The 56,805-nt window shown below is 43.9% G+C and carries 60 protein-coding genes, 2 tRNA genes and 9 pseudogenes (1 of these 71 only partly in view); 45 read left to right on the top strand and 26 right to left on the bottom strand.

Annotated elements, in window-relative coordinates:
* The 5 genes from HQ50_RS01975 to HQ50_RS11995 all read left to right on the top strand — a co-directional run.
* Positions 1-56: the final stretch of an Imm12 family immunity protein gene (locus HQ50_RS01975; protein ID WP_018966123.1), read on the top strand. 388 nt of this gene lie to the left of the window's left edge; 56 of the gene's 444 nt are visible here — the last part of the coding sequence; its start codon lies beyond the left edge, outside the window; the stop codon is at positions 54-56.
* 254 nt (positions 57-310) lie between these two features.
* Positions 311-775 (top strand): HU family DNA-binding protein, encoded by a 465-nt coding sequence (locus HQ50_RS01970; protein ID WP_081960022.1) that lies wholly within the window; start codon positions 311-313, stop codon positions 773-775.
* Between the two features lie 86 nt (positions 776-861).
* Entirely contained in the window at positions 862-2,004 is a 1,143-nt protein-coding gene (locus HQ50_RS01965) for an RHS repeat domain-containing protein (protein WP_039427910.1), read from the top strand.
* A 13-nt stretch (positions 2,005-2,017) separates the two neighbouring features.
* Positions 2,018-2,365, top strand: a complete 348-nt coding sequence (locus HQ50_RS01960) for a hypothetical protein (protein WP_039428043.1) — start codon at positions 2,018-2,020, stop codon at positions 2,363-2,365.
* 279 nt (positions 2,366-2,644) lie between these two features.
* Complete coding sequence (locus tag HQ50_RS11995) at positions 2,645-3,214, top strand: HU family DNA-binding protein (protein WP_081960025.1); 570 nt, start codon at positions 2,645-2,647, stop codon at positions 3,212-3,214.
* 183 nt (positions 3,215-3,397) lie between these two features.
* On the opposite strand, the gene HQ50_RS01950 is transcribed toward HQ50_RS11995, so the two are convergent.
* Positions 3,398-3,616: a hypothetical protein gene (locus HQ50_RS01950; protein ID WP_039427908.1), complete on the bottom strand. Its 219-nt coding sequence runs from the start codon at positions 3,614-3,616 to the stop codon at positions 3,398-3,400.
* Positions 3,617-3,888: 272 nt separating this feature from the next.
* Between HQ50_RS01950 and HQ50_RS01945 the strand changes: the two genes are divergently transcribed.
* From HQ50_RS01945 to tssR, 13 genes are all read left to right on the top strand, one after another.
* On the top strand, positions 3,889-6,384 hold the full coding sequence (locus tag HQ50_RS01945; RefSeq protein ID WP_039427906.1) for an ATP-dependent Clp protease ATP-binding subunit: 2,496 nt from the start codon (positions 3,889-3,891) through the stop codon (positions 6,382-6,384).
* Between the two features lie 3 nt (positions 6,385-6,387).
* Positions 6,388-6,813 carry a type VI secretion system tube protein TssD gene (tssD, locus tag HQ50_RS01940; protein WP_039427905.1) on the top strand — a complete coding sequence of 142 codons (426 nt, stop codon included), beginning with the start codon at positions 6,388-6,390 and terminating at the stop codon, positions 6,811-6,813.
* Between the two features lie 18 nt (positions 6,814-6,831).
* Positions 6,832-7,242, top strand: a complete 411-nt coding sequence (gene tssD / locus HQ50_RS01935) for a type VI secretion system tube protein TssD (protein WP_052074866.1) — start codon at positions 6,832-6,834, stop codon at positions 7,240-7,242.
* A gap of 8 nt (positions 7,243-7,250) precedes the next feature.
* Positions 7,251-8,438: a hypothetical protein gene (locus tag HQ50_RS01930; protein ID WP_039427904.1), complete on the top strand. Its 1,188-nt coding sequence runs from the start codon at positions 7,251-7,253 to the stop codon at positions 8,436-8,438.
* A gap of 454 nt (positions 8,439-8,892) precedes the next feature.
* Entirely contained in the window at positions 8,893-9,333 is a 441-nt protein-coding gene (locus HQ50_RS01920) for a GPW/gp25 family protein (protein ID WP_039427900.1), read from the top strand.
* 23 nt (positions 9,334-9,356) lie between these two features.
* Positions 9,357-11,192 (top strand): type VI secretion system baseplate subunit TssF, encoded by a 1,836-nt coding sequence (locus tag HQ50_RS01915; protein ID WP_235317906.1) that lies wholly within the window; start codon positions 9,357-9,359, stop codon positions 11,190-11,192.
* A 7-nt stretch (positions 11,193-11,199) separates the two neighbouring features.
* Positions 11,200-12,063: a TssN family type VI secretion system protein gene (locus HQ50_RS01910; RefSeq protein WP_039427897.1), complete on the top strand. Its 864-nt coding sequence runs from the start codon at positions 11,200-11,202 to the stop codon at positions 12,061-12,063.
* A 12-nt stretch (positions 12,064-12,075) separates the two neighbouring features.
* Complete coding sequence (locus HQ50_RS01905; RefSeq protein ID WP_039427894.1) at positions 12,076-13,209, top strand: type VI secretion system baseplate subunit TssK; 1,134 nt, start codon at positions 12,076-12,078, stop codon at positions 13,207-13,209.
* Between the two features lie 19 nt (positions 13,210-13,228).
* On the top strand, positions 13,229-14,188 hold the full coding sequence (locus HQ50_RS01900; RefSeq protein ID WP_039427891.1) for a type VI secretion system baseplate subunit TssG: 960 nt from the start codon (positions 13,229-13,231) through the stop codon (positions 14,186-14,188).
* A 13-nt stretch (positions 14,189-14,201) separates the two neighbouring features.
* Complete coding sequence (locus HQ50_RS01895; RefSeq protein WP_039427889.1) at positions 14,202-14,708, top strand: hypothetical protein; 507 nt, start codon at positions 14,202-14,204, stop codon at positions 14,706-14,708.
* Between the two features lie 10 nt (positions 14,709-14,718).
* The gene (locus HQ50_RS01890; RefSeq protein WP_026292371.1) at positions 14,719-15,222 is read left to right on the top strand and encodes a type VI secretion system transmembrane protein TssO; all 504 of its coding nucleotides are present in this window, start codon (positions 14,719-14,721) and stop codon (positions 15,220-15,222) included.
* Entirely contained in the window at positions 15,219-16,109 is an 891-nt protein-coding gene (locus HQ50_RS01885) for a PKD domain-containing protein (RefSeq protein WP_039426107.1), read from the top strand. The genes HQ50_RS01890 and HQ50_RS01885 overlap by 4 nt, the downstream gene beginning before the upstream one ends.
* A gap of 14 nt (positions 16,110-16,123) precedes the next feature.
* Positions 16,124-18,565: a type VI secretion system protein TssR domain-containing protein gene (gene tssR, locus HQ50_RS01880; protein ID WP_235317905.1), complete on the top strand. Its 2,442-nt coding sequence runs from the start codon at positions 16,124-16,126 to the stop codon at positions 18,563-18,565.
* A 241-nt stretch (positions 18,566-18,806) separates the two neighbouring features.
* Here the strand turns inward: tssR and mobC are convergent, their stop codons facing one another.
* The 3 genes from mobC to HQ50_RS01865 are packed head-to-tail and all read right to left on the bottom strand — an operon-like array spanning position 18,807 to position 22,490.
* Positions 18,807-20,822, bottom strand: coding sequence for a conjugal transfer protein MobC (gene mobC / locus HQ50_RS01875; RefSeq protein WP_039427882.1), 2,016 nt, complete (start codon positions 20,820-20,822; stop codon positions 18,807-18,809).
* A 1-nt stretch (position 20,823) separates the two neighbouring features.
* Positions 20,824-22,104 carry a conjugal transfer protein MobB gene (mobB, locus tag HQ50_RS01870; protein ID WP_039427878.1) on the bottom strand — a complete coding sequence of 427 codons (1,281 nt, stop codon included), beginning with the start codon at positions 22,102-22,104 and terminating at the stop codon, positions 20,824-20,826.
* Positions 22,089-22,490 carry a hypothetical protein gene (locus HQ50_RS01865; protein ID WP_039427875.1) on the bottom strand — a complete coding sequence of 134 codons (402 nt, stop codon included), beginning with the start codon at positions 22,488-22,490 and terminating at the stop codon, positions 22,089-22,091. The genes mobB and HQ50_RS01865 overlap by 16 nt, the downstream gene beginning before the upstream one ends.
* Positions 22,491-23,120: 630 nt before the next feature.
* Between HQ50_RS01865 and HQ50_RS01855 the strand changes: the two genes are divergently transcribed.
* The 12 genes and pseudogenes from HQ50_RS01855 to traN all read left to right on the top strand — a co-directional run.
* The gene (locus HQ50_RS01855) at positions 23,121-23,930 is read left to right on the top strand and encodes a ParA family protein (protein ID WP_039427873.1); all 810 of its coding nucleotides are present in this window, start codon (positions 23,121-23,123) and stop codon (positions 23,928-23,930) included.
* Complete coding sequence (locus tag HQ50_RS01850; protein ID WP_021644063.1) at positions 23,917-24,303, top strand: DUF3408 domain-containing protein; 387 nt, start codon at positions 23,917-23,919, stop codon at positions 24,301-24,303. Before HQ50_RS01855 ends, HQ50_RS01850 begins: the two co-directional genes overlap by 14 nt.
* A 4-nt stretch (positions 24,304-24,307) precedes the next feature.
* The gene (locus HQ50_RS01845; RefSeq protein WP_039427871.1) at positions 24,308-25,012 is read left to right on the top strand and encodes a hypothetical protein; all 705 of its coding nucleotides are present in this window, start codon (positions 24,308-24,310) and stop codon (positions 25,010-25,012) included.
* Between the two features lie 189 nt (positions 25,013-25,201).
* Positions 25,202-25,504 (top strand): DUF4134 domain-containing protein, encoded by a 303-nt coding sequence (locus HQ50_RS01840; RefSeq protein ID WP_004585394.1) that lies wholly within the window; start codon positions 25,202-25,204, stop codon positions 25,502-25,504.
* Between the two features lie 3 nt (positions 25,505-25,507).
* A complete protein-coding gene (locus tag HQ50_RS01835; protein WP_021644061.1) occupies positions 25,508-25,843 on the top strand; it encodes a DUF4133 domain-containing protein in 336 nt (111 codons plus the stop codon).
* Positions 25,840-26,976: pseudogene (locus HQ50_RS01830) on the top strand (TraG family conjugative transposon ATPase); the annotation flags it as partial. The gene HQ50_RS01835 and the pseudogene HQ50_RS01830, both read left to right, overlap by 4 nt.
* Positions 26,977-27,038: 62 nt before the next feature.
* Positions 27,039-28,496 carry a DUF3289 family protein gene (locus HQ50_RS10300; RefSeq protein WP_052074865.1) on the top strand — a complete coding sequence of 486 codons (1,458 nt, stop codon included), beginning with the start codon at positions 27,039-27,041 and terminating at the stop codon, positions 28,494-28,496.
* A 2-nt stretch (positions 28,497-28,498) separates the two neighbouring features.
* Positions 28,499-29,044 (top strand): hypothetical protein, encoded by a 546-nt coding sequence (locus tag HQ50_RS01820; protein ID WP_014226298.1) that lies wholly within the window; start codon positions 28,499-28,501, stop codon positions 29,042-29,044.
* A gap of 604 nt (positions 29,045-29,648) precedes the next feature.
* Positions 29,649-29,975: a hypothetical protein gene (locus HQ50_RS11095; protein ID WP_152566849.1), complete on the top strand. Its 327-nt coding sequence runs from the start codon at positions 29,649-29,651 to the stop codon at positions 29,973-29,975.
* Positions 29,976-30,360: 385 nt separating this feature from the next.
* Positions 30,361-30,498: pseudogene (locus tag HQ50_RS10530) on the top strand (conjugative transposon protein TraK); the annotation flags it as partial.
* Positions 30,495-31,115, top strand: coding sequence for a hypothetical protein (locus HQ50_RS01815; protein ID WP_235317904.1), 621 nt, complete (start codon positions 30,495-30,497; stop codon positions 31,113-31,115). The pseudogene HQ50_RS10530 and the gene HQ50_RS01815, both read left to right, overlap by 4 nt.
* Positions 31,108-31,836, top strand: a pseudogene (gene traN, locus HQ50_RS01810) (conjugative transposon protein TraN); the annotation flags it as partial. The gene HQ50_RS01815 and the pseudogene traN, both read left to right, overlap by 8 nt.
* On the opposite strand, the gene HQ50_RS10525 reads toward traN, so the two are convergent.
* From HQ50_RS10525 to HQ50_RS01730, 17 genes and pseudogenes are all read right to left on the bottom strand, one after another.
* Entirely contained in the window at positions 31,832-32,080 is a 249-nt protein-coding gene (locus tag HQ50_RS10525; protein ID WP_235317903.1) for a hypothetical protein, read from the bottom strand. The pseudogene traN and the gene HQ50_RS10525 overlap by 5 nt on opposite strands.
* A 93-nt stretch (positions 32,081-32,173) precedes the next feature.
* Positions 32,174-32,689 (bottom strand): hypothetical protein, encoded by a 516-nt coding sequence (locus HQ50_RS01805; protein ID WP_039427869.1) that lies wholly within the window; start codon positions 32,687-32,689, stop codon positions 32,174-32,176.
* 40 nt (positions 32,690-32,729) lie between these two features.
* Positions 32,730-33,344: a class I SAM-dependent methyltransferase gene (locus HQ50_RS01800; RefSeq protein WP_039427867.1), complete on the bottom strand. Its 615-nt coding sequence runs from the start codon at positions 33,342-33,344 to the stop codon at positions 32,730-32,732.
* Between the two features lie 14 nt (positions 33,345-33,358).
* Entirely contained in the window at positions 33,359-33,931 is a 573-nt protein-coding gene (locus HQ50_RS01795; RefSeq protein ID WP_039427866.1) for an isoprenylcysteine carboxylmethyltransferase family protein, read from the bottom strand.
* On the bottom strand, positions 33,918-34,571 hold the full coding sequence (locus HQ50_RS01790; RefSeq protein ID WP_152566848.1) for a DUF6796 family protein: 654 nt from the start codon (positions 34,569-34,571) through the stop codon (positions 33,918-33,920). Before HQ50_RS01790 ends, HQ50_RS01795 begins: the two co-directional genes overlap by 14 nt.
* Before the next feature lie 307 nt (positions 34,572-34,878).
* On the bottom strand, positions 34,879-35,100 hold the full coding sequence (locus HQ50_RS01785; RefSeq protein WP_036850716.1) for a hypothetical protein: 222 nt from the start codon (positions 35,098-35,100) through the stop codon (positions 34,879-34,881).
* An 18-nt stretch (positions 35,101-35,118) separates the two neighbouring features.
* Positions 35,119-35,268, bottom strand: a complete 150-nt coding sequence (locus HQ50_RS11780; RefSeq protein WP_162473239.1) for a hypothetical protein — start codon at positions 35,266-35,268, stop codon at positions 35,119-35,121.
* Between the two features lie 24 nt (positions 35,269-35,292).
* Entirely contained in the window at positions 35,293-36,564 is a 1,272-nt protein-coding gene (locus HQ50_RS01780; protein WP_039427863.1) for a PcfJ domain-containing protein, read from the bottom strand.
* An 11-nt stretch (positions 36,565-36,575) separates the two neighbouring features.
* On the bottom strand, positions 36,576-36,992 hold the full coding sequence (locus HQ50_RS01775) for a PcfK-like family protein (protein WP_036851040.1): 417 nt from the start codon (positions 36,990-36,992) through the stop codon (positions 36,576-36,578).
* A 12-nt stretch (positions 36,993-37,004) separates the two neighbouring features.
* On the bottom strand, positions 37,005-37,307 hold the full coding sequence (locus tag HQ50_RS01770; protein WP_012457825.1) for a hypothetical protein: 303 nt from the start codon (positions 37,305-37,307) through the stop codon (positions 37,005-37,007).
* A 12-nt stretch (positions 37,308-37,319) separates the two neighbouring features.
* A complete protein-coding gene (locus tag HQ50_RS01765; RefSeq protein ID WP_036850709.1) occupies positions 37,320-37,601 on the bottom strand; it encodes a hypothetical protein in 282 nt (93 codons plus the stop codon).
* A gap of 22 nt (positions 37,602-37,623) precedes the next feature.
* Entirely contained in the window at positions 37,624-37,854 is a 231-nt protein-coding gene (locus HQ50_RS01760; protein ID WP_021644044.1) for a hypothetical protein, read from the bottom strand.
* A 9-nt stretch (positions 37,855-37,863) separates the two neighbouring features.
* Positions 37,864-38,385: a hypothetical protein gene (locus HQ50_RS01755; RefSeq protein ID WP_039427861.1), complete on the bottom strand. Its 522-nt coding sequence runs from the start codon at positions 38,383-38,385 to the stop codon at positions 37,864-37,866.
* A 6-nt stretch (positions 38,386-38,391) separates the two neighbouring features.
* Positions 38,392-38,751, bottom strand: coding sequence for a hypothetical protein (locus HQ50_RS01750; protein WP_021644042.1), 360 nt, complete (start codon positions 38,749-38,751; stop codon positions 38,392-38,394).
* A gap of 357 nt (positions 38,752-39,108) precedes the next feature.
* Positions 39,109-39,567: a DUF1896 domain-containing protein gene (locus HQ50_RS01740; protein ID WP_039427855.1), complete on the bottom strand. Its 459-nt coding sequence runs from the start codon at positions 39,565-39,567 to the stop codon at positions 39,109-39,111.
* Between the two features lie 26 nt (positions 39,568-39,593).
* Positions 39,594-40,127, bottom strand: coding sequence for an ORF6N domain-containing protein (locus HQ50_RS01735; protein ID WP_004585421.1), 534 nt, complete (start codon positions 40,125-40,127; stop codon positions 39,594-39,596).
* A 35-nt stretch (positions 40,128-40,162) separates the two neighbouring features.
* Positions 40,163-40,369: pseudogene (locus HQ50_RS01730) on the bottom strand (tyrosine-type recombinase/integrase); the annotation flags it as partial.
* 285 nt (positions 40,370-40,654) lie between these two features.
* Here HQ50_RS01730 and HQ50_RS01725 point away from each other — a divergent pair.
* The 9 genes from HQ50_RS01725 to HQ50_RS01685 all read left to right on the top strand — a co-directional run bounded on the left by HQ50_RS01725 (position 40,655) and on the right by HQ50_RS01685 (position 49,175).
* Complete coding sequence (locus HQ50_RS01725) at positions 40,655-41,884, top strand: site-specific integrase (protein WP_039427848.1); 1,230 nt, start codon at positions 40,655-40,657, stop codon at positions 41,882-41,884.
* 52 nt (positions 41,885-41,936) lie between these two features.
* The gene (locus HQ50_RS01720) at positions 41,937-43,139 is read left to right on the top strand and encodes a site-specific integrase (RefSeq protein WP_039427845.1); all 1,203 of its coding nucleotides are present in this window, start codon (positions 41,937-41,939) and stop codon (positions 43,137-43,139) included.
* Between the two features lie 6 nt (positions 43,140-43,145).
* Positions 43,146-43,508: a hypothetical protein gene (locus HQ50_RS01715; protein ID WP_036888590.1), complete on the top strand. Its 363-nt coding sequence runs from the start codon at positions 43,146-43,148 to the stop codon at positions 43,506-43,508.
* Positions 43,509-43,630: 122 nt separating this feature from the next.
* Positions 43,631-44,536, top strand: coding sequence for a DUF6268 family outer membrane beta-barrel protein (locus HQ50_RS01710; RefSeq protein ID WP_039427842.1), 906 nt, complete (start codon positions 43,631-43,633; stop codon positions 44,534-44,536).
* 40 nt (positions 44,537-44,576) lie between these two features.
* Positions 44,577-45,704 (top strand): serine hydrolase, encoded by a 1,128-nt coding sequence (locus HQ50_RS01705; RefSeq protein ID WP_039427838.1) that lies wholly within the window; start codon positions 44,577-44,579, stop codon positions 45,702-45,704.
* A gap of 52 nt (positions 45,705-45,756) precedes the next feature.
* The gene (locus HQ50_RS01700) at positions 45,757-46,722 is read left to right on the top strand and encodes a histidine kinase (protein ID WP_235317901.1); all 966 of its coding nucleotides are present in this window, start codon (positions 45,757-45,759) and stop codon (positions 46,720-46,722) included.
* A 57-nt stretch (positions 46,723-46,779) separates the two neighbouring features.
* Entirely contained in the window at positions 46,780-47,838 is a 1,059-nt protein-coding gene (locus HQ50_RS01695; protein WP_052074864.1) for a sensor histidine kinase, read from the top strand.
* On the top strand, positions 47,835-48,533 hold the full coding sequence (locus tag HQ50_RS01690) for a LytTR family DNA-binding domain-containing protein (protein WP_185269305.1): 699 nt from the start codon (positions 47,835-47,837) through the stop codon (positions 48,531-48,533). Before HQ50_RS01695 ends, HQ50_RS01690 begins: the two co-directional genes overlap by 4 nt.
* A 315-nt stretch (positions 48,534-48,848) precedes the next feature.
* Positions 48,849-49,175: an RteC domain-containing protein gene (locus tag HQ50_RS01685; protein ID WP_039427833.1), complete on the top strand. Its 327-nt coding sequence runs from the start codon at positions 48,849-48,851 to the stop codon at positions 49,173-49,175.
* A gap of 85 nt (positions 49,176-49,260) precedes the next feature.
* On the opposite strand, the gene mobA is transcribed toward HQ50_RS01685, so the two are convergent.
* Positions 49,261-49,677: a conjugal transfer protein MobA gene (gene mobA, locus HQ50_RS01680; RefSeq protein ID WP_036888596.1), complete on the bottom strand. Its 417-nt coding sequence runs from the start codon at positions 49,675-49,677 to the stop codon at positions 49,261-49,263.
* A gap of 541 nt (positions 49,678-50,218) precedes the next feature.
* On the opposite strand from mobA, the pseudogene HQ50_RS11990 reads away from it, so the two are divergent.
* The 3 genes and pseudogenes from HQ50_RS11990 to HQ50_RS01665 form a co-directional block, all read left to right on the top strand.
* Positions 50,219-50,302: pseudogene (locus HQ50_RS11990) on the top strand (lysozyme); the annotation flags it as partial.
* Between the two features lie 224 nt (positions 50,303-50,526).
* A complete protein-coding gene (locus tag HQ50_RS01670; RefSeq protein WP_152566703.1) occupies positions 50,527-50,961 on the top strand; it encodes a hypothetical protein in 435 nt (144 codons plus the stop codon).
* Positions 50,962-50,999: 38 nt separating this feature from the next.
* Positions 51,000-51,500, top strand: coding sequence for a hypothetical protein (locus HQ50_RS01665; RefSeq protein WP_036887912.1), 501 nt, complete (start codon positions 51,000-51,002; stop codon positions 51,498-51,500).
* Between the two features lie 694 nt (positions 51,501-52,194).
* Here the strand turns inward: HQ50_RS01665 and HQ50_RS01660 are convergent.
* The 3 genes from HQ50_RS01660 to HQ50_RS01650 all read right to left on the bottom strand — a co-directional run bounded on the left by HQ50_RS01660 (position 52,195) and on the right by HQ50_RS01650 (position 53,846).
* The gene (locus HQ50_RS01660) at positions 52,195-53,379 is read right to left on the bottom strand and encodes a site-specific integrase (protein ID WP_039427824.1); all 1,185 of its coding nucleotides are present in this window, start codon (positions 53,377-53,379) and stop codon (positions 52,195-52,197) included.
* Positions 53,380-53,689: 310 nt separating this feature from the next.
* A tRNA-Asp gene (locus tag HQ50_RS01655) sits at positions 53,690-53,763 on the bottom strand.
* 16 nt (positions 53,764-53,779) lie between these two features.
* Positions 53,780-53,846, bottom strand: a tRNA-Asp gene (locus HQ50_RS01650).
* Positions 53,847-54,308: 462 nt separating this feature from the next.
* Here HQ50_RS01650 and HQ50_RS11085 point away from each other — a divergent pair.
* Positions 54,309-54,527 (top strand): annotated as a pseudogene (locus tag HQ50_RS11085) (transposase family protein); the annotation flags it as partial.
* A 131-nt stretch (positions 54,528-54,658) separates the two neighbouring features.
* Here the strand turns inward: HQ50_RS11085 and HQ50_RS01645 are convergent.
* Positions 54,659-55,739: pseudogene (locus tag HQ50_RS01645) on the bottom strand (IS5 family transposase).
* 96 nt (positions 55,740-55,835) lie between these two features.
* Between HQ50_RS01645 and HQ50_RS01640 the strand changes: the two are divergent.
* Together HQ50_RS01640 and HQ50_RS11080 are read left to right on the top strand one after the other, a co-directional pair.
* Positions 55,836-56,492: pseudogene (locus HQ50_RS01640) on the top strand (ISAs1 family transposase); the annotation flags it as partial.
* Between the two features lie 23 nt (positions 56,493-56,515).
* Positions 56,516-56,805 (top strand): annotated as a pseudogene (locus HQ50_RS11080) (ISAs1 family transposase); the annotation flags it as partial.

The following is a 56,805-nucleotide window of genomic DNA, read 5'->3' as shown; positions in this document are numbered from 1 at the left end:
ACACTTTATTTCAAGAGACAATCTTTGAAAGCCTAATGATTAATCATAGAGATTAACTATTGTGCTTATTGGGAATAGGAATCTATGAATGATTATGGATGCTATAAAGTGTGAAGTCAGGAAAATCATCTTCTCATTCTCCTCTATTTCAAATGTAAAATCAATCAGTTGTCTCTTACTTGTAGAAGTACTGAAATTTTGTTGGCGAAGTAATTTTATTTTCTTCGCGAACAAAATATTTTTTCTTCGCGAAGAAAATTTTATACCTTTGCGATATATTTTATTGTATTATTTATAAGCATATATAATTATGGCCAAACTCAAGTACAAAATTGCCGCCCGCAAGCTCAATATCGGTTCGCAAAAGGGTAAAACCGTTTACATTGCCCAACCCGTTAATCTGGGAAGAATCAGTTTCGAAGACTTTGTTAAAGAGGTTGCCGACGGCTCTACTGTCGATGCCGCCGATGTGAAAGCCGTGCTTAGCCGGCTCCATGTCGTAATCGAACGTCTGACGGCTCGCAGTTTTTCGGTCGAGTGCGGAGAATTGGGAACTTTTCGGCCTTCGTTCGGAAGCAAATCGGTAGAAAAACCGGAANTCTTCGTTCCACGGGATTTGAACTTTACGGTCAGGAAGAGGCATCATCTTCTGCCGATACTGGGCCGTCAACGCCTTCAGGCCCCGATCAGGGAAGTTCCGGCGGCGGTCTTTAAACGTATCAAACAGCCCGATGTATCGGCTTATGCTTTTCATCGGGTTGTTTCTTTTGTATAATCTTCCCTATCGTAAAACCGTTTTTTCTTTTCGACTACGATCCTTGGGACAATCTCTTCCGTGCCGATTATAAAGGTGGCTCTGAGGTGGAGAGCATTTACAAGGCTCCGGATGCCATCGGGAACCTCTTCCGCACGCCCGAAAGGAAAGATCGTAAGTACGGCAAGGGCGGTCGATTGCTCGAAGACCGTAAATACTCCTACCATTACGATGGTGAGGGCAACCTTGTGCTGAAACAACGATTGAGACCCGACGAGACGTTAGCTCCTCTTTGGCAGGAAGGTGATTGGGTTTATGAATGGCTGGGCAACGGTATGCTCCGAAGCGTGAAGCGTCCCGATGGTGAAACGGTCAGTTTCGAGTATGATCCACTCGGCAGGCGCATAAGCAAGCGATATAGGGGAACCACTACCCGTTGGGTTTGGGATGGCAATGTTCCGTTGCACGAGTGTACAGAGGAAGAAAATGTAACGACGTGGCTGTTTGAAGAAGGTAGTTTTGTTCCCTGTGCCAAACTTCAAAATGGAGAGAGCTACAGCATCATAACTGACTATCTCGGTACGCCGACTGAGATGTATACCTCCAATGGAGAAAAAACGTGGTCGGCAGAATTGGATATTTATGGCTCTGTTCGTAACTTTGCCGGGCGTTCTTTGAGCGATTGCCCGTTCAGATTTCAAGGGATGTATTATGATACGGAAACTGAACTTTGCTATGTGCGACACCGATATTATAGTTGTGATACAGGTGCTTTTATATCGCAAGACCCGATAGGACTGGCAGGAAATAATCCAACAATTTATGGGTATGTGTTTGACAGCAATACAGAAATTGACCCGTTTGGATTAGACGCCATTCCTAATAAAGTTGCAGGCAATGCTCGTGAAGCAATCGCAAGAACTTGGTTAGAAAACAAATTCCCTAATGCGGAGATATTATCAGAACGCTATATACGAGATATAAATGGGAAAAGTGTTAGAGATATAAGTGGTTCAAGAAGAAGATTAGATTTTGTTGTTGTTGAAGACGGCAAAGTAAAAGGGATTTTTGAAGTAACAAGTCCAACAGCAGATAAAACAGCACAAATGTTAAAAGAAGCTGATATTAGAGGTAATGGCGGAACTCGTGTTAAAGCACCGGGAAGAAAAGGAGCGTTGTATGATATATCTGATATTGAAACCCAAAGATTAGATGTTGATTTAGAAACGAAAAATGTCAAATGTCACTAAAATAAAAAAACAGATGGATAAAGATAGAGTAATAGAAAAATTAAGTTGGATAACTCAATCTAAATTAGCTCCACAGCCAATAACCCAAGAGTATAGAGAAAGGCAATATCGTTTTTTTGAAAATTATGTTCATTTCTTACAAGATAATGGGTTTACTACAAAGGAGATTTTAAAAAAAGGAGAAAAGGCTACTGATGAATCACAGATAACAATTGGAGATTTAACAGAAGAAGGATTTCAATTCTATGCTTTCGGAATCAGAAAGTGGCGAGAGAAATACGACCGAGCTAAAGATAAGGATAAAGCAATAAACGATTTTGCTTTTATTGAAAAGAAATTAAAAGAGTTTCGAGAAAAATAATAGTAGCAGAAACAACCCGCCTCAATCGAGACGTTTTTTCTGCTTTCTTTCTTCCGCCTTTGGTGGAACATCGGTGGGTGTTTTTTGTGGCTTTGCCACAGAAAAAGAACAAAGACGAGTAATTTTCCTCGTCTTTTCTGTTTCAACATAGAATTGCCCTGTCAAATTTCCTTGTAGAAGCACTGAAATTTTGTTGGCGAAGTAATTTTATTTTCTTCGCGAAGAAAATTTTATACCTTTGCAGTATATTTTATTGTATTTATTATAAGCGTGTATAATTTGGCCAAACTCAAGTACAAAATTGCCACCCGCAAGCTCAATATCGGCTCGCAAAAGGGCAAAACCGTTTACATTGCCCAACCCGTTAATCTGGGAAGAATCAGTTTCGAAGACTTTGTTAAAGAGGTTGCCGACGGCTCTACCGTCGATGCCGCCGACGTGAAAGCTGTGCTTAGCCGGCTCCATGTTGTAATCGAACGTCTGACGGCTCGCAGTTTTTCGGTCGAGTGCGGAGAATTGGGAACTTTTCGGCCTTCGTTCGGAAGCAAATCGGTAGAAAAACCGGANGTAATCGAACGTCTGACGGCTCGCAGTTTTTCGGTCGAGTGCGGAGAATTGGGAACTTTTCGGCCTTCGTTCGGAAGCAAATCGGTAGAAAAACCGGAAGATTTCAAGGTGTCGATGATTCGTCCCGCCAAAATTCTTTTCACACCCAAGCCCGCTTTCAAAAATTCTCTTCGTTCCACGGGATTTGAACTTTACGGTCAGGAAGAGGCATCATCTTCTGCCGATACTGGGCCGTCAACGCCTTCAGGCCCCGATCAGGGAAGTTCCGGCGGCGGTCTTTAANTCTTCGTTCCACGGGATTTGAACTTTACGGTCAGGAAGAGGCATCATCTTCTGCCGATACTGGGCCGTCAACGCCTTCAGGCCCCGATCAGGGAAGTTCCGGCGGCGGTCTTTAAGCGTATCAAACAGCCCGATGTATCAGCTTATGCTTTTCATCGGGTTGTTTCTTTTGTATAATCTTCCCTATCGTGAAACCGTTTTTTTCTTTTCGACTACGATCGGTGGGATAATCTCTTCCGAGCCGATTACAAGGGTGGCTCCGAGGTGGAGAGCATTTACAAGGCTCCCGATGCCATCGGCAATCTGTTCCGTACGGAAGAGCGCAAAGACCGCAAATACGGTAAAGGCGGCCGATTGCTCGAAGACCGTAAATAACGTCAGTTTGACGTAAGAAAATACCAATGAATTTGTTTCCTAATTAACCTGAATAAGTTATTTTGATAGATTCTTTTCTCCGGTTAACAAATGAATTTCGTGCTTGTTTTATAATTGAGGGTAGCAATCATGGGATTTAGGTGTATGTTAATGCTTCAAATGCGATCGCCTTGGTGTCTTAAGCTTTCAATCATGAAAATATGCAAAATTTGTATACCTTTGGGAAGTGCAATCCCTCAAAAAGAAAACCTGAAGATTTAGCATTATTACGGTCTAACAACAGAATATAAGAACCAACTATGGACTTTCTGAATTTAGATGAATCGGTTCAAACAGGCATAAGAATAGCGAAATCCTTGGCCAGAGAGTATGGAAATGCCACCTATACTGCGGGGCATCTTCTGAAAGCATTGCTGCATAAGGAAGTTGGGCTAGCTTCTTTTGTCGAATCTATCGGGAAAGATCCTCTATATCTCGATGAATGGGCTGAGGTGCGTATAGAAATGTGCGAAAAGGTCTCCGGTATAACCGAAGTAGAACCGGACGAACGCATTCCTACATTGTTCGAGGAGGCCGACAATGTACGACTGAAGCTCGGTCTCCTGCAAATCAATCCGATTTGTGTGCTTTGTGCCATAGCCAAACCCGAGGTGGCTTTTTCTGCCGACCAGCTGAAATCATTTCCCATTCGAGAGAAAGAGATATTGGACATCTTTCTTCAAGGCGGTACCATCCCTCGACAGGTCTCCCAGGCCATGGCTCCTTTTGTGGAATCTTCAGCTTCTGCCATGCCTCTGACCCATTTGATGAAATACTGCATCGACAAGACAGCCGAAGCTCGAGAGGGGAAGATACATTCTGTGGTCTGCAGAGACAAGGAAATGCGGCAGATGACAGAAATTCTCGGCAGAAAGGGCAAACCGAATGTAATGATAATCGGAGATTCCGGTGTCGGAAAAACAGCAATGGTGGAAGGTTTGGCATATGGTATCGTGAATGGAAATGTGCCTTCTTTCCTCCTTGAAACGGATATTTGGGAGTTGGATTGTGGTGCCTTGATCGCAGGAGCCACTTATAAGGGCGAAATAGAAGATCGCCTCAAAAATATCATCAAAGAACTTAGACAATTAGACCGTGTTATCCTTTTTATCGATGAAATCCACATCCTGCTCGATGTCAAACAAGGAAATAGCGGAGCGGCAAATATCTTGAAACCGGAACTTTCCAAGGGGGACCTGACTGTCATCGGAGCGACTACGACCGATGAGTATCGTAAGCAGATCGAACCCGATCACGCTTTTAACCGCCGCTTTGAGGTATTACAACTTGCCGAGCCGTCCATCGACGATGCCGTGGCAATGGCCAAGTTGTTACTGAAGAATTATCGTGAATACCATAAATTGGATGTCGATGAAATGGCTTTGTCGGAATGTGTGCGTATGGCCAAACGCTACGTCAAAGACCGCCGTCTTCCCGACTCTGCCATCGATCTGCTCGACCGGACCATGTCCGCCGTGAAAATGGTCAATGAGACTGTGGAATCCGATTTGTTGCGATTGTCACAGGAGTTGGATGAACTTGAAACAGGTAAAATAGATATGTCCGAAGAGGATTTGTCGGACAAGCTACACCGCTTGTGGCAAGAAACTATAAGTCGTATCAGCCCTGTCATACAAGGTAGTCTGAATTATACGGACAATGTGGAGCAATCGGCTGATTCGACTCAAATGTTTGATCGTTTGTTTCGAATGGCAGAAGAGCTGGAATCATTTGCAAAGAAAAAAATAGAATGTGTTACAGGTGACCACGTTGCCGCAGTTGTAGCCAGCAAAACAGGTATCCCTATCGGCAAGATACGGGCCGGCGAAAAAGAACGTTTGCTGAATATGGAGGATATTCTCCGACAAAGGGTTGTGGGACAGGATCATGCTCTAAAATCTCTGACGGATGCCATTTTGGAATCGCGTAGCGGAATGAACAAGCCGGGACAGCCTATCGGTTCTTTTTTCCTCCTTGGCCCGACCGGTACCGGTAAAACCGAGCTGACCAAAGCTTTGGCAGAAGCTCTATTCAATGATGAAAAAGCGATGATTCGGTTCGATATGTCTGAATTTAAGGAAGAGCATTCGGCAGCCTTGCTTTATGGTGCTCCTCCGGGATATGTCGGTTACGAAGAAGGTGGATTGCTGGTAAACAAAATTCGCCAACAACCCTATGCCGTGGTACTTTTTGATGAAATAGAGAAAGCCCATCCATCGGTTTACGATACATTCCTCCAGATCATGGATGAAGGAAAACTGCATGACCGCTTAGGTAAAGAGGGCGATTTCTCCAATGCCATTATTATTTTCACTTCCAATGTCGGTAGCGAATGGATCGCCCAAGAACTGTCAGAAGGGAGACAGCCCACGACTCTCCAAATTATGGAAATAATGAGCAGTTACTTCCGTCCGGAATTCCTCGCACGATTGTCCGAAATTGTTCCGTTTGCTCCGATCGGTGAGACCATCCTTATGCAGATCTTTGAAATACAATTCAAGGGATTCCGAAAGTTGCTTAAACAGCAGAATATGGATATCGAGCTGTCGGACGAAGCAAAGAGGATGTTGGCATTCAAAGGCTTTACTCCCAAATATGGAGCACGGCAAGTGTCTGGTATAATACGCAACTACCTAAGACGCCCTATCTCTCGTATGATCCTCTCCGGGAAGCTCAACCCCGGTGATGTGCTGCATGGCACACTATCTGAGAAGCAAGAATTAGTATGGGAAACGGTTTCCCCCAAAACAGTATAGAATATGTTTGGACACAGAAGTTTTCTTCGCATCGGCTCATTGAACGATGCAAGTATAAAAGGATTACTGACGGATGGACTGGAACTGGAGAAATTCAGCTATTCATTTGATCAGGCAGTTGATATACATGGAAAGGTTCAAGGAGAAGTCCGAAGCGGTACATTGCAACTAACCTTTGCCAATCTGCCCACCAATGAGGTTATTGATTGGATGCTGAATTCGAGAAAGTATAAAGATGGCACTATCGTAATGTGCGATATGAATGATACACCTCTCCAAAAGATATCTTTCGCTACAGCAGCCTGCATCGGAATGGATATTAATTTTTCCGAGGCCGGTGGCACATATGCCTCTACTCGCATTGCGCTGTACGCCAAGAAACTAACAATAGGTGGGATCATTGTTGAAAACGATTGGAAAAACATTTAATTCTCATTCTACGATTTTATGAATCCGAATTTCTTACAACAGCCCGATGTCAATATAAATGCCGTTTTGGTATTTATGGGCAAAGAGTACGATGTGCACCAATTCAGCACTTCGTTTATGCAGCCGACAGATGATAAAGGAGAACCGCAGGCCGAAGTGCTTGGAGGAAAGCTTTTGATAGAACTTTCGCAAATACCTGATGACGCATTACTCTCCTGGGCTTCGAATCAATGGATGCGTAAAGATGGGAAAATCCTCTTCAGAAACGAAACGGGGACACCTCCATTACGTATCACTTTCAAAGAGGCTTATTGTATAAGCATACAACAGGAAATGGTTATAAATCAAGGAACAAAGACTACCATCATGGTTTCTCCCAAATCTGTTCGTCTCAATGAATTTACATTTGAGAGTAATTGGGTCGATTGATAAAATATATGCCGAATCCAAGATACAACAACCAATTTATCAGTAGGGAACTATTCGATTTTTATCGACAGATAGGACGTCCTTATGAGGGCTTCGTAAAGGGAGAGGGGTATGCCTATACCCAAAAAGGAGCGGTGGTTACCTCATTTTCAACAGCTTATAACCCTTCGAACCCTTTTTGTCAAGGTTCCGGATTTTACAATTTCTGCACTACACAAGTCCTTGATACATCACCGGAAGCAATAGTGCGTAGTCTTGAGTTAACTCCTAATGGCCTCATGTCATTGTTGGTACGCAAGGAAATCAATGGGAGTCTTGTCATAAATATGGGCAATGGAAAACTGATAAAGTTATCTGACCCAGGAAAAAGCTCAGTAAACATCTCAATCCACGACAACGGTGTAGATCTTATGCTTGATATGCAAATAGTCGATAAAGCATTACAACAGGAATACAATTTCCAATGCAAGCTACGAGATATGCCAGCCTTTTTTTCTACTGATGTGCTGAGGACAGTTTCGAATTCCCTACAGACCTCTTTGCAGATGCCTACTGCTGCTAATGATTACCGCTCCCTACAAAAACAAAATGCCGATATGGACTGGGTAGGAATCACAGGAAAAGCAAACAGCCTCGCAGGTTTCTACACCGGTTATAGAGAAGGGAGATTAGTCAGATATAGAAGTATATTTGATAACTGTCCATCTGAATGGTATGCAAAGAACAAACAATGGCGTCCTATATCTAAAGGGGCAAACCAATATACAGGAAGCAAAAAGGCTGTGCTGAAGGCAGCAAAAGGATATAGGGTGGCTGGAAGGGCTTTCTTTTACATTGGTATAGCTGTTTCTATAACAGAAGGGAGTATAGCTTATCAAGAAGAAGGATGGGCAGGTGTTATAAAACCAGGTGTTGATGTTTTAATGGGAACTCTTGCTACATTTGGAGGACCTATAGGCTTAGGCATAGGAATTACTTATTTTGTTTTTGATGCTGTAGGATTCTTTGACCGTCCCACCATTCGCATCAGGGAATTACCGCATAAAGATCCATCGATATTTGAAAGAGATAAAACTTATGTAGCACCTCGTATACACCTGGAGTTGGAGCAAATGAAACTAAAAAAACATCTTCCAATGCGTGAACAGCCCGTATTCCGCCAAGGAAGTAAAGATCCTCTTAGACGTAAATATTAAAACTATGAATTTGTATAAATATATATACTACCGACTTTACACATGGAATCTCAAAAAGTGGGGTAAAATTGATGGGCCGGAATGGAACGCCTTATTTGGGATATCCATAATGATGTTTCTTAATTTAATGACATTGTCATTGTTGTTAGATGCATTGGGGTTGATAAATTATTGGGAAATAATACATATTCGTGAAATAGTTATAGTTGCTTCATTATCAATTCTTGTGGCAAACTATTTCTATTTTCTGCGCAGGAAAAAATATCTCAAAATAATAAAACAATATAAGCAAGAGACTACGATAGAAAGGCATCGAAACACTATCATTATATGGTTTTATTTCTTTGCTTCTGTACTTTCTCCATTCCTCATTATTAACATAAATAAAATATAAGGCAGATGTAGAAAAAACTTGTTTATTTCACATCCTCCTTAACGGCTAATGAGATAAGATATGTCAAACGGATATTATAAAATCCCGATGGATTTTGGAGTACTTCTGGATGAGGAAAGAGGTGATGCAAGGAAGGTCTCTGAACTGGAATCCATCGACCAACACATCGGCCTACTAATTATGACCTGCCCCGGAGAGCACATTTTCGACCGGAGATATGGCACTGCTATTTGGGAAATGGATTTTGAGCGAATCATGTCATTAGACAAATGGCAGACCCAGTTCATGGAATATTTAGCTGAGTCCGTCGGCACATACGAGAGACGACTTTCCAACTGTAGCTTTCGTGTCGAAATTACGGATGTTTTGCACAAAGCTTTATCCGACAATGTGAATATCCGCAAGAGGGTGGATATCTATACTACAGCCATTTTGGTCTCCAATGGTGATCCATGTAGATTTCGTCACCGGTTGTATTTAGGTCCTTTGTCCAAAGAATAATGTATGTTTGTTAACAAATGAGGATGAACTATAGAGAAAGTAAGGAAGAAATCAAAGACCGGATGATTCGTACGGCTCTTGATTTTTGGGGAATAAGGAAGATAGAGAATCTGGATCCGTTTATCCGTCTTCTGATAGAGGCTATGTCTGCTCAGTTGCATATTCTTTCTGATGAAATTGCCGACATTGAGGTTCGGGCTATGCAGCGACTAAGTGAGGTATTATTACCTGAATCGGTTGCACGCGCCAGGCCGGCTCATGCAATTGCTTACATACAGCCTCTTACGGATATCCATGTTACTGATCCTTCAACTGGCTTTTATGCTATCTCTCCTTTCCCTGGCAGAAAGGAAAATACTCGTTACACATTTCGACCGGTTTGTAGAACACCATTGCATAGGGCTGCTATAAAGACATTGATTGTTGGAAATGAAGTGTACGAAGTTCTCCCGGATATGAATAAGAAACTCATACTTCGTTCAAATCAAACACCGGAGAACTATAATAAAGTATGGATTGGACTAGAGTTTGATATCAAACCCAAGAATTTACATCATCTATCTTTTTACATTGACTTTCCTAATATCGATAGGCGAAGTGATTATTTGCATTTGCTCCCCCAAAGCAAATGGGCATTGGGCAACAAACAGCTTACCCTAAAGTCCGGTCTACATTCAGAAGAATCTTCTAATGAAGATAATCTAAACTCCTTTTTCAAAAAACAAGAGTACGATACACGCATCAACTTCCAAATTCTCGAATACTATGGATTCGGTTATCAAACCGTTCAGGATGATTTGGTTATTACCGAAGAGGATTTGCTCGCACTCCCAGGGGAGATAGTCTCCTGCATAGCGGAGGAAGAAAAAAAGAAATATCTGGATGTTTGTAATACTGAGTTGATCTGGGTTAAGGTGGAGTTTCCCCCTTATTTTACTCCGACAGTCTTGCAGGATATCCTTGTAATGATCAATACTGTTCCTGTTGCCAACAAAGAACTATACAGTATAGTTTCCAAAGTTGAGAAAAATTTTGGCATAATACCTCTCTCGGGAAAACCCGGTGAACTCTTCTTGTCTATTATAGACGTAACCGATGAGGAAAATAGGATTTACACCCCTGCAAACGGATATAAAAATAATACAGACAATTGTACATATACCCTGAGGCAGGGTGGTTGCGAATCGTTTGATCGCCGAAATGCAAAAGACTTTTTACAACGTCTCCAAAATCTGCTGGAGGATGAAATGGGGGTATTCTCTTCATCCAAATTAGGAAATAACACAGATAGTACTTATATTATCGAACGTTTGATAACAAAGATAAGTCGAGAATCAAAAGGCATTTCTTCGGAGTCAGGAATTCCGTTCTATCTTTTTGTCGATTCCCCACAAGCCTTCGGTAATTTTTATGTGCGATATTGGGCTACGTTGGGAAATATAGCCAATGGTATTAGGGCAGGAATACAATTACAGCCCGAAGAACCGCTTTTCGGAGAAGTCTCAGGTGCAATTTTTGTGACTCCAACTGTTGGTGGAGCCTCTGAGCCTTCTGAGCGTGAAAGGATAGCTCGGTTCAAATATATTCTAAGTAGCCGGAATCAGATTGTAACTAATAATGATATAAAAAGTTTTTGTCTGTCAGAATTATCAGATATAATATCCGGTGTCAATATCGAAAAAGGCATTGCTTTGGGAAGTTCTCCTACTGAGGGACTTATCCGTACGATCGATGTTCACCTCATTCCTTGGTCTACGGCTTTGGATGCTCAGCTAAAACAACAAATTGCAGATGACATCCATCACAAACTAGCCTCACTTTCTCCAATGACATTTAACTATAGAGTTTTTGTTGACTAAATAAAGTATGAATCCTGCTGTTATAAAAATATTTTCAAGCTATCTTCTTGCTCCAATCATAGCATTTGTGTTGGGTTTTGTCGTTTTGTTGGTTGCGCAGAAGAATAAACTATTAGGAGATAAAAAAGCAATCTTCTATATCCTCCTGTCGGGTGTGCTTTTGGCAATACCAGGCCTGTTAGGCTTTCTTCGTGTTAATTTTATGCCCTATGGCTATCTTCTCCTTCAAGGAGTCTATTTGGCTTTGGGGTATATGAATAGTACTTTGTTATTGAAATATGTAAAGCCTCTTAATGGACGATCATTTGGCTTCATCTTTCTTTTTATCGGTGTGCAGATTATCATCGGATTAGCCTTGTTTTCCGTGTTGTTCAATTTTGCCAATGATTTTCATTATGGTATTTGGGCTGGAACCTGTATCACAACATTCGCCATCGTTCCTCTTTTTTATCAGACATTTAATTCTTATTTAAATATTCCTATTGAGATATATAAGATGAGAATCTATATGCCCAATAACCTGATACGTATATCAGCTCCAATTGATACGGAAGAATTGCTTGTCTGCGAAATAGAGATTTACAAAAATCCCGCTGATCGAAAACCAATCCGTTTGAAAGCTAAAGCAAAACAAGATATGATTTTTGGAGATTGGTTTGAACTAATCATATCGGATTACAATCAAAAAAAAATTACCGATCCTATTGAATATTATAATACAGAAGATCCTTACGGGTGGATTTTCTATGTAAAGCCATCATTCTTTAGACCTCGAAAATACATTGATCCAGAAATATCATTCGTCGAAAATAAGGTTGTTGAGAAATACTTAATTGTATCTAAGCGCGTACGAAAAAATGAATATCAATAAAATCTATCCAATATGAAAGAAAAGAAAATATATCACCCCGTTAATTGGAAATTGGGGATGAGTGTCTCTCCTGATCATTTTATTGCGACAGAAAATTATCTTTTGGAATCTATACTCCAAAATGCAAAAGCTTTCAGAGCTCCTTTCCATTATGGACTTCTTCCGGCATTAGATGACGATAGCTCTATTGCTATAACTCTTGCGGGGCATGGTGAGCAAAGAACTGTCGTTTTGGAGTCTTATAATGGTATTACCCCGGGGGGCTATCTGATCCTTTTGGACGATCCTGAGAGTAAGATTACTTGTCCCTGTGAAAGTGAAGGAGAGATTCCGGAAGAAGGATGGGATATTTTGCTAAATGTTGTGCCTTTTGACAGGAATCCATGTGGTATCCCCGACATCAATGAAACACCATCTCGTTATCCATACGTGGAACCAACGTACCGCTTGACACTTCTACCTCGTAACAATCGAAAAAGTGTAGCGGAAAATTATCTTTACAGTGTTGTCATAGGTTTACTTCGCAAACAGGATGGTGTGTATACATTGGATGGAAATTATATTCCCCCTTCCTTATCAATGGCCTCCCATAGCAGACTGCATGAGTACATGGCGGATTTCACACGAGAAATATCAATACTTGACAATGCTGTAAAGAAAATTGTGGAGAAGACGGTTGCACAACCCAACCGAACTCCAATTGCCGAAAATGTACTTCTCTTATGCAAGGATTTTTCTCATACCTTATCCACGATCTATTTTGAGTGGAGAAACAAGGCTCATATGCTCACTCCGTATGAGGTTGTCAAGACCTTGACTTCTTTTGCCAGCACCATTTTGACAAGCCTTTGTTTTTTGTCGATAAAAGAAAAAGAAACAATGCTGAAATATTTTCATGAATGGAATGGAATCTCTCCATCAACATTTGAACAATTGTTAGATGAGGTAGTAAATAAATCATACGATCATAATAGGATTAACCAGTCCTTGGTCGCCGTACAAGGTATGCTACACATGTTGGAAGAGTTGTTTACCTCTCTCAGCCGTCTCGAATTTATCGGTCAACATAGAGAGAGCATTGTAATTTCTGAAAGACAGATGCAGGACACCGTATCCGAATCTAACCGCTGGACACTGGTCGATTAAAAGCGGCCATAACATATCAATGAAAAAGAATAAAACCTTTCCTCCCATTAACGGAGTTTGTTCTACGAACAATACTCTTTATACCGACTTCAAGGCTGAACTCGTTGCCTCAGGTCTTATAGAAAGCGGCCTTTCGATCGATTCACTCCGAATCCTTCGAAAAGGAAAGGCTCTGCGTGGAAAGGCGAAAGAGATCGACCAAATTTCATGGGAAAATTCAGAGCATACATTTTCGGATTTTTTGAATGTTTATATTCATAAAAGAGATTTATACGAATCCTTGCCCGAGGGATTGTTTCATCAAGGAGTTACTTCAGAGAATAAAAAAGGAAAAACAAATGTTTTAGAATCGATCAAGCGCAATAGGCAAGAAGAATTCAATGCTCGTTATTTTTTTAAGCCTTTTGAGATTTCTATAGATCGCATGCTGGTTTCTGCTCAGCTATATGAAAGGCGGTTGGAAAAGCGAGAAAAATATTCGGAATTTATTCATTTATTGACATCCGATTGGGATTTCTTGCAAGCTATGCCTTTGCACAAAGCGCTATTCATTCTAAATTTTTTATTCCAAAGTCATCGTATAACATCAGCTGAACAAATATCACAGATTTTATCTGTTTTCCTTGATTGCCAAGTCGTTATAGAAAAAAAGAATAATATGTTCTGCATTCCTGATGATGCAAAATGGAAATTAGGAGATAAAGCTCAGTTAGGATTAACGACATTTATAGGAGGAGGGATAACAGATTCTTTTCCTGTTGTAAATGTCAGACTTAACAACTTGCAGCGAAAGCATAAAGAATTACTATCTATTGAGAGTCCTGCGTATAAACAATTGCTAAGTCTTTTAGATCTGTTTCTGCCGGCAGATGTAGAATTAGTTTTGAGCATGAGGAGCGTTTCTGAAGAAACGTCCTTCCTGCTTTCTGACAAGCAGGAAGAAACGCCGATTCTCGGTCTTACAACAGTACTAAAATAAAGTAGCAAAAAGAATGAAAGCTTTGAACCATAAAAACGTTGTTCGCTCCTATGCCAGATTTGCCAAATATATGGTTTTTTTGGTGGGAGGGACTCTTTTCTGTATTTATTTCTTTCTGAAAACATCAGAACGTGAAATAGCAGAAATACGTATGCGTACAGGAGACAGTGAACGTATATACAACGAACAGATAGCTATTTCTGATGCCTTTACAGATATATTCAATACATATCGAACATTAGATATATCGCAGGGAGCGAATCCGGACTATTTCATGAATAGTATTGCCTTCAAAAAACTGACTCTGGGGAACCTGATTGAGAGATTATCTGAAAAAGACGCTCTTCTTCATCGTCATCTTTTTGATAAGATGGATGTTCTTCTCCGTACGAGAGATTCTATTTCGACCATGAAACGGGTTGAAGATATTACAAAAAACGACTTGATACGATGCAATGATGAGAATAGAAATGTTACACGGCGTCTTTCGGTCGGAAGGCTGAGTTATAACCGAAAATAATTGTAAGTACATGAAAACGAATAAGACAATGAACCAAAGAGAAAAAACAATAGGTTTTTTCTATGTTCTGATTTTGTTCTGTACGATGACTGTATTATCCGGTCTGATCTTGTTTTTCCCTAATTATAATTATCATTTATCCAGCAACAAGAAACAAGCCTTGGAACAGATGGATCGTATCAAGAACTTCGAGGTTAAGCAAATGGATATGATAAATAAGGTTTTGAGCGTTGAAGAAAAAATCAACCGGATAGACCCGGGGCTGAATGCTTCATATGAAAAAAGAGAGATCAGTTATATCTTAGGGGAGATACGGAATGTATACATTCAAAACAAATGGGATGAACGATACAAAATATTCGATCATACAGCGACATTCTACGAGTTTCGCTTGTCCGACAGAGAGCAGCTTTGGAGCACCAAGAAAAACATAGAGAAATTTAAGGCAGATCTTGAGCGCTGCAGAAGCAATACCGAAAACAAGAAAAACAATCTAAACAAAAACAATTTATGAACAAAATCTTTACTCGATGGATGATCATCGTTTTAGCTGCACTTGCAGCCGGAATACTTATTGCATGGCTCCTACGGCTAAAATTTACAGACAAGGAAATTCATGCATACGTTTCCCCGACGGAGATAGAATTAGGCTCTCCGATCTTTTTTACAGATAGCACTCACAATGCTAAAGAAGTCTTGTGGGAGTTTGGAAATGGTGATATGTCTGTAGAAAGAAAAGGAGCGTATTTGTTCCCTCAAACAGGACGTTACCAAGTCCGCCTGAAAATTGATGGAAAACAGGAAGCACGCTTTATTGTAAATGTCCGGGAGAAGGCAGAAACGAAGGAAGAGATTCCTGTTCGCATTATTGCTCCCACGACGGCATTACAAAATGAGTTAATAACTTTTATGGCCGATGGCGAGTCATCTGAATGGCGTTGGGAGTTTGGAGAAAGTGGAGACGTCGATTCGCGGGAGAAAAATCCCACATATGCCTATCGCGAGCCTGGCATTTATCAAGTACATCTGACGTCAGAGAACACCGAATATCCGGTACTTCATCAGATAGAGATTCTACCGGAATACGCCGAAAGCGATTCCACGGATGTCCTATCTCTAATTGCTGAAGATATTCGTGTACGTTTGCAAAACATTATTGACGGAGAGTCTTTCAATGCCAATTACAACTATGTATTGGACAAATATCTCTGTAATAATCCGAATGTAATCGTGCTAATCAATAATGTCAGACAAAATGATTTTTACTCGTATTGTCACGAGTTGAAAATTATTGGGAGTCGCTCATCCGCAACAGTACTCGAGGTGGTAGTAGAACCTGATAAAAGATCTAATTGCGTGAAGAAATTACTTGTCCGCCAAAATTCACTACTCAAAAAGTAACCATTATGAAAAATATGAATAACAAAACGATAGGAATTGGTTTGATTTTTCTCCTATTAATGGGATGTGCACCTATCAACAAGTTTACCAAAATAAAAAAAACACCCGATGAATATACTAGAAATTATTGCTGCGGTGATGTTGCGGTGTCCCGTTCTATAGAAAAACGAAGTCCATGGATCGTATATTCCGACAGGAGCAATAACCCTACCTATTATAATCCCGGAGGAAAAGTACAACTCAAGACGGCCTCTTATCTCGAACCTTTCCTTGTGATCGGTAAAAAAGGAGATTTCTTGCGCTTAATCAAATATTCTCCGGATATTTTGGAGAACGGAAAACTGAAAAACAGGAAGCAGGCAGAATACTATGGTTGGATCCATCAAGACAACCTCATCTTATCTTCTCATGCAACAACGAATATTGCTACGGGACGCACAATAAAGATGATTACGATGTTCAAGGATGCAGCACCTCTGTCACGTACTAAAAATTATTTCTCTTCAGACTCTGTTGTCATTTTCAAAGAGCCGGAATTATTGACACCGATCGCTAAGGTACCTTTTCAGTCACCTCTTTATTTAGCTAAAAGGACCGTAGACAATAGCAAAAGCTTCGTCATCGGAAAAGAGAGGATTGCACCGGACAGTGTAGCAACGCTTGTATCCGGATGGTTGTCTTCTTCCCTACTAATGCCTTTTGGTGAAATTCTATATATGGATTATTCTGCTATACCGGTATCAAGATATTCGGTTTATGACCAATTCGGTTCTGAACATTATATCCCGAATGAAGATATTAAGAAGTTAGCACACCCAAATTCTTCTCATCTTTTTACAGGAATGAATGCTGTTTCGTCCATTTTGCAGGGAGACAGTACCTCCTCGATTCGGACAACATTGACTGTCCCAATGGTAGACAATAGTCGAAACTTTGTTTACAGTCTGTCAGGCAAACCGATAACCTATACGCGGTACCAAGAATTGAAGGAAAGTTTGAAGCAAATCAATATCATATTTGTTTTTGCCGGACAGAAGCCTGTCTATGATAAGTTCGAGATGTTTGTTTCTTCCATACAAGGTTTGAACGCTGTATTGAAACAAAAAAGCGAGTATTCATATAAAGTCGGTGCCGTCATCGGATTTGCCAGAGGCAACAAACAATTCCCTGGCGAAATCCCTTTGAATTCAGATATTGATTCCGTATTGGGCGTATTTGAAAGCTATGCAGATGCCAAAGGACAGATGTATCCGGAGCTGAACGAAGATGCATGGAGTGGATTGAGAAGAGCTACACAATTGTTAGCCCCATATAAAACGGAGAATAACATCGTCGTTTTGATTGGAGAAAATGGCAATACACAGGAACAGGTAGATCTCTCCCTCATCGAAAGTTTGGTTCAAAGCAACTGTAGAATTCTCGGCTATCAAATTTATTCTGATGAAGGAGATACTTTTAATAATTTCGTTCTTCAGGTAGAAAACATGATCGACCGATCTGCCAAGCAGCTTGCTCTTAAGAAAAAAGATATACTTGTCCATTCTGAACAACTGTGTCTATCTAACCAATTTATAGAACGGACAGAAAATATCTACAGCCTTGATTTCCCAAAATCAAGTATGCTTCAGGGATGGATTGTATTCCCCAGAAAAAAAGAACAATTGCCTCAGGATCTATTGATTGCCGCCACTGATTCTTTGATCCTTGAGATCGAAAGCGACAACAACAGTCTACTTGCTCACCTGAATAAAGCTTTTCAGGAAACAGGACAGGGCAGGACAAAACTAAATTCGTATTGGCTGGAGCTAAATGGGCTATTGAAAGAATATTCAGTCCCTACCAAAGACTTTGTTCCTTTGGCACATATGAAACCGAAGACCAACTATCCGTTGTCTTTGGAAACCTCTACTGCCGACCTATCCAAGGGAAACTATGTTTTGCTGCTGAATGAAGCGGAACTTTCTCGCTTAAGAGGATTCATTAACGATTTAACCCGTTTGAGGGTAGATTACAAATACACAGGAAAGAATATCGAAAAAGGAAAGAGCAGAACTTGTCCTACTCCTTCTCCGGCACGATCAGCATCGACAGAAAAGCCTACGACTCCGCCAATTTACCTCAATACCTCTGCTGTTCGTAAGGGGATGGTGAAAGCGTATTGCAAATGGATTCAAGATGAAAAAATCTATCCATTGAGTAAAAAATCTATTCTGAACCTCTCTTTGTCTCAAGCGCAGCAGCAGGCATTTGCGATGCCTTCATTTCACCCTGTGCTCAAATTGCTGAAAGTACGCGAACTCCGCAAAAAGAAAATTTTCCCTGATACGGAATTAGACGAATTACTGGATTATTTCCTAAAAAAGCGGAAAGAACTGGAAGAGGCTATTACTCCTGCCAATAAAATAGAGGTAAACGGAGAGATTTATTATAAAATTGAAGCCAGCAAGATTCCATAAAACCTGTAAACAAGTAAAATCCGTAATAATACCCTTGTCTCAATCCCAACCGAGACAAGGGTATTTTTTATAAAATGAACATTAGGGCTTCGCTTTTTCGATACTTTTTCAGTAATACCGTTTGCATTCTATGTTATCAGTATTTGACGACAAATATTCTCTTATCTGTGAATCAGAATTTATTCATTTTTTTCAATCTGTAAAGAGTATTAACCAACCTCAATTGATAGTCTGTGAGTATTCATGAACTCTTCCTGAGCAATCCGGATTGTTCAGGATCTTTCTCAATCCGTTTAATTTCTACATCGACCAGTGCGAGAATCTCCTGCTTTATCTGTTTGTAGTTGGCTTCAATGGATGCTTTGAGGCTGTCCTGTCCCGACTCATCCGTAAACGCTGCAATCACCGGGATCGGTTTATAGCTTTTTGTTTCTGCGGAAATCTTCGCCCTGTCCACGACAATCTCCGCATGGAAAATCTTCTGTTCGATACGTTCATCGAAGTTGTCCGAAACGGCACCGACAAACATTCCTTGCGTCAGGTTGCTGATTTTGCTGGCCGGGATAAGGCTGTCCATTTGCGTACTGATGGAGGTGGATTTGTCGTTTCGGTTAATCGTCATCGATTGGCGTTGCTGCAAGACTTTCCCGAAGCGCTCCGATAACGTCTTGGCCGTTTCACCTACGACCTGACCGCTGAAAACATTTCCCACCGTGTTCTGAATCACCTTGCTCTCCTTGTCTCCGTAATCGCGGGTAAGCTGACTGAAATCCTGAAAGCCCAGACAGACTGCCACTTTATTGGAACGAGCCGTAGCAATCAGGTTATCCAGCCCTCGGAAGTAGATGGTGGGCAACTCATCGATAATGATAATCACTGAGCTTTTGAGCTGCTTCTTTTTGTTGATCAGTTTCACGATCCGGCTGTTGTATAAACCGAGTGCTGCCGAATAGATATTTTGTCGGTCGGGATTGTTGCCCACGACCAGGATTTTCGGTTCTTTCGGGTTATTGATGTCGAGCGAGAAGTCATCGCCCGTCATTACCCAGTAAAGTGCCGGTGAAATCATCCTCGAAAGCGGAATCTTGGCCGAAGCGATCTGCCCCTGAAGCTGATCCTGTGCGCCGCCTTCCCATGCGTCCATAAAGGGTGAAAGATAGTTGGCCAGCTCATCGTAAGAAGTCAGAATCGGAAAGATCTGCGCATAAGGTCTGTTCAGAAACTCGATGGCATGCGGAAAGGTGCAATACCTGCCGTTCTCGTATATCTTCAGGAACCAGATAATAGCCGCCAGCAGGATGATCGGTGACTCCACAAAGAAATCCCCCTGCTTCTGAATCCACGTGCGGTTCAGATTCAGCATGATCGTGTACGCCGATTCGTAAGCATCCGATATATCGGACATAAAATCCGGATTGATCGGATTGCAGCGATGCGATCTTCTGGGATCATCGAAGTTGATTACGTAAAACTTCGGCTGCACTTCATACGCCTTCCGATGTCTGAGCAGATGGTTGTAAGCGATCTCGGAAAGGTCGGGGAATTTATAGTCATAGATATACATGGCAAATCCCTTCTCGATTTGCTGCTTGATGTAGTTATTTACGATCGCGTAGGATTTTCCCGACCTGGGTGTACCGAGTACCATGCTCGCGCGGAAAGGATTCACGACATTGATCCAGCCGTTATTCCATTTTTTCTTGTAGTAGAAACGAGTCGGGAGATTCACCGAATACTCGTTCGTCATCAGACGGGTTTCCTGCATGAAACTTTCATTCTCCACATTGAATACATCGTCCATCAGGTTGTGCTTCAACAGGCGACTGATCCAGGAGCCGGCCATCAGCAGACAGATAAATCCCACAGCCAGCGTAAGGAGGTAGCAGACAGCCCGAAGGTCTATGCCGACCGGCAGGCTCAGTATCCATCCGTTCAGCAGATAGAGAGCTGCTCCGGCACTCAATACGACCCCGATCTTGCGCCGGGTGATCCGCTCTTCCTTGACACCTTTCGTTCCCAGACAGGAAAGTCCGAGGAATACCACAGCAAAGAGCTTTGTCCAAAGGATGGAAGAAAAAAGCTCCGTCGTTCGATGAAAGTTCATCAGGATGGTATCTGCAACGCTTATGGTAATCTTCCATTCGTGTAAAGCCTCGTAACAAAACCAGTAGCCGTTGATTACCGTAAAGAGGATGGCGATGGCGCGCATAAAGTCCATCGTCTTGGCCAGTCCTCTCAAATCATCTTCATTCTGCATCTTATGTTCTTCTTTTTCCGGTTATATCCTGTTTATGCCGCCTGTTTCTCAGCTTTCGCTGGAAAGCCAGCTCCTTATAATCGATCCCGTGAACGACGATTCCCGACTCATCCGTTCCGACCGGCTCATCGTAACAATCATCGCCGGTTTCAGCTTCCGGCAACATCTCCGGAGCAGAACGCACTGTGGGAAGCTCCCGAATCTCCTGCCGGCTGTAATCGAGGAAGGGATTCTCACCCCCGAGAAAGTAATCGTTAAAGACATGGGCCGAATAGCCCTTCCCCAAGCGCGAGCCATTGGCAGCGATACCGGCTTCGTCCGAGATAAACGTGATGCCGTAAATACGTCCCTGCTCGTTTTGGCGGATATGCACGTCGATGCCTCGTTTTTTCATCTCCTCCGAAAACCTCTCTTTATCGGGGGATGACTGCATGACCTCGACGATGGCATTGCGAAGCATCGGCGCCTTTTCTTTTATAAGCGCTTTGGATTTCTCAAAATGACGCGCAACGGCGGTATATCCTGCTCCTCTCCCTGTTTTACCGGCATGCAAGGGTATCATCCGTTTCTCTCCCGCATCATCCGTAATGGCGTATACCAACCCGTCGTACCGCTTCCCTTTGTACTCCTTGCGGACTTCCTCCGCAACGATGTGGTATCGGGCCAACAGCAGATTCATTTCACCCAACGACCGGAAAGCGTACCGTTTCAGCACCGCCCGAACCACAGCGGCAATCTGCCGACGCACATCGCCCTGCTTTACATCCGCCGTTTTCAACACGTTCTCCGCATGTGTCTCGTGCCGGCTTCTCCGGTTTCCGCTCGGTATCAAGCCGTATTTCCGCTCCAGCTCATCGGTGATCCGTTTGCTGCGTCTTGCTTCGAACTTGTAAGGCAGCTTCTTCCCGTAGCTGTCCACACGCAGGGAGACGATATGGATATGCTCGCGCGCGATGTCGTTGTGCTTGAATACGATGTAAGGCTGTTTGCCGTATCCCATCTTTTCCATGTATTCCCGGGCGATGTCCTGTAACTGCTCCGTTGTCAGCCTGTCGTCCGGATGCGGATTGAGGGAACAGTGAAACACCGTCTTTTTCGTGCGGATACCCGACGGGATGCGCATCTCCATATCGCTCAATGCTCGTTCAAAGTTCGTTTCTCCGTTTTGATCCACGCTCATCAAGGAGGTCAGAATGACGGAGGCGTTTCCCGCCGTTACTTTGGAAAAGTTATATTCCAACACTTTACCCATACTTTTCGGAGCGGTTATCTCGGCAACCATCGTTCTTCGAACGCTTTCGAGAGCCGGTTCGTTTCTTCCAGAAGCGCATGGAGTTCTCCGGTGTATTGCTCCAGCTTTTGCAGTAAAACGGCCGCCGTTTTGACGGAATGGTACGTGTTAATGGAGCGGACAGCCTGATTGTAGAGCACGCCAACCTTGCGGATTTGGGCATGGATATGGGTCAGCCGGGTGTAATAATCGGCGGCCGATTTGTCATGGGTAATCACACGGAACGGAGTCAGAAAAAGCCTCCGCCGGATAAATTCGGATTTGTTTCCGATACCGGATTTCTCGTATAGATCGAGAAAACGGCTGTTGTCCTTTTCATTGAGTCTGACATAGTAGCGATAGGACGGACTGCCACCATGCCTGTTTTCATTTCTCATAGTATTCGTCAGGTTAAGGTTAATAAATCAGTCTTTGCTTACGACTTCGGAGTAAGCTTCTTTCCCCGCACCGGGGCAAGGCACCTTTGTCGGCTTCGCAGCGCGTTGTCGGACAAAGGTACACCTTGCCATGATCAACCGTTCAAAAGCGATAGCGACGGTCGACCGTCGCTCTTTCCGGACAATCTTCATTTCCTGCCTGCCGGTCGGGGACGATTGCTTTCCCGGCGCAAAGTTACGGCCTGCCGCCGTGTCGGGAAAGCCTTTGTTTTCCATCAAAAGGAATGCAAAGGAATCCGGGGGAACCGGGTCGTAAAAAAGCGTCTGTTCAGCTGTTAATTTGCAAAGCAGGCAAGCCGGTTACCGGATAAGCAGGCAACATGATTGCAGCTTGCCTGCCGGGTATGTTTACAGGATAACAGAATAATGCAATAACATAATGACACAATGACACAAGAATAGGATAAGATACGAACACACGGGTATGTGCATTCATGGATTGATCAATGTACCGATGTGTCCATCACCTGACCGGTCGATTCATGTATCCGTTTATCGGCAGACAGACAGGCTGAAGCAGCCATACAATCATATGATCATAACATTACAAATCCTTTTATTATACAACAGATGCAAAAACAAAAGACACTCTCCGAACGGCCGGTACATATCGGCTTCGGATCGCTCAAAGGCGGCGTAGGGAAAAGCAGTATTGCGGAGATTTTGGCCAGCTACCTCTATTACAGGGAAGGCGTGAATCTCTTCGTCGTCGACTGCGATTTTTCGCAGTACAGTTTCGCCAATCTCCGGGAACGCGACAAAGAAACCGTGCAGAACGGCCGGCCGGCTTTGCTCTCACGGATGAAGAAACATTTCGAGGCTTTCGGCAAGCCCGCTTACCGGATTATCAAAAGCACCTCCGGACAGGCCATGCAGGATGTGCAGACTTTTATGGAAGCGCGTTCGGCAGAAACGTTCGACCTCGTTTTCTTCGACTTGCCCGGACGGGCGGATGATCCCGATTTGGTCAGTCTGACGGTCGATATGGATTACCTCATTTCTCCGATAGAGCCCGACCGGCAGTCGCTGGTCGCTTGCATGTCCTACGCGCTGGCTGTGCGCGATCTGGGCGTATCGATCACATCGGGCAACATCAAGCAGATCTACATGCTCTGGAACAAGATCGACCGGCGTGTCCATCCGGCCGTCATCGAGTTTTACGACCGGGAAATCGAAAAAGAAGGACTGGGACTGTTCGATACCCGCCTGCCACGCTCATCCCGTTTCAAGAAAGAAATCACGACCGACAACCGGGAGGTTTTCCGCTCCACCTATCTGCCACCGGACAAAAGCCTGCTCGAAGGAAGCGGCATAGCTGCGCTGGCCGGGGAAATCATCGAAAAATGCCTGCTAAAACCGAAACGCCATGCCCACGATTGAAGAACAACGCCAAAAGCTGATCGCCGAACAGATACAAAAGATGGCCGGTACCGATGCTCCGCAGGTCCTTCCCCGCTCTGATGAGAAGAACGGGAAAAATTCATCTCCCGCGGACGATCCCGTCTCCCGTCAGGAGATCACGATGGACGAATACCGGAGCCTGTTTCTCTCTTCCCGTACCGTCGAGAACCGGATGACCTTCTCCTGCGACCGGGAGCTGCTCGAATGCCTGCGCCATATCCTGAACGACCTGAGAGCCAAAACGACCCTCTCGGCCTATATCGGAAATATCCTCTCCGAACATATCGAACGGCACAGGGAGTTGCTAAGCAAAGCCATCGAAAAGAACAGACGGAAAACCCTTATCCCGTAACGTTATGAAAATTCTTTTACTGACCTCCTGGTTTCTGGTACTGCTACTGCTGTACCTGCGCTTCCAAAGCAAATGGAACATCCGGCGCAGCATGCGCGAAGCGGAGAAAAAGAAGGAATCCGACACCGGTAATTATTCTTCGGAAGATGACGATATTCTGGGAAAAACCCGAACGGAATTTCCATCCCGGGGAATGCGGGGGAACGCGAAGGAACCGGATCAAAATCGCAAGGAAAAAGGCGATAGCTTTGCCGTCGGAAAATCATCCGATCCACCCGAAAAAGACGGAGTCCGGACAGCAGAAAACGAGGACAGCGAGTTCTATCCTTCCCTGCCGGAAAATGAAACGGATGAAATGCTGGAGGAGCAGGAAGCTCTTTCGCTGCTGCTGGAACGGGAGATCGAGGTCTCCACAGACAGCCTTACGGTGAAAGAGCTTCAAAGACTCCGGACGGCTGCCGAGGAGCCGGAGCAGCTTACGGAAACGGACAAAGCACTTGTACGGGAAACGGCCGGCAAGCTGCGTGGAACGGAATTTCTGGAAAAGCTCCGGGCACACGAACGGTTGCAGCGGGCACGCGGACGGGAGTTGCTGGGATTGCTCAGCCATCCGCCCGAGGAGATGGCGGAAAAAGGCCGTAAAGCGAAAAAAACGGATTCCGCCGCTCCGACAGCAACCGGAGCACAGGACTGGATGGCTTACCTGTAAAGAGCAAGGAGAGCCTTTCCGTCCGCCGAGAAAACGAAGCCTTATATCCGAACGGTGAAAACCGGAGGCGGGGAAACCCGAAAAGACGACCGAACCTTAACCTTACTATCTGATACCGAAGGGTTCCCCGTCCTCCTTTTTCCATGGCGGATACAAATGTATTGAATTATAAACCTGAAATCCAATCGTATGAAAACACGAAAAACGATGTGTATCGCCCTGCTGCTTACGACGCTCGCAACCGGAGCTTTTGCCCAGGGCAACGGCATGGCCGGAATCAACGAAGCCACCAAGATGGTAACCTCCTATTTCGACCCGGCCACGAAACTGATCTACGCCATCGGAGCCGTAGTCGGCCTGATCGGGGGAGTCAAAGTCTACCAGAAATTTTCTTCGGGAGACCCCGATACCAGCAAGACCGCGGCCTCGTGGTTCGGCGCCTGCATCTTTCTGATTGTGGCGGCCACGATTTTAAGAAGCTTTTTCCTGTAAGCCATGTGGGAGATTAACAAGGGAATCGGCCGGACGGTCGAGTTCAAAGGGCTTAAATCCCAATACCTGTTCATTTTCGCAGGCGGGCTGCTGGCGACGTTTATCCTTGTCGTCATCTGCTACATGTGCGGCATGAACCAGTATCTCTGTCTGGGCATGGGCGTATCGGGTGCCACCCTCGTGGTGTGGCAAACGTTCGCGATGAACCGCAAGTACGGAGAACACGGGCTGATGAAACGGGGAGCCGCTCGCCGGCATCCCCGTTACCTGCTCTCTCGCCGTCCTGTCCGCCGTATTCTTTCCGTCCGGGCTGTAACGACATACGAATCGACGCCATGAGAAATATCCGTAAGAAATGCGAACTGGAAGAGAGGTTCCCGCTGCTGGCCATCGAAAATGGCTGCATCGTATCGAAAGATGCCGACATCACCGTGGCTTTCTCTCTTGAACTGCCCGAACTCTTTACCGTGACCTCGCCCGAATACGCGGCGATGCATGCTGCCTGGCATAAGGCGGTGAAGGTCTTGCCCGTTTACAGCATCCTGCACAAGCAGGACTGGTTTATTCGGGAAAGCTACCGTCCGGAGTTGGGAAAGGACGATCTCTCGTTCCTCGACCGCTCTTACGAACGGCATTTCAACGAACGTCCCTTCCTGCACCATTCCGTCTACCTCTGTCTGACGAAAACAACGAAACAGCGCATGGCGCAACGAAGCGATTTCTCGACGCTCTGTCGCGGAACCCTTCTGCCGAAGGAAGTCCGGGAGCGGGAGGCCGTCCTGAAATTTCTGGAGGACGTCGATCAGTTCGAACGAATCATCAACGATTCGGGCTGTATGCGGCTCAGACGTCTTTCGGCGGATGAGATCGCAGGCACGGACGACAAGCGTGGCTTGCTCGACCGTTACCTCTCGTTACGCGACGATGCGGCAGGCACCCTCGAAGACCTCCGGCTCGGCTCCGATGAAGTGCGGATCGGGGATCAAATCCTCTGCCTGCACACCTTGTCCGATACGGACGATCTGCCTGCCGCCGTCGCAACGGACGGCCGTTACGAACGGCTCTCCACCGATCGCAGCGACTGCCGGCTGAGCTTTGCCGCTCCCGTCGGTCTGATGCTCCCGTGTAACCATATCTATAACCAGTACCTCTTTATCGACGACAGCGAAGAAAATCTCAAACGCTTCGAGAAACAGGCGCGAAACATGCTTTCACTTGCACGCTTCTCCCGCTCCAATCAGATCAATCGCGAGTGGATCGAGGAATACCTGAACGTTGCGCACTCTCAGGGACTCGCTTCCATCCGTGCGCATTTCAATGTGCTGGCATGGAGCGACGACCGGGAAGAACTCCGGCAGATCAAAAACGATGTCGGCTCGGCGCTGGCCTTGATGGAGTGCCGTCCCCGTCACAATACGACGGACACGGCCACGCTCTATTGGGCGGGCATGCCCTGCAATGCGGACGATTTTCTTTAATATTATTGTTAATTATTGCATACCTTTGAAGGCGTATAACAAAATGATTACCATTCATGAGTATCAGAGCGGTCTTGTGTATCAACAGGCGTGAATATCGGGTGCTGCGTTATCGTCAATGGTTTGCCCGAAGGGTCAGCAGCAATGGCATGCCTGCTTCGGACCTGTACGGTGGTACTATCGATGTCGAGTTCGAGTCGGAACGCGACAGTGGCATCTTTGCTTTGATGACGGATGAGAATACCCCCACGATCGAGGGGTATCTCCGCATTTCCCCGTCGGAAGAAGATACGATGGTCAGGGAATTGAAATTCGACGAAGCCTATCTTGTCGGTTATTCGGAGCAGCAGTATGATGATTGGGGTGCACCGGTGACGATGTGCGTCTCGATCTCCCCGATACGTTTGGATTTCAATCGTACCGTATGCATAGAACGTCGCAACAGCAGCATTTGGCGAGAGTATCGGGCAGAAAAACCGTTGTTCAAGGCTCCGGTTCATACTCCGCCGTCTCCGTTGGTTACTTCCGTCAAAGGTGAAGAAATGGCTCTGCCGACACACACGGTCAAATACACGGTGACGGGGTATAACCTCGCGACGATCGGCGCAAGCGACCGTGAGCGAGTCAAATGGCTTGTCCGGGTAGACGGCAGAGACGAACTGCTATCGCAGCGAGGCGAAACGCTCGAACTGACGATCAAGCCCGAGTGGACGGGAAAAGACGTTACCGTCATGCCTTACCTGAGGAAACCCAATGAAGAGGTAAGCGTAAAAACGACGGTAGAACGTTTCCCCAAATCCATCCTCTTTGCCCGTTCGATGAAAAGGCCCGGGAAGACGCTGACAGGCGAGACGGCCGAAGATATGCTGTGCGCCGACAAAACGCCCGAAGAAGTGCGTAGGATGCACCGTCTTTTCGGCCTCCAACTGAAAGCCTCCGACAAGGAGCTTTTTGCCGACATGTATATGTTGGCCGGTCTGGGGAGCCTCTCCGGCGGTGGGGAGTTGCTGACGGCTCTGATCGGTCACTTCAAAGGCAGTACAGGCACTCCTTTCTCCAACGCCTATATGGATCAAAAACTCAAAGAGCATCCGTCATTCCATACGTTTGTTTATCAAAAGGGTGAGGGAGTCTTAGACAATTTGATAAAACAACTTAGAAAGATTTTGGGAAATATAAATAAGATATATATACTGCAAAAAGGAGAAATTATTTCAGACCGAACTAAATTCAACACCTTAAAGGATAAACTCAATGGTATGACTTTGGCCGTGGATGATACTTCGGCATACGAAGTCTACGTGGACGATTACAAACTGACTGCTCCGAATACATTCAATTGTAACTTGAGGATAATCGTGTATGACAACTATGGCTTGGATGCAGCCGACATTGCCAAGTATGGAACAATAGCCGGCTTTCGGGCTTGGTATGTATTGCAACATGTGAGAGGCTACAAACCCTTCCTGACCAAGATGACCTGTATAATCCCCATTAAAAACCAAACTTTTTAATAATGAAAAAGCTGAAAATCTTCCTGTACGGTGTGCTGTTACTTGCTGTGGCTGCCGGTATTTTCGCCTTGAAATGCTATCTCAGCCCTATTGAGATCTATGAGATGCCTATTAACGCATGGAAACGGCCGGTGTGGGACGGGCCTGATTCTACACAAAAAGAAGAAAATTATGTGATATACAATCATCTTGGCAAACCGGAGCAACAGGTTTTAGATAGTGTAATGGCTTTTGCTGAAGGAACTATGAGTATTGACACCTTGAAGAAATACCAAAGCATGTATTCTCGTTCTTTTTATAAAAGAGATTGGACTGTAAATAAACACTATAGAGAAGAACCTGACGGGTCAGATATAATAATAGATCATGGTAATAGAAGAATTTATAGGATATTATGGGTAGTAGAAGATGAAATAGCTAATATATATGTCGGTGGCAAATACTATGTTGTCCCGATAAGCGATTCCACATGGCATATTATTTCTTCGATACGGCTGCTTGAGAGCAATGACAAATATCTTTGCTATCCGAGAAAGAGTGAAGAATGATCTGTATGAAAAAGAAAAGAAGAGCAATCTTATTGTATGGATTCCTATTTATTGTTGTTTTATGCGGTGCAGTTGCGCTTGAATGCCGTCTCAGCCCCATCAAGATTTACGAGATGCCCATTAACGCCTGGAAACGGTAGGTGTGGAATTGGCCTGATTCTACACAGAAAGAAAAACATAAAAGTTCTAATAGAGTATAGAGATGAAAAGACGAATTATACACCACAAATTATATATAATGAATAAGAGAAAACTAATCTTTTCAATTGTGGGAATATTGATAGGGTTTTCATTCTCTTTTTGGGACGCATTGGTGTCTTATGCAGATACAGCTCCAATAGAGGAGCCACTAAAAACGGTGTTAATCAATGTTGTTGGCACTCCCATATTTATATTACGAACTGTCCTATATGGCGGAATCGGTTTTTTTGCAGGTATTATAATCTCATACCTATTGACTGTTAAACAAAAAACAACATGAAGTATTATCTGCATCTGCCGAAAAGAATCTATAGACGATAGATAAAGGTTGGGATAATCTTGACATGGAAGCAAATAAGAAAGGCATAGAATTTGGGAGGAGCCTTCCTAAAAAATAATCAAGATGAGAATAAAATCTTTTTTGAGATTATCCGGCGTACTATTAGTTCCGATTCTCTCCCTTGCAGTCATGGGAATAGTGCATGGTATGTGGTTTGACCCCGAACGAAATATGGAAAGAATGGATGCCGAACTATATTCTCCTCCCATCATACAATATGGAGTCTATTATCTGGTATTTGCCGCATTAGCGATATTCGGCGTCCGGTTTCTTTGGTGTTCTTATCGGATGTACAGGACTGCACTACCACGATTTTTATGTCTGTTTTCTCTCTTCATTACGCTCGTTATATTGCTTTTCTCTCTACTTGCCATCCACAAACTGTATTAAAGGGAAAAGAGAGAAACGCAATCGGCATTTCTCTCGTTTTGCAAAGACGACGTGCCGCTCCGGTTAGGACGACCTTCCGTCCGTTTTAGGTCGACCTAACCGCTCTATAAGGACGACCTATTTGCTCCGTAAGGTCGACCTAAACGCTCGGTTAGGTCGACCTGACTTTCTGTCAGGGTCGACGTATGCGGTTTATTCCCTCGTAGTGTGCGGACGAGTAAAGTCTTAAAAAGACACCCCGAAGGGCTATGCAAGCCTTCGGGGCGTTATTCACAAAACAAAAAATATGACGTGTTGCCACGTCCGGAAAGATTGATTCTGTATTCTTTAAGAGTAAAAAACGTTTTTCGTAAACATAATGTTTTGTTGTTTACATAGACAAGTATCGGAAATCACGGAGCGGTCGCTTATCACCGAATGCAGCCTGATCAATTCCGTTCGTTCGGACAACAATCCGCAGGGTTTCCTGTTGGAACGTTTTACCGTGCTGCAAAATCAGGACATTCAAACCGTGAAACGATGAAACGGCTCTATCCTCCTTCGGCCGAAGAGCGACAAAAGGAAGAGAGGACAGCAGGTCTTAACGAAACCGTTCCGCAAGCCACCGACGGGGAACTGCCCGACGATAAACTGAAAGGCTATGAACTGGGGCGCGATGAAGAAAAGGAATCCCACCGGCAGGAGACCCTCGGCAACCTCTACGACTATTTCGAGAAGAGAGACGAAACACGGGAGCAGGAACTCTCGGAAGAAGCCGCTTCGGACGGGCTTCATCCGATCGAGCGGTCGGTAAGCCGGTATGAAGAAACGTCGCAGATGGTACATTCATTCTACGAGCCACCGGCATACGACTATGAGAAAGAAGCCCTGCGGGAAGAGCCGGACATGATACGCTCCGAACTCGCAACTCTCAAGGAGGAAAAAGAGGAGGAGATCGATCATCTCGAACTGCTCGAAAAATCTTACAGGATGGCAGCCAAATACTTCCCGGCCTCCGGTGATGCAAATTCCCGGAATGCATACGCCCGAAGTCAGGAACGCCCGGCCGATGCTCCCGCACCCAAGACAGCGGCGACAGCGCAACGGACGGCTTTACCCGCTGTGGAGCTTCTTCCGGAGAATTTACCGGGGAATGAGTAAGGCGATTCCCGAAGGCCGGGTCGTATTGCCTTACGGACTGGAGGTGACTTTTGAAAAGACCGTTCACCTGATTTTTCCTTCCGCCATCCGCTATGTCGATCTGGGAAGCAATAACCTGATTGCCGGAAAAGCGGAAGATGCCGAAAACGTGCTGCGTGTCAAGGCTGCCGTACGGAATTTTGAAACGGAGACCAACCTGTCGGTCATTTGTGAAGACGGTTCATTTTACTCCTACAATGTGAAGTATGCCGAAGAGCCGGAGAAACTCAATGTGGAGATGAAAGACTTCTTGTGCCAACGAGGGCAGAGCGGAGCTTGCTCCGGCTATGCCGAGGGCAGCCAGGACAGGCGCGAAGCGCAATTCCTGTATCCCGGAGAAGGACGTCCGCCTTCGAACCGTGCCGACATCTACTTCAAGGAATTGGGCAACGAGTCGCCTGTACTTGTGAAGCTGATGATGCAAACCATCTACAAGCATAATAAGCGAACGGTTAAGCACATCGGTGCGCGGCATTTCGGCATGCAGTTTCTTCTTCGAGGACTGTATGCACACAACGGGCTGCTTTTCTTCCACGTCGTTATCGGAAATCAGACGAATATGCCTTACTCGGTGGACTTCATCACCTTCAAAGTGGTGGATAAAAAGGTGGCCAAACGCACAGCGATTCAGGAGCAGGTTTTGCAGCCGCTTCGCGCCTGCCATCAGGTGACATGGGTCAGAAAATCACCCGTTTGTTGGTTACGACGTATTCGGCATAGCGCCGGCCGAGGTAACTGTTGATAATCCCCCATAGGGCTATAGCGATCAGCACATAACCCGGAATCTTGATGTAGAGTGGTGAAAAGGATATCAACAGAAGTCCGAACAACAGGAATTTCATCGGATAAACAAAAACCCACCAATGCACTTGGGCTTTGTATGTAACGGTTTCACCCGTCAGCAATGTTTTGTCTATGTAGCTCATAACTAATTACAAGTTTACCGTATCAATGAACTTATAGCGTCCAAAGATACGGGTTCGGTATGTTTTTACCCAATGAATTGCAATGTTTTTTATCTATTCTCTTCTTTTCGTCGCAACGACCCGGGCGACCGTCTGCCATGTTCCGTTTTCATTTTGTTGCTCTTTGCGCCAATGGAAAGCGGTGGCAGTCATATCGGAAAAAACATACCTCATTCTGCCGGTCGTGTTTTCGGTCAATACGATGTTATCCCCCGTTTTACGGGCTGTCAAGCAGATGGCTTCGCCCGTACAACCGTAGAAAATATCCCATGCCGAAGTCTTCGGGTTGAAAATGCGGAGCGTGGTTCCGTATTCGGCATCCGGCTGTTTGTTTATCAACCTCTCGGAACGCGATGGGACGATGAACAAATCCTGAATGGCAGTGCCGTCCAAAACCCAAGAGAATATCCATTCGCCTTTTACCCGTCTGGGTGTTGCGTCGTACAAACGGTCTGTCCATTCGATCTCCCATTCTCCCACCAAAGAACCGAAGAAATCGAGCTCTTCGGGGATTCGTTCACTTCTTTTTTCGCTGCAAAGAGCAGTGCTAAATTCTTTTATCAGATTCATTTCGATAATGATTTGGAAGCAATCGGAGGAGGTCAAGTATTCATTTATGCCCGATAACACAGATACGATTGCCCTGCGTAAATACGGAGGTCTGTGTAAACCCTGCTTTCGTCATGTTCTCAACGATTTCGTCCGGGGTATAAATCTTCATATCCAAGAGTGAAATCCATCGCTCGTTTCCTGCCTCGGAAGCCATTTCGTTGCAGACGGCAAATCTGCCGCCCGGCTTGAGCACACGCCTTACTTCTTTGAAATCTTCGACAATGTCCGGCCAGAAATAGATGGTTTCAAAAGCCGTTGCAAGATCGAAAGTCGCAGATTCATAAGGAAGGGACGAGACCGAGGCCTCGATGATTTCCGCCCGGCCGTCTCGGACAGCTTTCCTGTTTCCGGCAACGGATTTTGCCACGCTCTGCGCCGAGTAGTCCGCCCCGCATACTTTTCCTTTCGTCCTTCTCAGGAAGTTGGCGATGTTTTGCCCGCCGCCGCAACCGATGTCGAGAATATCCTCCTCACCGGCCGGCCGGATACATTCGTCGATGCACCAAAGAGCCATTTTATTATGGCCGTAGTTCATCCCAGCAAGCATCATTTTTCCCAAGAAATTGTTTTCAGGTCTGCGGCAATTGCTTATGAACTTCTTGAACAGTCTCATCTTCTATTCAGTTGCTAAAAGAACAAAAAATAACGTGGCGTCTTGGCCTTGTATTCCCGGTATTCCTCTCCGTAGGTCTCCTCACAATAGCGTTCTTCTCCCAATATGAGGAAATGCGTGGCAATGATGAAGGGTATCATGACGAGTAGCATCCACAACGAGGCGGAAGCGATACAAACGCCGAATATCCCCGTAAAAAAGAAAAAGTACATCGGATTGCGCGACCAACGATAGACTCCTCCTTTGATGGTCTTTCCGGCAGGAGTTGCCACATAGCTGTGAAAAGCCCGGACAAAGAGCCCCAGCGAAAGCACGTAAACCACCATTCCCGCAAGAAACCATGCCGTATCGAACTTGAACGGGACGAAAACGGAAAGCACCAATATGGCAATTTGCAGGATTGTACTGACAGAGGCGTTCGCCTTGTCTTTGGCCGTGTACCACGAGGTGTCCACCGCACGCTTTCCTCCCTCACGGAAGATTGCCATATATATAAACTGTATCAGCACCATGCCGAACGATGGTATCCAAGCATTCAGCCATCCGGCTTGCAATGTTGTGAAAAATGAAAAATCACTCATAGTCATCGGGGATGATATTGTTTTTTAATGTGATCAGCGATACGGCAAAAATCAGGGTACACACCAGATTGTTCCATCCGCCCGCTATCAACAGAAGAAATGGTTGTGGCAACAGTTGCCAAATGAGGTTGAGCCAAATGGTTACCAACGGTGTTGCGAAAACTATCCAACGAGGAAAAGAAGTCTGCTTTTGTATTGCTAAAACGGTAAATACAATCCAACCTACCCCCATCAGTGCGAATGTCAATCCGCCCAACCAACCGACATAGGAGAGAAAATGGTCAATGATTTCGGGATGTCCCTGCGAGGATACGATACCGAAAGCCGGGAAGAAGGCATGATAGGCACCTCCGACAATTATACTTACGGATAGGGAAGCAAGCATCCAACGGGCTGTTTTTCGTCGCTCTTTCTTAACCCTGAGAAACAAATGATAGAATCCGATGATGTAGAGAACCGCCGCCAACGGTCCTATTATCCCTCCGGCAACGAGACGCTCCAAGGGCACTGTGCCCATGGAAGGCAACAGATCCTTTTCCAAATTGGGAATGGGTTGTGTCGTAAAATACAGCAACATGTCGCCGATATACATCAGCAGGCTACCTGCCACTCCCATATACCCTGTCAATCTGAGTTTTTTATCCATACCTTTTTCTTCTTATTTGAAATAGCGTCTCTTTCTACGATATTCATTCCGAAAAATACTTCCGCAATCATAAATCCTGATACAATAATAGAGTTTACAAAAATATACAAGTGGTATATCGTTTGCAATCGCCAATAGTGGTTATTTTTACAATCCGGAATCCCTATTTCTTAGGGTTTGTCGATTCGTCAGTAACCGGCAAATCACCGTTAATTTCCTTTTTCAATCGGTCTTTTTGCTACTTTTTGTACCGCTTCAGGCTCACCGACAAAAAGTAGCGGGCGACAAGAATGCCGCCCGCTGTTCTTTATTCTGTCTTTTTCTCTATCCTGCCTATCCGCTTTTCAGGATGGATGTCGAATGCCCAATTTACCTCTTCATCGGGCAAGGTGCTGTAGATGTTTCCTCCCATTACGAGTCCGCAATCTTGCAGGACTTTTTGCCGTGCTTCCTCTCTACTCTCGGCAAGCACTTCAAACACACCTTCGAAAGTGTATTGCGTCCGTATTCTGTAAATTCGTTTCTTCATATCCTCAAAATTCTACCTTTAATAAGAAGTTTCTTCGGCTATCTGCCTTATAGAGGTTCTTAATTCCTCCTCATTGGCGGATAGGGCTGCGGCATTGATAACCCTTATAAAGATGTGAGGTATCTCATCCGCCCAATTACATACGATGCTTTCTATTTTAATTTCCATTTCTCTATGTATTTCAGTGAAACATTATGCCGCCATACGTTGGCGAATTTGCTTCATATTCCTGCGGACAAGTTTGAGTATTCGTTCGTGATATTGGCTGTTTTGATTGCACAACCCTCGGCATTGCACAACTCTCATTGTCTCCAAAGAAACTTCTACGGTCTCTATCCGTTTACCGTCTACGGTAGCAGAAAGGATAAGGGACTGAGGTTTGAGATAATATCCTCCCTCAAATACGCAATGATGTAATGCCAGTCCTTCTTCCAAATGCTCCTGAACACTTTCCAGAACATGAACATGAATTGTCCCATCCGTGAATGAGATACCGAAGAATTTGGATTTGAGTTCTTGAAAACGTTCTTCATCCTCCATTGCCTTTCGTCTTTTTTGCTCTCTTTCCTCTTTTTCTCTTTGTTTGCGCAGTTCTGACTGCCTGAGGTCGTGCTCGGCTTTGAGGTCGGAGGGGCAAACGTATTTCGGACTATGAATATCTTTTCCCAATCGGCAGAGCATATCGACATAGTCGCACCACATAGAGCCGTCCGTAATGGTATATCCGTTGCGGATACAGATGCAGAGAGAAGCCCAATAGTTCTCGATATTCCGGTATTTAATTCTGACGAAGTGCCGCAAAAGTCCGGTTTGTTTTGTTTTCAATAATGTTTCGGCTTTATTATTAGTCAGAATGGAATGAAACAACTCGAAAGGTGTAAGGTCGTGATATTCGCCCTTAAATCCGTTCCGTTTGATTTCAGGTAGAATTTTCTGTCGGGGATAGATGGCGGAGGGGAATATATCGTACAAATCCTTGTCGGGACGTATTTCCAAATTACTGCCGAACTGCCAAGTGTCGTACCAACAACTCATCGGGCGAAGCCGTGCCAGTACTGCGGACTTGCCTTGTGCGTTTATCCAACGCTGCACCACTTCGGAAATGAAATAACCGGCTTGTTCACCCTTCTTTTGGTAAGAGTGCATATAGAAGAAGCGCAAGACCTGATACTCTTTGAATGTCGTAACGATACCCAAGTATTCCGTTTGTTTGAAAACCCTTTGTCGGGTAGTATTAACCTCCAATGCTGTTCCACAATGCGGACAAATAATTCTCTTTCTCTTATGCTCTTTATCCATCCATGTATGCCCACATTCCAAACAAGTACATTCTCCTTTTGCCGTGCGTTTGACGATATGTGTAAAGCAGTGCTTAAATGCCCAATTCTTTTGTGCTTGGGTGATGGCGGGGAGCTGACTGCTCAGCTCCGCCACCTGTTTCTGAAATTTGTTTCTCGGTTTCATGTGTCGATAAATTATAAATCGAATAAACTCGGTTGGAGGGTTGCATCGACAGTCGTTTTAGCTTTTTTCTTTGTCGGCTGTGTCATCTTTCGGTAGGCTTCTTCCTGCGCCCTCTGCATCGCTTCCCGATGAGCCTGTGCCTTTTCTTCGGCTGTCAATTCTACCACCTGATTTACTACAACATGTGCGTTTATCGGACTACCGATGTCGATATTATCTTCATCGAAATAGTGTACTGCCATCGAATAAATTTCATCATCGGCAAATCCGTTGCAACCGCTTTGTTTTACTGTGTTTAAGATGTATTGAATGCAACTGTCCATGTCTTTATCCTTCTTACGGTAATTCTCCGCAAAGAGTTCATCATATTGCGCCCGTTCGTCCAGATAATTTTGGATAACGTTCTTGAAATGCTCTGTACCTTTCATTGTCATAAGATGTTAGAATTTAATATCCCATTCTCCGTCTCTATACACCCTGAAACTCGCATACTCATTGCCGAATTCATAGGAAAGAATCCGCATATAAAGCGTTTTGTCATGGGATAACTCCGTTGTGATTCTCTCGAAGAAATTTTCGGGAAATGACCACTTGGATTCAAATTCGCCCTCCACCATTTGCTCATCGGAACAGTAGCAATACCAACCTTCCCCGAAAGTATCCGTCATGTAGTTTTCTACCGTTTTCAGGTTTTCTTTGTTCTCTGTGGAGCAGAAGAACAAATTGGTGCATATATTAGCCATAACCTCTGATATTTATGGGTTCAAATTATTGGTGATTTCCTTTCCCTTGTCATCGAAGACCTCTATGGTCGGACGACCTCCGTTTTCTTCGGGAGAAAGATTCTCGGAGGTATCCAAAAGCGTTTCTCCTTCAACGAAAATGACCTGTTCTTCATCGTCATGGTTCATCACGTCTTCGCCTTGCCAAGATTTTATAATGGCTATTGCCTGTTCATAATTTTCAGCTTTCACCTGAAATTTTGTTCGCATCCGGCAAGTAACCTTGCTGTCCTGATAAAAATCGAATGTATTCATATCCTTGTTGTTTATAGAGTTATTAAAAGAGTGAGCAGAAAAGCAATCCCAATAGAGCTATGATACATAGCCACCTGACAAGCGTGAAAAAGACATAGAGCGCCGTACGGACGAGAAAGCGCACGAAGTACAAGGCGGTGAGCAGGGTAAGTACCGTTATCGCTTCTTCTGTGATAAGCATGGAACAAATACAGACCGTTCCGATTATGAAAGCAGCTACTACCGTCAGCCGTATAAGGATTGTTTTCATCATTGTTTTCGTTTATGCAATTTGTTCATATAAAGCCTCTCCATTACAGAAAGAGCCTGTTTTAGTGAGTTCCCGATAGCCATAATCCGTTTTGATTTTGTCGATTATCTTATCGGCTTCGGGCTTTTCCAATGCGAATAAATATGCCTGTAAAGCATCGTAAGCGGTATAATTCTTCCAATCTTCGCCTATTTCCCTTGCCAATTCTCTGACTTTCTCATAATCGGGATGATATGCTTTGAAATCACGCATAATCGTGTCGGTGGCATCTTCATCATATCCATCGCAAAAAGTTATGTTGTTCAAATAGCTGTCATGTTGAATGTAGTCGATACACCCACCCGAATAGTAGGCTGATGTAATGACTATATCAAGCGTATGAAAGGAAGCACGGTATTCATCCAGATAATAGTTCGGATAATTGCGGTTGCATCCCTGCACATATTCCTTGTGTTCGGGAACATTCCCTGATTCATAGTCTTCGTCTTCGACATAGATGAGACGATTCTCGTAAGCGAAATTATGGGTTGCCATAACTGATTATTGTTTTGTCAGGGTTAGAAAATGTTTCTCTATGGCCGCATTCAGCAGAGCATCATCGTCGTATTCGTCCTGAGAGAGGCTGATGCTTTCCGCATCTTTGTCATAGCAGGTTTCTGCGACATAATTTTCCCAACTGTACAGGCGTACATATCCGTTTCCCTTACTCACCGAAACCACAGGCACGGTCTTAAATCCGACATGGCACAACAGCAGTTCGGTCAATTCACAGGCACGATTTCCGTATTCGCTTGCCACGATAAGAATGGACACGCCCGAACCCGTTTTTATGCGGTAATGCGAGGAGGAGTTATTTCGTTTCCTGCGATCCATTGAGTGATTTAATCTTTCTTGTTCCATAATGCTGACATTTTTTTTGCGTCTAAAGCTCGGAGTGTGCCGATTTCGTTTCGTGGGCCGTTCAAGGTGGGCGGAGGGTATATGTCAAGGCTTCCCGAAAAAATACGACTTGGAACGAAGTGGAAATGTGGAGATTTTTTCAGGCGAACCCGAAAGGGCTTCAGGCCTTGACACTTTACCCGAAGGCCGGTTTCCTTCGCCCAAAGAAAGGAATCGGCACTCCGGGATCGAAGACAACAGGTGGAAGATTTGGAGACGGAAAAGATACTCCCGAAATTCTCCGGAAAAGAAAAAGGGACAGCCCCGTGTGTGAAGCTATCCCTTAAAAAAGAGGTTGTCGAGAAAGGATTGATCGGGCTAACGGAGAATGTCCTTTAGCAAATCATGCTCTTCGATGACCGTAGCGATTGTTCCGGTCAGTTCGGTATAGAGCCCGTCATATTCCGGCTTTTCATCGAAGTCGTCTCCCGGATGGTAACGGTCGAAGGTATCTTTGACTTCTTTGTGCTCCAACAGAAGCAAAGAGAGTTTTCCCGACAGTTCGGCAGGAACTTCGTTTGCAAATTCGTTATCGATGATTTGTTCGATAACCTGATACGGCGAAAAATGCAGTCCTCCAAGCAATACTTCCATGGCCATGCTTTCGGCTATGCCGATGGGATTGTCTTGCAGGAAGGCTTCTTCGTACGTTTTTGCAGCAGCTTCGGAACGTTCACGGATAAACGTTTCGTCACCGAGCAACTGCGGATGGTAGTCTTTCAGATAAACTTCCAGTCTGAGTCGGTAATACGACAAGGTTTTCTTTTCCTGTTTCATCTTCTTTCCTTTTTAATTATTGGTGATCATTTCTCTTGCTTGGGAATGATAAAGCCGATGGGATTACGAGGCTTTTCCGCTTTTTCTTTTTGCTCCAACAACTCTGTCAGGGCCGTGTACAACTCACTGAACTGCACATTACAGCTTACTTCAAGGTCTTCGATACGCTTTTTGAGTTCTTCATAACCGGCAATCATCCGGCGCATGGCAACGAAAGTCCGCATGATGGCAATGTTCACTTCTATTGCTGTCGGACTGCGCAGTACCGATGATAGCATGGCTACTCCCTGCTCGGTAAAAGCCATCGGAGCAACGGAGCTGTGTTTGAGGGTTTCGGGTAACCGGTCACAAATTGTGACCAGTTCCGTCCATTCGTTTTCGGTAAGTTCGAACATAAAATCTTCCGGGAAGCGCTGCAAATTTCTCCTGACGGCCTGTTTGAGCACTTTTGTCTGCACACCGTAGAGTTCGGCCAAATGATAGTCCAATATCACTCTGTTGCCACGAATCTCAAGAATTTTACTCCGGATGACGCTTACATCTGCTGTTATTGTATTCATATCATTGATTTATAGAATTTGTATTGAATTTCAAGTCATTGTTTTGCTTGTGACACGGGAGATCTGAATATATCCAGTTTATCCGATAGCTTGAGCATGTCCTGTTCTATCTTTTTATTGGTGATACGGGCGTAAATCTGCGTCGTTTTGATATTGGTGTGTCCCAGCATCTTCGACACGGATTCGATGGGAACGCCTTTGCTCAAAGACATCGTGGCAAATGTATGGCGAGCCATATGGAAAATATCTTCCATTTGAGGAATTGGAAGAATGTAGAGAATAAATCGGTAAGGTGTTGTGAATTAGTTGATTTTCTATATTCTGCGAGTATGATAGGAAAGCAATCCTGTACGGAATATTGAATCCTTTCGGTTACCAAACCGTTATCCGTTAGTTTCCCTAGTGTGGTGAGGTAACGGAAAAAGGAAAGATTTTTCTGGAGCGGGTTCTATCTCTCTGTTCCACAACGTTTTGCTTATCAAAGGACGCTTTAACAACGGGTAATTTTGCCCATAAAATTAAAGCGTATGAAAATAGAAAAATTCAAGGTGTTGCTCTACCTCAAAAAGAGCCGATTGGACAAGTCGGGCAAAGCGCCCATTATGGGACGCATCACCGTCAATCATTCGATGGTGCAGTTCAGTTGCAAAATTTCCTGTACTCCCGACTTATGGAATCCTCGTGAAAGCCGTCTGAAGGGCAAGAGTCATGAAGCCGTAGAGACCAATGCGAAACTGGACAAACTGCTGCTCTCCATTCACTCTGCTTTTGATACGCTCGTGGATAGGAAAGCAGACTTCGATGCGGAAGCCGTCAAAAACCTGTTTCAAGGAAGTCTCGGAACGCAGATGACTCTGTTGAGAATGACGGACATTGTCTGCGAGGAATTGAGGAAACGCATCGGGATAGACCGTGCAAAGGGAACTTACCCTACCTATATCTATACCCGGAGAACCTTGGCAGAGTTCATCGAAAAGGAGTTTAGCACCAAAGACGTCGCTTTCGGTCAGATGACGGAGCAGTTCATTCATGACTATCAGAGTTTCATCTTGGATGATAAAGGACTTGCCATAGATACCTGCCGGCACTATCTGGCTATCGTCAAGAAGGTATGCCGAAAAGCCTACAAGGAAGGACATGCCGACAGGTGCTTCTTCGCCCACTTTAGCCTTCCTCAACCAAAGGAAAAAACGCCGAAAGCCCTAAGCCGGGAATCCTTCGAGAAAATCCGTGACTTGAAAATCCCTGAACATCGCACTTCCCATATCTTGGCAAGAGATCTCTTTCTCTTTGCCTGCTATACCGGAACAGCTTATGCCGACGCCGTTTCCGTTACACGGGATAACCTGTTTACGGATGATAGCGGCAGTCTGTGGCTCAAATACCGCCGCAAGAAAAACGAGCTTCGTGCCTGTGTCAAGCTGCTGCCCGAAGCCCTTGACCTGATAGAGAAGTACAGGGATGATGCTCGTCCGACACTCTTTCCGATGCTGTACCATCCCAATCTACGCCGTCTGATGAAAAGCCTTGCGGTTCTTGCGGGCATTAAGGAAGACCTGACCTACCATGCCGGCAGACATTCATTTGCATCACTGATCACCTTGGAAGCCGGCGTTCCTATCGAGACCATCTGCAAGATGCTGGGACACTCCAACCTCCAGACCACACAGGTATATGCGAAGGTTACACCCAAGAAACTCTTCGAGGATATGGACAGGTATATCGAGGCGACAAAAGACCTCAAACTTGTATTATAAACACACAGACATATAGAAAACAGAGTGAAAATCAAAAAACAATGAAACAACCATGCGCAGTACATTCTCTTTATTGTTATACATCAACCGAAGCAAAGTCCGTGCGGACGGTACGACCGCCGTACTTTGCCGAATCTCCATTGACGGGAAAAGCACGACGATAACCACCGGCATCTCCTGCGATCCCAAACAGTGGAATGCCAAAACGGCGGAGACCGCAGAGGTACGGACGAACAATCGCCTGAAAGAGTTCCGCAAGCATGCGGAGCAGCTCTATGATGAAATGCTCAAAGAGCAGGGTGTGGTCAGTGCCGAACTATTGAAAAACAAAATTGCAGGTCATGTGATAGTTCCCACCCATCTGCTCCAAATGGGAGAAAGGGAACGGGAACGCCTTGCCGTCCGCTCCAAGGAAATCGACTCTACTTCGACCTACAGGAGTTCTCGGTATTACCAGAGCTATATCCGTGAGTTCTTGGACTCGAAAGGCAAGACGGACATTGCCTTTTCAGACATCACCGAGGAATTCGGACGGGAATACAAGGTTTACCTGAAACGATACAAGAACTTCGGGGCATCGCAGACCAACCATTGCCTCTGTTGGCTGAACAGACTGATATATCTTGCCGTAGACCATGAGATTATCCGTGCCAATCCTTTGGAAGAGTTGGAGTATGAGAAGAAACCGCCCTCCAAGCGAATGCACATCAGCAAAGCGGAACTCAAACAACTGCTGGAACTGAAACTGCCCGCGAATGATCCATTGAAGGAATTGGCTCGCAGGGCTTTTATCTTCTCCTGTTTTACGGGACTTGCCTATGTAGATACCCAACTGCTGTATCCACACCATATTGGGCGGACTGCAGACGATAGAAGATACATTCGCATCAACCGCAAGAAGACAAAAGTAGAGTCATTCATTCCCCTGCATCCGATAGCGGAGCAGATACTTGATTTGTACAATACGACCGATGATACGCAGCCGGTCTTCCCTTTGCCAAGCAGAGACATGATGTGGTTTGAGATACACGAACTCGGTGTCATTATCGGACGCAAAGAGAATCTGTCCTACCATCAAGCCCGGCACAGCTTCGGATCGTTCTTGATTTCCGAGGGAATTTGTACGGAGAGCATTGCCAAGATGATGGGACACGCCTCCATTACCAGTACGCAGAACTATGCGAAGATTTCGGAGAAGAAAATCTCAGAAGATATAGACAGGCTGATGGAAAGACGAAAGAACAATGAATACTAAATAGCTATGAAAAGAGGAACTATAACCATAGATGAGAGAGGAAATGTACATATCCCGTCAACTCCTGTTTGGATGTCGGCTTGCGAAATAGCCACCTTGTTCGGTGTATTCTCCGGTAAGGTAAGCAGCCACATCAAGTCTATCCTCAAAGAGGGCTTGCTCAGAGAAGATGAGGTGATGCAAACGCTATCGTTTAAGGGCGGTGCAGTGGATTTATACAACCTTGAAATGATAACGATGCTGTCGTTTCGCTTTCCTTCTCCACAAGCAAAGCTCTTCCGAAAATGGATAATTAGCAAACTCATTGAGAAGAAAATACTTTTTTCTCCACTAATTGTGCATCATAGCAAACACGGATGGTGGAACTAAGTATGAAGAAGAATGTTAGTATATTCAAACACCCCATTTTGTATGTTGAAAACCTATAATTTGTCTATTTTCTTGAAACCTGATTGTTTTATACGATATCTTTGTGTTAAAATAATACTATTATGGAACAAAAAATGCTCAGAGTATATATTTTTATGCTATTCCTCTTTTCGGGAGGAGCGAATGTGTTTGCCCAGATTCAATTAAAGTCAGAATATATTGCTCCGTCTGTATATAAAGATGAGAATGGTAATAAAATTGGTGGTGAAGGAAACTTGCAGACCTTTGAAGGCTCAGCGAGACTTCCTTTATATGTAAGAAAGAATGAAAACGGGAGACTGACGGCTTGGATTGTTGCTTTGGGTGGTACATACGCTTCCATGAAAAATAAAGAAATGCCATCGGATTTTACAGAGAAAGAACTTATGAATGCTCAAATGGGAGTTATGCATCTGCGACCACTTAATGAGAAATGGTCTATACTCGCTATTTTAGGAGCTGGAATGTACACATCCGATCTGAACAAAATATCGGGCAGCTCGTTTCTCGGTCAGGGAGGTGTATTATTTATCAGACACGCAAACAAGAATTTGGATTGGGGAGCCGGTATCGTGTTGAATAATGCGCTGGGGTATCCAATGATTTTTCCGTCCTTATATCTGGATTGGAAAATAGAGGGAAAATACAAATTCAAATTATCCATGTATAATACATTCGAAGCTGAAATCAGTACACAACTTAGCAAGAGTTTTAATCTGGGAATACATGCGGAATCCAAAGGGCTTATGGCTGCAGTAGAGAAAGACGGCAGTAAGAAGTATTTCGTGATGCAGTATGGTTATATAGGCATTCAACCAGAGTTCAGAATTGGGAAATATGTTTCTATCCCTATTGTCGGAGGAATTGTCGCATCAAGAGAAGCTTATTTTCGTTCACGGACATTGAAGGCTTTCTTCAGCAGCAAAGACGACTACCCTCATTTCGGTGTATCCCCCTATTTTTCAATAGGCATACGATACGGATTATAATAAATGCTCTGGCATAACGTTCAATACATCATAAGATTATATGAAAACAAAATTCGCGCTATTCCTTTTGATAAACCTGTTTGGACATGGAATAACTTTTTCACAGAATGTCGTAAATAACCTGACAGATTTAGAGGAAAATCTGACACAGAAAATATTTGAAAAGACAAAGGACTTGTCTAATGAAACTCAACTGTCCATCGTGCTCATAAAAAATGGGATATCCCGCTTTTATGGAATGATAAAGCAAAATGACACGATTAGAAATATTGAGAACAAGGATAAGGTTTTTGAAATTGGCTCAATTTCAAAAGTCTTTACTGCGACATTACTCGCCGATGCAATACTTGAAAGGAAGATTAAACAGACAGACGACATAAACGAATTTTACCCTTATACGTTCAAGGATGATGTGCGGATAACTTTTGAAAGCCTGTCAAATCATACATCCGGATTGGGAGAAAATCCCTCCAATTTGCAACTTTCAGAGTTTCTGGCAGACAGTACAAAAGCAGAGCGGGAAAATCCTTTTCAGAAATACAGCGACTCTGAATTAGAGTATTACCTCAGAAATCAGTTGCAATTATGTTGTTCTTCCGATAGGAAAGAATATCTGTATTCAAATTTGGGAACAGGTTTGTTGGGATATACGTTATGTCAAATGGAAAAATGCAGTTTCACGGAACTCGTTTCCAATAAAATCTTCAAAAAGTACAAAATGAATAATTCATATACAGATGCAAGATTAGTAGAAACCGGTCTTGTCAAAGGAATAAGCCTCACAGGTGTTCCTATCGGCAATTGGATATGGGATTCGGATGTGTTTTTAGGAGCCGGTGGTATTCTTTCTTCTGCAAACGATATGGCATGTTTTTTAGAGGCTCAATTTGATATGGGCAACAAAGAACTTGCAATGACAAGAAAACCGACTTTCAAAGTAAACGACAAACTTAGCGTAGCACTTGGATGGCATATCGTAAAGGCAGATAACGGAAACGATTTATATTGGCACAATGGTGGTACGGGCGGTTTTTCTTCCTCTATGGTATTCGATATGAATGAAAAGAGTGGAGTCATTATTCTTTCCAATGTTTCTTTTCTGCATCCTCATACGAAAAATGTAGACGCATTGTGTTTTGAAATAATGGAAGACTTGGCAAAAAAGTAATAGTATATATATGCAAGAGAGAAAGAAACAAAGCGTATTATATGATTTTCTTATGGAGAAGAAATACAGATGGACTCGCCATTTCCTGCTTATCATCTCCATCGGCATTATCTCCACAAACCATATTTTTATTACCTATGGAGAACAGATTCGAGGCGGAAATGTTTGTGGTATTATATTTGCGCATATAGTAGCTTATCTGTTGCTGATATATCTGAATATGTACATCTTCATTCCTAAATTGCTACAACAAGAAAGGTATGTGCAATATGCAGCTGTCTTGCTCGCTGCAATATTCACATTCGTGATAGCGAATATCGGCTTGGAGTATTACATTCATTTTAAGTATCAAATACCTTTCGGTCCATATTCTTTTTTTTCTGACGGACGCAATAAAGCAGTCGATTTCTTCTCCGATTTCTCGGTACTGACATTGTCGGTGACGAGTATTACTGTAATCGTCTTTTACAAACATTGGATTCAAATGACTGAGATGGAGGAACAAATCGGAACTCGCAGGCTAACCGTTGAGTTGGAAAATTTGAGAAACAATATCGGATCGGAATTTCTTTTGGCTAAATTGAAAAAAGCAGCTGCACTATGCCTGACTGAACCTCTGGAAGTATCTCCGCTATTATTGACACTGAGCCGGATTGTACGCTATCGCCTATACGATTGCAGTAATCCAGTTGTACCACTCAATTCCGAAATCAAAATCCTTAAAGACTACCTGAATTTGGAAAAGAAGTGCGGGGCTCTCGCTGATTTCACACTCTCTTGCCAAATGAGGACTGGTATTTATTTCATTCCTCCATTGACGTTACTATCGTTTGTAGAAGAACATCTATTCAATTCACCGGAAAAAGAACGAATGGAAATTGAGATTGAAATATGCGCCGACACGCTTGTCTGTACCTGTACAAACAATAGCAATCCTCCCAAAACGGGTAAGCGCATTTTTACCATCTCAAGAAGACCAGAAAACGCCCCACACAAAACGAGTTTGAAGAGCTCCTAAGCTTTTCAAGAAATTTTCCGATAAAGTTTTTGGGAATTAATAAACATAAAGAATCGAATGGCATTATTGAAAGAGATAAATAAAAAGATTGGAACACAAATCCAAACAGGAGGATTCCATAGAATGGGAGACCTGCTTTTACTTTGCATCATTGTTGTCTTGACAATGGAAATGGTCTATAATACTGGCAGTGTACACGGACGGTTCACGAATGCAAGGTTTTACGAATGGATGGTATATTTCATTGTCTTCACCTGCACCGTATATATCAACGCCCGCCTGCTGGTTCCTCATTTCCTGTTGCGCAATAAGTTGTCAGGATATTTCGCTTCCATCGGTTTGTGCGTATTTCTGTTGATGCTTTTTGTCATACTGGTGCAAAACACCCTGTATGATGTTCCCAAAAGTTACAGGCTGACCTCTCTTTGTTTCAATATCGCGGGAAATATGTTATTGTTGGGATTAATGATAGCCTCTACTTCAGTAGTACCACTGTTTCGCTGCTGGGCTGAAAACAGCCGTCGAGTATCGGAATTGGAAAAGACGACGGCAGAAGCAGAATTGCAACAACTGAAAAGCCAGATAAATCCGCACTTTCTTTTCAACACGCTCAATAATGCCAACATTAAAGCAGAGCAAGAACCACAACTGGCATATGCCATTCTTTCCCGGCTTGAAAATTTGTTGGGCTATCAGTTGTCCGAATCCTCGCAAGAAAAAGTTCTGATACGGAATGAAATTTCCTTCTTGCGTGACTATTTGGAACTGGAAAGTACACGTCGAGGAAACTTGTATTACGAAATCAAGACAGAAGGTGTGGTGGAAGATATATCCATATATCCATTACTGTTTATTCCCTTTGTAGAAAACGCAGTCAAGCATAGTGTTGAAGTCAAAGGAAAGACAAACATACACATCACGTTTGCCGCATCCGGAAACCAACTGCACTTCCGATGCGAAAACACCAAGGCTGCTTCTCGTACATCGAATCATTACGGAGGTTTGGGATTGAAAAACATCAAACGGAGACTAGAATTGCTATTCGGAAAGTCTTATACCTTATCCATTACGGAAGAAGAAAATAAATATACTGTATGCTTATGTGTGAACCTATAAAATGTATCATCGTCGATGATGAACCTATCGCCCGAGAAGGATTGGAAAGGTTGGTACGCAAGAGTCCAATGCTGGAGCTTGTCGGCAATTTTGAGTCTGCAGAATCTGCGACTGAATACATAAAAGATAGTCCTGTGGATTTAATATTCCTTGATATCGAGATGCCCGGAACAAACGGGCTTGATTTTGCCCGTAAAATCCCGCAACAAACACTTGTCATTTTTACCACAGCCTATTCCGAATACGCATTGGACAGCTATGAGGTAAACGCTACCGATTACCTCGTCAAACCCATCGAGGAACAACGTTTTCGTAAAGCAGTGGAAAAGGTTTCTGTCTATCATACCCTACTCATCAATGCAGAGAAAGAAAGTGTGGAGGCAGATGTGGATTTCTTCTTCGTGAAATCAGATCGTAAATATTTCAAAATCAGATATGACGACATCCTCTTTATAGAAGGCTTAAAGGATTATGTAATCATACAAACAGAAAATCGACGCATCATTACCAAGATGTACCTGCGCACTATCCACGAACTTCTGCCTCCGTCTGTTTTCTTCCGCATCAACAAATCCTATGTTGTGAATTTAGAGAAAATAGAATCGTTCGACACCAACGACGTATTCATCGGAAAATATGAAATCAGTATCGGCAATACTTACAAAGAAGATTTCTACAAAAGGCTCATGAAATAACAGTTGACTTTGCTATTATCTCAATTAATAATTCAAATCAAATGTGTATGGAAAGATTAGTCAAAACTTTTTCATTCAGGGTTCTTTCTTCGAATGATTCATCCACTGCCGAACAGCGGAATGCAACTGATGATTTAATCAAAAAGGTCCTTAAAATGAACACGGAAGAGAACAATAACATTTCTCTATTCCGCATCCTCCGTTACACTCGCTTCCGATTGCAATCTCTGCAAGAGAAACCATCTTCGAACAGGGCGGGGGAAAAATGTGGCAGAACTGTTGTCTGTCATTGATACTGAGCTGGAACTGTTGAATATGCGAATACAGGGGTTTCTTCCTGCTTTGCCCGTCAAACCAACCGAGAAACTCCGTTGGACAGGCAAGGCGACAGATTTAGTTGAATTGCTTTACGCACTCGACACCTGTGACTGTATCAACGATGGTGAAATCGGTGTGGAGGAACTGGCAGACGCCCTTTCTGAAGTCTTCGGGGTAGAAATCAAGAACTGCTACAACGTCTATATGAACATGAAACGTCGCAAGGATGGCAGCCGTACCTATTTCCTTGACGAACTCCTTGAGAAACTGAACAAGCGGATGGTGGAGAGCGACCTGAAAGGCGGAAAATTCAAAAAACGGTAATTGCATTCAAATAATCAATCAGGCTTCCTCAAACGAGAGGGAAGCCTGTTTTTTTATCCATAAAGAACAATACGATGTAAAATGGCTACTGTCGATGTTGCCATTTCTCTTGAAATTCACGAGTCAGTTGCACGATTTCACCTCCGATTATTGCTAATTCAAGTGTCAGTTTCTCCAACTTTGCGAGCATGGCAAAGGCTTTCTTCTCTGTAAAGTTGCTCTTCATTGTAACTACTGTCTGGTTGTAATTGACTCCCACACTGCGGAATTGTCCATACAAAGTCGTCAGTTTCTGGTAATAATCAAGCAGGGAACGATCCACTTTTATCACCCGAAAGGTCTCATTAAAGACCCTTGCCTTGATGAATAGTGACAGACTTGGTACACCACTTTCCTCTTTCATCGTGAGGAAATGAGCGTATTCCGTCGGCGTGAAATTGACCGAAACACGCTTCTCAGTCTTCTCTTTGGAGCGTGCGCTCCGAATTTTCTTCATTTTCATTTCTTTCTTTGGATTTTAGTGTTTCACGACATTACCAGTATTTGAGACATGGTATTTTCTCTCCCAAGAAAAACGACTTCGGAGTTTTTCAGCTCTCTTGGAGAGCAAGGGGTTTATGCTGCAAAAACGAAGTCATGCTGCATAAAACATACCTTGCTATTTGCTCCGACGCAAATAAATCCGTCCGTGAAGGACGGAAAACGATTCACTCAAAAAAGAACGCTTTATGCCTCGAAGGCTTCGGTTTACCGCTTGGGGGCAAAGTTACTAAGCGTTGTGCCTAAACCACTTACCTTTCACAGAGCCACAAATACGCAAATCGAAGCCACAAGTACGCAGTTAGGAAAGAAGACTTTGAAGGCATTGATATTTGCACCGTTGGACAACAAATCGAAGATGGCTGCCATCGCAAAAGTCTTTAATTTAGATGTGTACTTTTTCGAGGGAATATACAGCAAATACGGATGAAACTTCGACGATGCAATCGAGGGGATGTATCTGCGAACGATGGTGCAACTGTCCTGACGCAGGCTGAATAAAATCTGCGATGACGGAACGGTAGGCGGACTCTCTACTTCGGGCAGAGCTGATGAAACGTTTGATGATGTTCAAGGACTATGGGAAATGAAGATAAGTAGTCCAAGAATCTCCCAAAACTTACGTGAGGATCTTCGGAAACTTACGTCACTCATTCAAAATCTCACATCACTTTTTAGAGGATTTATTGCCATTTTCAAAATAAATAGGATATTTTTGCGCTATCTGTGTAAATGGACGCTTCCGTAAGCGAAATCCTCCAACTTTGGGAGTGTGAAGCAAAGGAGGAATATCTTACTCATCATGGCAAATATGGAAGTTATAGCATTAAGGGGAGAGCCAAACTGTGGAAAAACAGAGACACTGAATCTTGTTTACAAGCTATTGTTAGATGAAGGATGGCAACAAGTCAAAGATTCTTATCAAGACTTATGCAATAGAGATTTTCTTGATGTTCTAAAAAAAGGGAATAAAATATTAGGCATTGTTACACAAGGAGATTATGCCATTGGAGATTATTCTGTAAAAAAACATCTGAAAACCTTGGATGAAAAGGATTGTGATATTGCAGTATGTGCATGTACCATTGGAAGACATAAGCGAAAAATCCAAAATGCCATTGATTCATACCCTAAACACCATTATATAGACAAGAAAATGTGTGAAAACGAAATATTGAAAAAAGATGATTTAGAGAAAGCTATGGAGATAATAGCCCTTTTGAAGAGTATTATCGCTGTGGAGTAGTTATCTCCAATATATGACCTTTAAAAATCACATTTATGATGAATGAATTTATAACAGCATTGTGTAGCAACACAAAGAATGAGCGAATCCCCGAAGAGTACGATTTCTTCGGAGGTCTGATAGGCGAATGGGACATTGTGTGGAACGACCATTTGGAAGATGCCGAACCACGAAAGGTAAAGGGCGAATGGATATTTTCCCGAGTATTGGACGGTACGGCAGTGCAAGACCTCTTTATCGTCCCATCTCGTGAGGAACGCCTGATAAATAAACAACCCGATGCCGAATACGGAACGACACTCCGTATCTTCAATCCCAAGACAATAGCGTGGGATATATTCTACGGCTGTATGGGCGAGGCAATCCGACTGACCGCCCGAAAGGTCGGCGAAGAAATTATCCTGACTGAAAACACGACAGAGAAGATGAGATATGTATTCTCCGACATAATGGCTTCTTCTTTTCTGTGGAGAAAAGAACGGATGGATGAGAACAACGAATGGCAAATCGTGGCGAAAGTGACGGCAGATAGAAAATAAAACGAAGGAATGGCTTTTTTTTACTTTTGAGCCGTCTCAACTCACTGTCAAAAGTAATGAGGTGTTTTTTATTGGGAGCTTTGCTCCTTTATTTGTCCACCCCAAAACTCACGAAAGAAAGGAGTGGTCGGCAAATCTGCCGACCGCTTTACTCTGTATGTCCTTCTTGGATGATTATCCACCTCGTCCTTACTTCGGAATAAATCATCTTGTCTGATTTTTTTGATTTTATGCGGATTCCAGAGGTGGGGGAGTTTGAGTTTCAACTTTTCTTTTTCCCTGCTTCTCGCATATCCTATATTTTTTTATGCGTTTTTCCGTCAGGTCGGTCGTTTTCGTTTCAGTGGCGTAAAGAGGTCGGGCTTAGGACAAACAAGGTTTTACGGCGAGAATACTACCTGCAATGAAATGGAGGTGTGGAGATTGTCGTCTAAACGGCTTGCCACCCTGACCTTTTTTGTCCGTAGAAGCCTGGAACTACTTTTGCCGCTGACAACGAATAATCGATCCCGATATGATACACGGGCATAAGTGGAGGATGTGCAGGTAGAGAAGCAGGACGAAAACAGAAAATGCAGTCTTCGGAGACTGTATTCTATCATAAGAATAGAATACACGGAAAACAAAAAGCAGCCCCAACGGACGGCTTTATGAAAATAATTTGGAGAAGATTCTTTTTTCTCAAGATATACCCTTATCTTTGCAACAAATAAAGTGGTTCTTTGAAATGGCAAAATAAGGTGAAGTATAGAAGCTCGCTGGTTTCCATATCGTTACCTACCTTCATCGATAAGCAATTTAATCTATTGATTATTTTGTGTTTATAAAATTCTCTATGCCTTGCCATGTGAAAGGAAAGGGGTTTGCGGATATTGCACAAATCGGCTATCTCTTTCAGATAGGCATTCATCTTCTGATTGGAGAGAATCGGCAAGAGATGACCGTTTTTCCGGACAGGAGCATATTTCTCGATAATCCTCTTGGGGATGTCGAGCAGGATGATATTGGTGGCTACCCTTGTTTTCTGGCGTCTGGTCATGATCCATTCACGTCCGTCCAATTCAACGATGTTATCCTCGGTTAAATTGGACACATCAATATACGCCAGGCCACTGAAACAGGAGAATATGAAAATATCGCGAACCAAATCCAATCTGGGTATGGATATTTCTTTTCCAATGATTCGCTGAATTTCTTCATCGGTTAGAAACCCTCTGTTGGAATCTTGCGTATGAAACCGCTTGTTCACAAAGGGGTCATGAGACAGAAATCCATGTCTGCGCCCATAAAGAGTAATGGTTTTGAAAAGCTTCAAGATTTTGGTTGCCGTATTCGGGCAACAATGGGCTACAGTCAGCAGATATATCTCAAAGTTATGAATGACCAACGGGGTAAGCTCCGAGAATTTGAGATCCGTTCTGTTGTACTTCGCTTTGAGGAATCGGGTAAAATGCCGTTTGCTGTTTTCGTATTTTTGTAAAGTGGCAGCCGTTTTATTGATTCCCACCTGGGCCCGGACATCCTCGTTATGTTTATCGAAAAGTTCCATTATACTGTTTAATGTATCCGTCTGTCCGCAGTATTCCGATTTGATTCTCTCCGGCGTCAAATCATCTACTGTTACTTCCAAACGTTTGTAAATGGTTAGAATATCAGCCCTGATTTCTTCAATCTTTCGATTGACTTCAAGTGCTTCTGCACTATGTCCTTTGACTTTTTCTTTTTCTGAATCCCATAATTGGGCATTGATAGACAGGCCTGTAGACCCCAGCGACAAACGCTCCTTATTCAGATAAATCCGAATGAGGATGGGCGTCTTACCTTCTTTGTTGATGTAATTGCTGCGCAAGTAAAAAACTGAACGAAATTGACTCTTCATTTTGCTCCAAAATTAGTGTAACCATACGGCTACAAAGTTCGACATATGATTTTGAAACAGAGTAATTTGTCAATCGTCTAAACATCGTCTTAACGTCGTCTGTGGTTACAATTTTCAGCCCCTTTGTTTTTTGTAACCAAAATGGAACCACCGGAGGCATATTTATGGAATATACGCCTATTCCGAACCTCATCCGACGTGTGGGGTGGCGACAAAGAAAAAGCGCCTTAATTCGTTGGAATTAAGACGCTTTTGGATTCGTTTCTAAAATTGCTTCAGATGACCTATAGCCTATCTTTCAGCTATTTAGCGGTATGGACGGGACTCGAACCCGCGACCCCCTGCGTGACAGGCAGGTATTCTAACCAGCTGAACTACCACACCGTTCTTACTGTACTACTCANGGACGGGACTCGAACCCGCGACCCCCTGCGTGACAGGCAGGTATTCTAACCAGCTGAACTACCACACCGTTCTTACTGTACTACTCAGGGAAAAACCTTAGGAAACTCCCTTTTTGCAATGCAAAGATAATAAGATAATCTTTCCGTACAACTTTTGCAGGGCAACCGCATCAAAAATTTCGAGAAAATACTAGTTGCTAATTTTCAAATGATTGCATTTTGGAGATTATACTCAAAGATAACGAATGCATTCAAAACTATGGTTGATAATCAGGTACTTACCAGGACAATCGCATTTGAGCTGTTAACACACTTATAAACCTAACGATTACTACGTCCGGTTATCAAAACAAGTACGCATTAATGTACTAGAGTCCCAAGTTATAGAAGAAAGAGGTCAAGGATACAGTATAAACTTTCAAATGCGATAGCCCTGAGGTACTTACATTTTGATGCGGTTGCCCTGCAACTTTTGGGTGGTAAATTACCAGGGCACCCGCATCAAAATAGAGCTATCTTCGGGTTATGGATGTACAAGGCTATTTTTCTAAGGTAGAAGATCTACGTGTAGTGGGTCGTTGCAAGCATAAGTTAAGCGATATTCTAGTTTATAGCACTTGCGAGTTATCTGTGTGGAGGCGAGGATTATGAGTCCATGCATGAACTTTGCTTAGAGCTTAGAGCTTAGAGCGTGGAGAATCGCTTCGCCCACTGGTTGAGTTACCTAATGAGACCTTTGAAAAATGAGGTAGCTATTAATTCATCCCTATTCAGAGTCATTTTCTCATTGGTAGGAGAGTAACTGTCGAGGATGAAATAGCTCCCCTTTCCCCCTGTCGGGCTCAAAACCGAGCCGGACCGGGGAGATCTTTTGCTTATTTGACACATTTGGATATAATCAGCCCCGGTGTTCGATATAGGTTAAAGGCTATGCTTTCGAGTATGTTCTGCGTATGCGTTTTGGCAAGTCCTCGATATCGGCAACGTCCTCCATTGAACCCCCGGCGGATGCTACCGAAGGTACGTTCTATGGCACTGCGAATAGGACTTATGGCGCGGTTAAAGAGGTGTTGTGATGGACTCAACGGACTGTTACGATACGCCCTGTGCATAATGCAATCCCGTAAATGGTGCTTGGATAAAAAAGCACGGTTCTCTTCCGTAGCATAGCCTTTATCGGCATAGACAGCTGTGCCGGCCGGGAGTTCCTCTTGGCTCAACAGGGGATCAATTCCTTGAGATCATTTCGATTGGCCGGGGTGGTGATGACTTTCCGGATGATCCCCTCCGTGTTTGTCATCACATGTTTCTTGTACCCGTATCGATAGGTCTTCTTTACCCGGCGGGCTTCGCTATCTGTCCCTTTGCGCTCGTGAAAAAGAAACTTGTGATAAGCCTCCTCTTCATCCTTTTCTCTATCACTGCGTGTGTCCTGGCGATCATCCGCCACAGTGATGCGCACTGTCCCATCAGGGCTGTGCAGGCTATCGACAATGCTTGCATCGATCAGAACGCCTTGCTTGATTGAAATATGATGGGCGCTCAATTGCTTGTTGAATGCTTTCAGCAACTTATCCATGAGTCCCGACTCCGTCAGGGCTGTGCGAAAACGGCTGATCGTACTGTGATCCGGGGAGACGGACTACATACCGAGACCTAAAAATCGGGAAAAGGTCACTCTGAGTCGTTGACACGCTCTTCCAAGGCACAGTCACTCAACCCATACCATGTCTGCAAGAGAAGCATCTTGAAGAGCAGGATCACATCATAGGCCGGAGCACCTGCCGCATTTTGCCGCTTGGTGTACTTCTTGCTGATCAGTGTCCGAATCGGGCGCCAATCGATAAGCCTATCGACTTGATTCAAAAATACATTCTGAGTCTTTGTGTATCTCTCCTCTAACATGACGTCTGCAAATGAGACCCCTTCATTGGATGATTTTCCTTGTCTTGCCATGGTTTTGGGTCATCTTATGATGCTAATATACGAAATAACTCACTAATATACAATAGGATAAGCAACAAAACAGACTGCTTTATTGTGCAAAGGTCTCCTAATGGTTGTCCGAGCGTAGACACCTTCGAAAGAGTGCTCCAACGTATTGAGCCTCAGTCTCTCTATGCTTGTCTTCAAGTTTATGGAAAAGAGCTGATTAGCGACTTGGAAGGTAAACATATCGCCATTGACGGCAAACGCCTCAGAGGCTCGAAGAAGACAACCGGCAGTACGCATATTCTCTCAGCTTGGGTTGATGAAGTAGGTTTAAGCCTTGCTCAAGAGACTGTTGCCGAGAAACGCAATGAGTTACAAGCCATTCCGGAAGTTTTGGATAGCCTTGATTTGTCGGGAGCAGTCGTCAGCATAGATGCCATGGGGACTCAAACCAACATTGCAGAGCAGATTATCCAATCGGAAGCCGACTACATTCTAAGCCTCAAAGGCAATCAAAAACACTTGTATGAGGATGTTCAGGATTACTTCACAGGACAATACAGGTGTCATCGTTATGAGACCTTGCAGAAAGATCATGGTCGTATTGAGAAGAGGACTTATACCGCATTACCGGCTTCAGAGGTGTTTGAGGAGGGGGAATATAGTCAATGGCAAGGCTTGAGAAGTTTAATTCAAGTGGAGCGTGAGATTAGTAGTTTAGAGGGAGAGACTCGCATAGATAAGCAGTATTATATCAGCAGTTTACCACCCGAGGGTTGTCAGTTAATCGGACAATATNTCAAGTGGAGCGTGAGATTAGTAGTTTAGAGGGAGAGACTCGCATAGATAAGCAGTATTATATCAGCAGTTTACCACCCGAGGGTTGTCAGTTAATCGGACAATATATTCGAGGACATTGGGGGATTGAGAATCGGCTTCATTGGCATTTGGATGTAACCTTCAGGGAAGATGCTTGTCGAGCTCGTAAGGATTATTCAGCCACCAATCCAAACACGTTGAGAAAGTTTGCTTTAGCCATTGTATCCGGGCACAAAGACAAACTATCCTTACGGAAGAGGTTGTTCAAAGC

Origin of the sequence: Porphyromonas sp. COT-052 OH4946 (genome assembly GCF_000765965.1) — a bacterium.
GTDB classification, from domain to species: Bacteria; Bacteroidota; Bacteroidia; order Bacteroidales; family Porphyromonadaceae; genus Porphyromonas; species Porphyromonas gulae.
Note: the sequence above shows the minus strand (reverse complement) of the source record. Positions and strands in the feature narration are given on the sequence as shown.

Excerpts from the sequence above, each read along its gene's own strand:
- HQ50_RS01770 (WP_012457825.1), bottom strand. The coding sequence starts at position 37,307 with ATGGCTAATATATGCACCAATTTGTTCTTCTGCTCCACAGAGAACAAA.
- HQ50_RS01705 (WP_039427838.1), top strand. The coding sequence starts at position 44,577 with ATGAAAACAAAATTCGCGCTATTCCTTTTGATAAACCTGTTTGGACAT.
- HQ50_RS01845 (WP_039427871.1), top strand. The coding sequence starts at position 24,308 with ATGAAAATTCTTTTACTGACCTCCTGGTTTCTGGTACTGCTACTGCTG.
- HQ50_RS01765 (WP_036850709.1), bottom strand. The coding sequence starts at position 37,601 with ATGAATACATTCGATTTTTATCAGGACAGCAAGGTTACTTGCCGGATG.
- HQ50_RS01905 (WP_039427894.1), top strand. The coding sequence starts at position 12,076 with ATGAAAGAAAAGAAAATATATCACCCCGTTAATTGGAAATTGGGGATG.
- HQ50_RS01660 (WP_039427824.1), bottom strand. The coding sequence starts at position 53,379 with ATGAAGAGTCAATTTCGTTCAGTTTTTTACTTGCGCAGCAATTACATC.
- tssR (WP_235317905.1), top strand. The coding sequence starts at position 16,124 with ATGAATAACAAAACGATAGGAATTGGTTTGATTTTTCTCCTATTAATG.
- HQ50_RS01665 (WP_036887912.1), top strand. The coding sequence starts at position 51,000 with ATGAATGAATTTATAACAGCATTGTGTAGCAACACAAAGAATGAGCGA.
- HQ50_RS01835 (WP_021644061.1), top strand. The coding sequence starts at position 25,508 with ATGTGGGAGATTAACAAGGGAATCGGCCGGACGGTCGAGTTCAAAGGG.
- HQ50_RS10525 (WP_235317903.1), bottom strand. The coding sequence starts at position 32,080 with ATGAGCTACATAGACAAAACATTGCTGACGGGTGAAACCGTTACATAC.
- tssD (WP_052074866.1), top strand. The coding sequence starts at position 6,832 with ATGAATCCGAATTTCTTACAACAGCCCGATGTCAATATAAATGCCGTT.
- HQ50_RS01805 (WP_039427869.1), bottom strand. The coding sequence starts at position 32,689 with ATGAATCTGATAAAAGAATTTAGCACTGCTCTTTGCAGCGAAAAAAGA.
- HQ50_RS01700 (WP_235317901.1), top strand. The coding sequence starts at position 45,757 with ATGGAGAAGAAATACAGATGGACTCGCCATTTCCTGCTTATCATCTCC.
- HQ50_RS01800 (WP_039427867.1), bottom strand. The coding sequence starts at position 33,344 with ATGAGACTGTTCAAGAAGTTCATAAGCAATTGCCGCAGACCTGAAAAC.
- HQ50_RS01710 (WP_039427842.1), top strand. The coding sequence starts at position 43,631 with ATGGAACAAAAAATGCTCAGAGTATATATTTTTATGCTATTCCTCTTT.
- HQ50_RS01670 (WP_152566703.1), top strand. The coding sequence starts at position 50,527 with ATGGAAGTTATAGCATTAAGGGGAGAGCCAAACTGTGGAAAAACAGAG.
- mobC (WP_039427882.1), bottom strand. The coding sequence starts at position 20,822 with ATGCAGAATGAAGATGATTTGAGAGGACTGGCCAAGACGATGGACTTT.
- HQ50_RS01695 (WP_052074864.1), top strand. The coding sequence starts at position 46,780 with ATGGCATTATTGAAAGAGATAAATAAAAAGATTGGAACACAAATCCAA.
- HQ50_RS11095 (WP_152566849.1), top strand. The coding sequence starts at position 29,649 with ATGAGAATAAAATCTTTTTTGAGATTATCCGGCGTACTATTAGTTCCG.
- HQ50_RS01840 (WP_004585394.1), top strand. The coding sequence starts at position 25,202 with ATGAAAACACGAAAAACGATGTGTATCGCCCTGCTGCTTACGACGCTC.
- HQ50_RS01865 (WP_039427875.1), bottom strand. The coding sequence starts at position 22,490 with ATGAGAAATGAAAACAGGCATGGTGGCAGTCCGTCCTATCGCTACTAT.
- HQ50_RS01910 (WP_039427897.1), top strand. The coding sequence starts at position 11,200 with ATGAATCCTGCTGTTATAAAAATATTTTCAAGCTATCTTCTTGCTCCA.
- HQ50_RS01820 (WP_014226298.1), top strand. The coding sequence starts at position 28,499 with ATGAAAAAGCTGAAAATCTTCCTGTACGGTGTGCTGTTACTTGCTGTG.
- HQ50_RS01855 (WP_039427873.1), top strand. The coding sequence starts at position 23,121 with ATGCAAAAACAAAAGACACTCTCCGAACGGCCGGTACATATCGGCTTC.
- HQ50_RS01790 (WP_152566848.1), bottom strand. The coding sequence starts at position 34,571 with ATGGATAAAAAACTCAGATTGACAGGGTATATGGGAGTGGCAGGTAGC.
- HQ50_RS01885 (WP_039426107.1), top strand. The coding sequence starts at position 15,219 with ATGAACAAAATCTTTACTCGATGGATGATCATCGTTTTAGCTGCACTT.
- HQ50_RS10300 (WP_052074865.1), top strand. The coding sequence starts at position 27,039 with ATGAGTATCAGAGCGGTCTTGTGTATCAACAGGCGTGAATATCGGGTG.
- HQ50_RS01760 (WP_021644044.1), bottom strand. The coding sequence starts at position 37,854 with ATGATGAAAACAATCCTTATACGGCTGACGGTAGTAGCTGCTTTCATA.
- HQ50_RS01960 (WP_039428043.1), top strand. The coding sequence starts at position 2,018 with ATGGATAAAGATAGAGTAATAGAAAAATTAAGTTGGATAACTCAATCT.
- HQ50_RS01750 (WP_021644042.1), bottom strand. The coding sequence starts at position 38,751 with ATGGAACAAGAAAGATTAAATCACTCAATGGATCGCAGGAAACGAAAT.
- HQ50_RS01850 (WP_021644063.1), top strand. The coding sequence starts at position 23,917 with ATGCCCACGATTGAAGAACAACGCCAAAAGCTGATCGCCGAACAGATA.
- HQ50_RS11780 (WP_162473239.1), bottom strand. The coding sequence starts at position 35,268 with ATGGAAATTAAAATAGAAAGCATCGTATGTAATTGGGCGGATGAGATA.
- HQ50_RS01945 (WP_039427906.1), top strand. The coding sequence starts at position 3,889 with ATGGACTTTCTGAATTTAGATGAATCGGTTCAAACAGGCATAAGAATA.
- HQ50_RS01900 (WP_039427891.1), top strand. The coding sequence starts at position 13,229 with ATGAAAAAGAATAAAACCTTTCCTCCCATTAACGGAGTTTGTTCTACG.
- HQ50_RS01920 (WP_039427900.1), top strand. The coding sequence starts at position 8,893 with ATGTCAAACGGATATTATAAAATCCCGATGGATTTTGGAGTACTTCTG.
- mobA (WP_036888596.1), bottom strand. The coding sequence starts at position 49,677 with ATGAAAATGAAGAAAATTCGGAGCGCACGCTCCAAAGAGAAGACTGAG.
- HQ50_RS01735 (WP_004585421.1), bottom strand. The coding sequence starts at position 40,127 with ATGAATACAATAACAGCAGATGTAAGCGTCATCCGGAGTAAAATTCTT.
- HQ50_RS01890 (WP_026292371.1), top strand. The coding sequence starts at position 14,719 with ATGAAAACGAATAAGACAATGAACCAAAGAGAAAAAACAATAGGTTTT.
- HQ50_RS01780 (WP_039427863.1), bottom strand. The coding sequence starts at position 36,564 with ATGAAACCGAGAAACAAATTTCAGAAACAGGTGGCGGAGCTGAGCAGT.
- HQ50_RS01795 (WP_039427866.1), bottom strand. The coding sequence starts at position 33,931 with ATGACTATGAGTGATTTTTCATTTTTCACAACATTGCAAGCCGGATGG.
- HQ50_RS01685 (WP_039427833.1), top strand. The coding sequence starts at position 48,849 with ATGCGAATACAGGGGTTTCTTCCTGCTTTGCCCGTCAAACCAACCGAG.
- mobB (WP_039427878.1), bottom strand. The coding sequence starts at position 22,104 with ATGGTTGCCGAGATAACCGCTCCGAAAAGTATGGGTAAAGTGTTGGAA.
- HQ50_RS01815 (WP_235317904.1), top strand. The coding sequence starts at position 30,495 with ATGAAACGGCTCTATCCTCCTTCGGCCGAAGAGCGACAAAAGGAAGAG.
- HQ50_RS01895 (WP_039427889.1), top strand. The coding sequence starts at position 14,202 with ATGAAAGCTTTGAACCATAAAAACGTTGTTCGCTCCTATGCCAGATTT.
- HQ50_RS01775 (WP_036851040.1), bottom strand. The coding sequence starts at position 36,992 with ATGAAAGGTACAGAGCATTTCAAGAACGTTATCCAAAATTATCTGGAC.
- HQ50_RS01720 (WP_039427845.1), top strand. The coding sequence starts at position 41,937 with ATGCGCAGTACATTCTCTTTATTGTTATACATCAACCGAAGCAAAGTC.
- HQ50_RS01930 (WP_039427904.1), top strand. The coding sequence starts at position 7,251 with ATGCCGAATCCAAGATACAACAACCAATTTATCAGTAGGGAACTATTC.
- HQ50_RS01715 (WP_036888590.1), top strand. The coding sequence starts at position 43,146 with ATGAAAAGAGGAACTATAACCATAGATGAGAGAGGAAATGTACATATC.
- HQ50_RS01725 (WP_039427848.1), top strand. The coding sequence starts at position 40,655 with ATGAAAATAGAAAAATTCAAGGTGTTGCTCTACCTCAAAAAGAGCCGA.
- HQ50_RS01785 (WP_036850716.1), bottom strand. The coding sequence starts at position 35,100 with ATGAAGAAACGAATTTACAGAATACGGACGCAATACACTTTCGAAGGT.
- HQ50_RS01755 (WP_039427861.1), bottom strand. The coding sequence starts at position 38,385 with ATGGCAACCCATAATTTCGCTTACGAGAATCGTCTCATCTATGTCGAA.
- HQ50_RS01915 (WP_235317906.1), top strand. The coding sequence starts at position 9,357 with ATGAACTATAGAGAAAGTAAGGAAGAAATCAAAGACCGGATGATTCGT.
- tssD (WP_039427905.1), top strand. The coding sequence starts at position 6,388 with ATGTTTGGACACAGAAGTTTTCTTCGCATCGGCTCATTGAACGATGCA.
- HQ50_RS01740 (WP_039427855.1), bottom strand. The coding sequence starts at position 39,567 with ATGAAACAGGAAAAGAAAACCTTGTCGTATTACCGACTCAGACTGGAA.